Genomic DNA, 44,868 nt, shown 5'->3' on the forward strand with positions numbered 1-44,868 from the left:
TCGCCACCCGCTACGACAAGCTCGCACTGACCTACCGCGGCGGAGCTGTCCTCAGAGCCATAACTATTTGGTCGAAGGCATTAGGAGACACGCCCTAGGACTGTTGAGAGATCTCCTCGGAGTTGGTAGCAACGATCCGGGTCGTACTGCCCAGGATGAGCAGTGAGATAGTCGTGGGCGTCAGCGAGAGCATTCTTCGCAGACGCCTTCAAATCAGTCCACCCACGTTCGGCCGCAGTGTTGCCGAAGAAGATCTCATACGCGGTTCCCTTGATCGGTCGTGGAACCGGAACACTGCGCTTCCCCGCCATTTACGGACGATCGACGCGGACAGGGGCGGCCGGCAGCTCGAGGGGATCGACAGGTTTCATGCCCATCGCGTAAACCACGGCCGTTTCCTTCCACTCCTGCTGCGCACGCAGTAGCCGCTCAAACGTGCCCATCTCACTGGCAGCATAGACAAGCTGCTCAATCTCGGCAGCGTACGCGCGCAGCTCCCCCGGGCTGAACTCCCCCGTCCACGCGAAAAGATCACTCAGCGCAGCCGCCACGTCGCCCTTGTTCCGGCCAATCGCGCGAATCAGACGGCTCGACAGCGCAACACCCTTCTCGAGTACATCGAGATCATGACCACGCAGGATCACGAGATCGTCACCATCACGACGCGTGATCCGGACCTGGCCCTGGTCAATGTGGGCCAGAACCTCCTTGGGCTTTCGCAGAAGGTCGGTGAAAGTTGCGGTACTCATACCCAAACGCTACATCAGATAAACATTTGATTGCATGGCCAGGGCAATGTGCACGGTATCGACTCGATGTGCAATCGAAGATGCAGCAACCAGACGCGCAATCTGTCTCCTAAAAAACTTACGAACTTACAGAGTTACGAAGTTCGTCCTCTGTGCTCCCCGCGAGCCTGTCTGCCCTATCCAGCAACAGGTCGACGGCGATGCGAATGAGTGTGTTGTCTGTGAGGCGCTCCCCACCCTCTGCCTTGTTGCGGTTGATCTGGCGAGCCTTGGCTGCGAGGGCATCGAGTTGGTCCTCGCGTAGCCGGGTTTCTTTCCGAACGAAGGTCAGATAATGGGCACCTCCCCCGACCTCGGTCATCTCGATTGGCGCCTGCTCTTTGGCGACCACACGGACTGGCCGCGCAGCTGCAGGAGGAGCCTCGGGTACTGGTGTCGGAGCAGGTTCAGTCGGAATTGGTTCTTGGACGACTGCCTGTGCCGCTTCCGGCTTTGAATCGCCAAGCAGCTGGGTCAGTTTCGCTCTCGCCATCACTTGCCTCCCTTGGTGTTTGCCCAGTAAGAAACGAGCTCAAGGGCTACTCGTCGGTAGTCCTCGCGTGCTTTGCTTGCGATTCTGGAATCGCCGTCTGCGTATTGGGTTACGACGCGACCCTCAATAGGTGCCATCTTGTGGATCTTGTAGTCGCGAATTGCCGCTTCGAATCGGGCGAAGCCGGCCCCATCCAAGAGCCCCTGGGCATCAACCAGATCCGACGGAACTCGCGGGTCGACCCTATTTACCAGAACTCGATAGTTCACTCCGGCAGGAACGACGACCTCATTAATGGTTGCCATCAGTGGAGCGAAAGCGAGGGGGGAAGGCTCTGTGGGAAGGATTACGAAGTCGGACTCTCCGAGAACGGTGGAGAGCACATCTCGTCCTTCAAGCGAACCTGGGGTATCCACGAAGACAACGTCATAGGGCAGTTCCCGCAGCCGGGCGAGATTGCTCGGGTCAGTGTCGTCAGCGACATCGAATGGAAGGCTATCCCCCGCTCTGTCGGCCCACCAAGCTGATGATCCCTGCGGGTCCACGTCGACAACCAAGACTCGGGAGTTCTCGGAGCAAACGCTCGCGAGGTTCATCACTGTTGTTGTCTTGCCGGCGCCGCCCTTTTGGTTGGCAATTGAGACAATCCGCATTCCGCGCTCCAGTCTGTAACTCTGCAAGTTACGGACTTCGGAAGTTTTGAAGTCCGGTTGTTACTGAGTCTGTTAGTTCGAAAGTACCAGACTCCGGAACGTACAGGCTCATTCAACTTGGGAGTGTTGCATGATACTTCCGAAATAACAGACTTACGAAGTTACAAACATACAGGGTCACGAACTTACGAATTTACGAGCTTACGAACTTACAAACTCCAGAGCGTCACCCCGGGGACTCAACTCTGGAGTTGCGGCGGTCGGAGCATGCGCCGGAGTGCTAATGATGGCCAAGCCGCGCGGGACTGGTCCTGCGGGCGCCCGAGTATTGCCCCGGTTGGGGAGCGCGAGGGGATGCTCCCCTCGCCGCCGGCCCCGGAACCGGTGACGTGCACCCGAGGCCGCGTCGATGTGTCCGGGTGCTGCTCGACACTTCAGGGCTCCATTGGCTGGCCCGGCGGCGACCGGGGTACTGGGGTGCTTTCGCTACTCCCCTGAAGGATATTTCCCCTGGTTGCCGCGCCTGGTGGGGGACTCTTCTATGGGTTGGTGTCAAGCTGGGGGAGTGGTGTCGACAACTCGTTCCTGGAGGGCTTTGAAGAGTTCGCGTGCGATGTAGCGTTTCAGAATTCGTCTAATTTCGCGTGTTGTGCGACCTTCGGTGGTACGCCGTTGTACATAATCTTGAGTCCGGGCCTCGGAGACCATCCGGACTCGAGCGATGACATCGATTGCCCGGTTCAGTTGCCGGTTGAGTATTTGCGGGTTCGGGTGCCAGTGAATATTGCCTTCGGGGGCCACCGGTATTGCCTCTGGGTGCCACGCAGTCGCGCGGTCGGGGGCCAGTGACGCCCCACCGCGCGAGTGTCCGTGCCGCGACCTTGTGTGTGATCAACTCTTTGTAGGCCGTTTCGGCAGCGGAATCCGGCCAAGTTAGCGGCTGGTTTCCTGCCAAATGAGCGCTAAAAATCAGGCCAGCAGATTCCCGCTCCAAGACGTTGGATTTGGGGAATGCGCAGGGTGTGAGATCACCGGTGGCCGGAGCCCTTTCCAGTGTGGAGACATGGGCCCGCCACCCCCAGATAGGTTCCTTAAGGCGTAGCTACTGCCAAGCGGTCGCGCCGGAAGGAACCAGGAAGCAGATGACGGTACCCATGTCCGTGCAAGAAAATATCAGAACTCTCGACTCTCAAGGAATCGCGGGCCGTGAAATCGCCCGTCGGCTCGGTGTCAGCCGTGACGCGGTGGCGAAGTACACCGGGCAACAGAACTATTCACCGAGACCACCGAGCCCCGTCCCGAGGCCCGCCGGGTCGGCCTTGACCGGGTTTGAAGACATTATTGAAACATGGCTGGGCGAGGACCAGCGCCGGCCGCGGAAGCAACGCCACACTGCCAAGCGGGTTTTTGATCGCTTGGTCAACGAGGAGAACTACACCGGTAGTTACTCCCCGGTGCAACGCTTCGTGAAGAAGTGGAACAACCAGCACCGGCAGGCCGGGGAGGGCTTCACCGAACTGGTGTGGCCGGCCGGCACCGCGCAGGTCGATTTCGGCCAGGCCGAGGCTTTCATCGCCGGGGTCCGGCAGCTTCTGCACATCTTCGTCGTCACGTTCCCGTTCTCGAACATGCGCTTCGTGCAGGCCTACCGCGGTGAAACCGCCGAGTGCGTCTGCCACGGGCTGCGCACCGTGTTCGATCACATCGGCGCCGCGCCACGGCACCTGGTCTTTGACAACGCGACCGGCATCGGGCGCAGAGTCGGCACCAAGGTCGTCGAGTCCAAACTCTTTGGGGCGTTCAAACTGCACTACCGATCAGAGTCCAGGTTTTGCAATCCGTATGCCGGCAATGAGAAAGGCAACGTCGAAAACGCCGTTGGGTTCCTCCGCCGCAACCTGATGGTCCCCGAGCCGGAAGCGGCCACCCTGGAGGGCCTGAACGACATATTGCTGGGCCGGTGCCTGGCGTTGGGTGAGGCCGTCCACTACCGGAAAGGCCTGCCCGTGAGCGAGCTCTTCGCCCAGGACGTCGCCGCGTCGCTGGCACTGCCCGGCGTGGGGTTTGACCCGGTCCGTTACGAGAACCGCACGGCCGACAAGAAGGGGAACCTGCTCATCGAGGGCAACACCTACGCGGCCGGGTCCTCCTTCCATAGCCGCACCCTCACCGTCGGGTTACGCCACGATGTCGTCGAGATCCTCGATGAGCATTCCGCGCCGGTGCGGTCTTTCCCCCGCGCTTTCGGAGTGCAGGCCGAGACGATCTTCGAGCCGGCGGCGCTGCTGCCGTTGCTGGTGACTAAGCCCGGTGCCTGGAGCCATTCCCAGCTGCGGCCGTTGGTCCCCGAGCCGGTGCGGGACTGGCTCGACAAAGCTACCGCCACCAACCGGCGCCGCCTCCTCAGTGCTGTCGATGCCGCGTCGGGATCAGCTGGTTTCGATGCCGCCATCACTGCTGCTGACTTGCTCATCCAGCGCGGAGACATCCCCGAGATTGCCGCGTTGGGCATGCTCGCCCGGCGCTTGGCTGGCGGCACCAGCCCGGCCGTGGAGAACGTGGACCTGAGCGTTTATGACATCTTCACGACCGACGCTTTCACCACCGTCAACACGTTGACGGGAGAGATCGCATGACGCTCGTCACCGTGCAGGACATCATCGAGACCGGCCGGCAGGCGTCACTGACGAACACCGTGCTGGCAGAATGGGCCGAGAAAGGCACCCCGAAACAACGCGAATACCTCCACGGAGTACTCCTGGCCGAGCACGAATCTCGGCAAGCATCACGCCGCCAACGACTGTTAACGGCTGCCCGGCTGCCGGCGCTGAAATCACTCACGGGGTTCGACTACTCCAGCGTCAAGTTCCCCGACGACTACGGCCGGGAAGAGCTGACGTCGTTGGATTTCATCAACCGAGCCGAGGACCTGGTGCTCTATGGCGACGTCGGCACCGGCAAAACCCACCTCGCCAGTGCGCTGATCGCCGCCGCCTGCCAGCAAGGAATCCCGGCACGCTTCTACACAACGTCGTCGCTGGTGATGCAGCTGCGCCGCGCGAAAGACGAAGGCCGCCTCGACCGGGAGCTGGCCAACATCGCCAAAAACCGGCTGGTCGCAATTGATGAATTTGGCTACCTTCCGATCGACACCGAGGGCGCCCGCCTCCTGTTCCAAGTCATCGCCGACGGTTATGAAAAAAGAAGCCTGATCATCACGACAAACCTAGAATTTTCTCGCTGGGGAACGGTGTTCGGTGACGACAACATGGCTGCCGCCGTCATCGACCGGCTCGTCCACCACGGCCGCCTCCTCCAATTTCGGGGCGAGTCCTACCGCGTGAAGCACGCCCTCATGAAATGACACACCACCACGCCGGCCACCCGGAACGCGACCCCGACGGTCGTGCCAACCGCCTCACGCACCTCAGCAGTCAGGACCCCGACATGAACGATCCCACACGACCACAGCGCCCCCACGCACCAACCGACCCGGAGACAGGCTGGTGGGACGACCACGGACGACCAGCCCCCTGGCCTGACGACTTCGCCGATCCCGCAGCTGGATGGACCACCGGAAACAGCCACGGCCCCGACGCCGGCGGATACGGAAACGACCCCGAAAACCAGCCGTTCTGACCAACTGCTCAAATGGCCGGAAACCGCGCCACAATGGCCGGTTAATTAGCGCACAAATGGCCGGTTTCAAGTTGACAAAACACACGCGACCTGGGCGGCGGTGTGTTCTCTCACGTTGTGGCCGCCGGTCTCGACCCAGATGGTGTTGTGCACGATGCGGTCCATATTCGCGTCGGCGTGAACCCCGAAGCTGAGGCGCTGGTGCCAATCGCGTTGCGCGTCCTGGGCCCAAATCGCCGTTGTTGGTCGGTCGCAATGCCACTCGAGGAGTTCCAGCAGCATGATCCTGGGGCTTTGGTCGGGCTAGTCCAGGAGCTACTCATCGGCCACCAACAGCAAAACGCGGCGTACTCGTTCAAGGACTTCGTGGTCCCGGAGGGTTCGTCACGGGGCAGCTACCAGGCCGCTTCGAGCTCTGGCCGGAAGGAGCAAAGCAAATGGCCCCCAACAGCAAATATTCGGCGGCCCCCGAGCACGCTACTGGCGACACCGCCCGGTGGCCCCCAAAGTCAATATCGGTGGCCCCCAGAATCGCTAATACTCAGCCGGTTGCCGTGCCGGTTGAGCCGGTGCCGTGTCGTGTTTCCTGACGACGCAGGGATTGGATTGACCCCTGCGAGAGCGGCGAACGCCGCTTCGCTTCGCACCCGACCGCGGTGCGAGTACGCAGAAACGGCGACACCCGCTGTTATAGGACCAACACCATAGATCTCTTGAAGTCCCGGAGCCAGGATCTCGACAACCTCGCCAAGCTCTGTCCGGTTCTCCAGCATCTGCCCGCCAAGGTCAATCACGATGCTAGCCAGACGTATCGCTTCGCGCTGCACGATCTGAGTAGCCCGGTCCGCATGGGCCCGTTCCAAGCCAGCGAGCTGGCGAATTTTCTTATCCGTCAGAGCACGACGAGTATCGAGACCAAAATCCGTCGTTCGGACGAGCGCGTTGAGCTGGTTTCTGGCACTCGTACGGCGCAGCTCCATATCCATCCGCGCGTCCAGGAGCACCCGCAGCGCGTTACGCAGCCCATCCGCTTTCGGCATCGTCAGCGCATCCATGCCAATTCCCAGAGCCGATTTTGCAGCAGCTACAGCATCAATCTCGTCGTTCTTGCCCCGAGTTCGGCTGGCTCGCTCTGGTGGCCTCACATCACAGAACTCATGACCCCCGCGGCGAAGCGAACGAGCAAGTGACGCGCCGTAAGATCCTGGACCTTCCAACGCAAAGAGGACTTGTCCGTTTGTGTGGCTGGCTGTCCAGGCGATCGCCCTGTCAATCGCCGCGTCGGTCACCGCAAACGCTTTGGTCCCCAGCACCTCACCAGTTCGCGACGAAATAATCGCGTACGTATGCGCACGGGCGTGAGTATCAACCCCGACAACGAAAGCGTAGTCATTAGCGACAATGCTCATATGTTTTCCTTCTCGTTAGGGCCAGGACATGCGGGGGATTGCCGCGGAGGCAGCTCTCTAACGAGTCACATGATCTACATCATGGACAACCTTCTATCAAGCCATCGCAGCGTCACACCGGCACCAGCTCAACCAGATGCACAGGTCCCCTAGAAGACACCACGGTCATGAGTGTGAAGAGTCACACCCGATCAAGCCAGCACCAGCCTGACAGCCGGCACCAGGCCAGCTAAAACCATTAGAGAGTGTGAGGGGTCGCCCCTCACGGCCGGCCCTGATGGGCCGGCCGCTGCGGCGTGTTTACTCGGACCGCATGAGCTGCTGAATCTCTGCATACGGGGCGGTATCGGTCCACGTGTAGCCGGTGGTGACGCTGACCGTTTTGAGGTTGGCGCGCACCACTTCGCGCCACTGGCCGCGGATCTTCACCCGGTCGCCCTTCGTGACGGTGGCGCGGTCGTAGCCGGTGGCCTTACCGCTCTCGACCTGGGCGGCGCGCACGGCTTCCCAATAGGCGATCTGGTCGCGCTTCTCGTCGAGGTGCGGGGCGAGGCGGGTTGCGCGGGCCTGGATCTGCTCGGCGGTGGCGTCGAGGTAACCGCGGGTGTCGTCGTAGCACTGCGCGGTTATGCGGCGTTCGAGCTTGCGGAGCTCAGCGCCCAAAGTTTCGATGCGGTTAGCCACGGTAACCGGGTTGTAACGGGCGTCGGTGGTGTGGGTGGCGGCGTCGGCGCGGGCCTGGGCGGTGGTGGCGTCTGCGCTGGCTTCGACTGACTTGCGCATGGCGTTATCTGCTCTGGCGATCGCGTTGCGGTGTCGGCCTTCGGAGTGGTGGCCCACCTTGATCGGCTCGCCTCCCTCGGGCAGGCGGTCGTGCGCGGCCTGCGCGTTGGCCCAGGCGGCATCGTCGGCACGGGTCTTGCGCTCTGCCTTCACGGCCAGGGCGTCTACACGGTCGGCCTGACGCTCGATCTTTCCGGCCTCGACGTCGGCGGTCGTGCGGTGGCTGCTGTCGATTTCGGTTTCAACCTCGAACCCCGCGGCTTCAAGTGCCGACTTCGTGCCGGTGATGGTGTGCAGCTTGGGCAGGCGGTCGCGGGACTGCGGCAGAAACCACGCGCTGATGCTGCGGCCCCAGCGCCACCCGACAGTCTTCAGGACTTCGGCGGTTCCGTCGCCTCGACTGGTGCCGTTGATCATAGTTCCGGCTTCGTGGGTGTGGGTGATGGTAAGCATTAGCGGGTACCTCTCGGATTTGCGTAGTCGTTGAAGCGGGAGCCGTGCGGGGTCATGACGATGACGAACCGGCTTCGGGGGTTGGGGTAGCTCTGGCTGTTCCAATAGGTCGACATGTCGGCGCTGCTGAGCAGGTTGTCTGCTCCGAGCACGCCGAAGGTCTGGGGCGGAAGTTGAGTTGTGAGCATGAGTTTTTTCCTCGATCTAGGCGAAGCTGTCGGCGTAGCGGCTTGCGGTGCAGGTTTCGCCCGGCGCAGTGTCTGCGGCACCTGCGGACCGGCAACCACGGCAGGCGCACCCGCTGGCGTAGCGCTCCCGGGGGTACGTGTTCTCGTACGGGTAATCTGACTCAGCCATGGGTTCTCTCCTCGTGAACAACTGTTTTTTTGCCCTATCTGGCAAGAGAAATCGATAGCGACCGGGAGCGGCGCAGTGCACGGATTCTCGGGCGAAATAAGCCCGCAGGGCGCGTCCGAGAATGTGGGTAACGAAGGCACGAAAGGGAGCTACGGTGAAACGCCAGAAAGGACAAAAAGGCCCATTGGACAGTGCCGCAAAGCGGCCCCAATTCGCTTGTGACGGCATGGCCGTCTTGGTTTCAGAGTGATATCACTGTGATCTCCCGCTGTGGGGGAGCGCGAGGGGAAGCGCCCCTCGCCGGCCAGCCGTGAGGCTGACCGGCTATCCGACTAGAGTGCGGCGGCATCCTCGGCGTTGGTGACGAGCTGCGCCCCGTATTCGCGGATCAGGCGGTGGCAGCCTGCACTGGCTGGTGACGTGATCGGGCCAGGAACGGCGCCCACGGGGCGGTTGATTCCGAGGGCGTGCGCGGCGATATTCAGGGCACCTGAGCGCCAGCCGGCTTCCGTGACGACGGTCGCCCGGGCGGCGGCGGCGATCAACCGGTTACGCATCAGGAACCGGTATTTGGTGGGGCTCTGGCCGAAGCCGATTTCGGTTGCCACCGCGCCCGCTTCCGCGATCCTTGACAGGAGTTCGTGGTGGCCGCTGGGGTAGTAGCGGTCGAGTCCTCCGGCGAGGTAGGCGACCGTGCGCCCGTCGCTGGCGAGGGCTGCCCGGTGGGCCATTCCGTCGATCCCGTATGCTGCGCCACTGATGATGGTGTGGCCACGGCTGACGAGTCCGGCGGTTATTTCCATCGTGGCGTGTTCCCCGTAGCCGCTTGCAGCTCTCGCGCCCACTACGGCCGTGCTGAGGGAATCGGTCAGGATCTCGGTCGTCCCTCGTGCCCAGAGCGCGTACGGGGCAGCTGCGCCGAGGTCGTTGAATCCGGCGGGCCAGTGCGGGTGCTCGGGGGTGATGAGTTCCGCGCCCGAGGTGGTGGCATCGAATGTTGCGGCGATGCTGGCAGCTGTGGAGCGGGGCAGCGCGCGCGCTCGAAGGGGCGTGACGTCGATTCCTGCCGCGTCGCCGGTCCCGTGCAGGATTACGTCGAGCGCTTCTTCTGCTCCCAACGCTTTGATGAGTTCGCCGGTGCCGCTGTCGCCGGGTTCGCTAATGACGGTCCAGATTCCGCGCGCGGCCGCGTCGGGGCTGTACTGCTGGATGGTGGGGACCTGGTTGCTGATGCTGCCTAGCGTGCTCATGGGCTCTCTCCCTCGTGGACAACTGTTTTTTTGCCTGTCTGGCAAGAGAAATCGATAGCGACCGGGAGTGCCGAAGTGCGCTGTTCGATGGGCGAAATAAGGAAGCGTGCGACCGCGCCCGGCGAACTGGGTACGTAGGTGCGGAGGGAGCTACGGTGAAACGCCAGAAAGGCCAAAAAGTCATCAGGGCAGTGCCGCGCAGCGGCTCCGAACTGCTGTCGACGGCAGCGCCGTCATGGTTTCAGAGTGATATCACTTTGATATCTCCCCGGCCGCGCAGCGGCTCAAAATAGGGGGATGGGCACAGCGGCCGCGCCGCTGTTCGGTCACGGCCCGTCAGGGGCGTGTGCCTGGTGGCAGGCTCCGGCCTCCGTACCGGGGCCGGGTGAGGGAAGGACCCGGCGCGGCAGTGGGGGACTGCCGCGCCGGGTCTTGTGCTGAGGCTAGTCCGCGATCTTCGCGGCGGCTTGGGCTGCCTTGGTCGCAGCGTTCTCGGCAACCGTGTCGATCACGATTCGCTCAACGTCGCTGAGGCCGTAGCCCCATGCGGCCAGCTGCTCGAAGTAGCGGGCGCTGATCGCGTCCGGGTAGCGCCACGTTTCCTTGCTGGTGCTGTCCTCGATACCGGCCAGCACGATGGCGAGGCTGACGTGCTGCGCCTTGGTGGAGGTCTTTTCCACCAATGCGGAGAGCTTGTCGGCATCCCAGCAGTTCGCCCGCTTCATCCCGAGCAGAGTGTGCGCCAGCACGTTTCCGTTCTGGATGGCTTTGCCGACCATGCTGTGGTGCACGGTCAGGCCCACTGTGATGGCCTGGGTGGCATCCTTCGGGAGCGTCTTACGGCTCAGGAACTCTGCCAGCCATTCGCGGCGCACGACCTCAGCACTGCCCCACGCCTTGTTGTTGGCGATCAGGGTCTTACGTTCGGCCTTCTGCTCGTCGCTCATCGGCCCGCTGGTAGCCCCGCTGCCGCTGGACTTGCGAAATCCGGCAGCCTTGGGGTCTTTCAGGAAGTAACGCACGGTGGCGGTGTCACTGCTGCTGTACGCGTACACGTAGGCGGCGCGGCCCTCACTGTTGGCGATGTGCTCGACGGTGACAGTCTCGCCGTCGGCGGTGGTCAGGTAACTGATGCTCGTGTAGTCGTTCTCGTAGGATCCCCGGTCGCGGTCCAGCACCTCGAAGCCGCGCGAGATCAGGTCGGCGGTCGCGTCGGCCTTCATTGTCGCTACGCGCTTGTCGTCGCGTGCGCGCTGCGCTGCGTGAGCGAACTGCTCGGGGCTGGTGGTGGCAATGTCGATGAGCACGGACACGGTTTCAACGTCACCCTCGAATTCAATCAAGGCGGCAGCCTGGTCGAGAGTGAGCGAGTGACTGACGATGGCGGATGCCGCGACGGCGTTCTCTGCCACAGCGATTCCGGCCTTGACTGTGGCGGGCTTGCTGCCCAGTCGCTTAGCGATCACGGCGGGGGTCAGGCCCTCGAAAGCCAACTGCTGGAACGCGGCAACCCGGTCGGCGTCGGTGACGGCCTCACGGTGATCGTTCTCGGCCATCTGCTGCACGATCCGCTCGACGGTCGTTTCGTCGACGGCAACCACGTAGGCCGGCATCGTAGCCAAACCAGCCTCCCGAGCGGCCAAGGTGCGGCGCTGCCCGGCTCGCACGATCAGGTTGCCCTGATCGTCGCGGCGGGCGAGGATCGGCGTCAGGACGCCGTTTGCTTTGATGCTGGCCACGAACTCGCGGCCCAGCTGAGCTTCGGTGCGCACATTCGCTTCCACGACGATCAGGTGCGGGTCAATGTGCTCGATGGTGCCGACATTTACGGTGGTAGTAGTCATTGGGTTCTCTCTCCATCAACTGATTTTTTTTGCCTGTCTGGCAAGAGAAATCGATTGAGAGCGGGAGTGCCGTAGTGCACGGCTGGTCGGGGAAAATAAGGGAGCGTGCGACCGCGCCCGACCAGGTGGGCACGTAAGCACGGAAGCGAACTACGATGACCGGCCAGACAGACAAAAAAAGATGAAAAAGCCGCCGCGCAGCGGTCCCAGGACCCGCAGGGTCTCCCCACCGGGGTGCACCTAGACGACTGGTCAGACCCCGAGCCCTGGCGAGGATATGCCACGAAAGCCCGCAACGCAGGCACGAGCGCGAACTCTGATGACCGGCCGGAATGGTCAAAAAGCGCAACAAAACAGTGCTGCGAAGCGGCTCCGCTTGGGCAGATTGATGGCGACCGCGCCGCCGTTCCTGTGAGTGGGACAGGGACTCGAGGCAGCGCCGCAGCGTCCGTTGCTCTTGTTCCGGGCAGGGAAACCTCGGGTTGCCCCCAGTAGGGTGCCATGATGCCCGAGCTACCAACGTTCGGGATTTTCACCGTGGGCGTCGTACAGCTCTGCAGACCCCGGTCGGAAATAGTAGATACCGCCTCGTAAAATATAACTTCCCTGACAAATAGTGGCGTCCAGGAGGGTCACCCCCTCCAATGCGCTGTCCGCCTCTCAACGGGCTTGGGCAGTAATGAGCATTAGAACAATAGACGTTGGTGAGAAATCGACGACGGCTCGACCATTATTTCTATTAAGCATTGTTAGCTTTAGGACCTGATCTGTCGTATCGTTCGAGAAACTGCTGGTTCGGACACAGGGTGCCGTTCGGCAGCAATCGAAATTGGGGGGCATCTTATGAGGAAACGAAACAAGGCCGGGTTGGTCGGACTGCTGGTTGCCGGGGCAAGCATTCTCGGCATAGGCGCAGTTCCTGCTAACGCAGCACTGTCGGATTGCGGCAGCTCACGATTCTGTGTTTGGACCAACACTGAATACACCGGAACGCTCTGGCAATACAACACGACGACTGCTTCCGGCCAAAATATGGGAATTTCATCGCTCGCAAACAAGAAGTCGTACAGCATTCGCGTCTGGGATGCCGAAAATTTCAGTGGCAATTCTAAGGCGTTCGGGGCGTCGTACGCAACGAACAACTTAGGTATTCACAACAGGTATGGACCCCTTACTTGGAACGATGCGATTCGTAGCTTCCAACAGGGAGCTTGAGCGTGCGCGCACGGCGGGCAGATAGCCGTCCATCCCGAGTTTTGGCCATACTGCTGCCAGTGGTGATCCTCACGGTGACGGGCTGTTCGCCAAATCTGGATGTTGACAGTTACTCCTCCGTGCGCGCAGTTCTCTCAGAGCAATCGGAGGCGATCGGCCTTCCTCTCGACGACTACCTCATGACCTCGTCGGATGAATCTGCCGCGCAAGCGGCAAACTTCATTTTGATGAATGCTTGCATGGAAGAGTCTGGGCTCGAATACGAGCTGGGAAAAATTGATTGGTCCGACGTCGGCGGGCTCCCCGACCGGCGATACGGACTGTGGAGTGCAGATAACGCTGCGCGCTACGGATACAACATACCGACGGACGCTGCGGTCGCAGACGCCTACGCGACTGTCGACGAAAAATCCGAGGACGAGACGTACTACAACAGCAGTATGAATTGTGTGCAGAGTATTGATGCTGTTCCCATCATTCGCGCCGATTACGAAGGCGACGCAAATGTCACAAATCTCACCGAGGTCGCCACCAGGGGAGTGAGTGAAGCTCAGCAGTACGCCCGTGAACAATCGGAGTGGGACGCGGCCATCGACGAATGGCACCAATGCGCTACAGATGCCGGGCTGACCGTCGACGCAAGCGGCGACGAGGAAGTATGGACGCCGCGGCTGCCGGCTACCGATGAAGAGAGTCGGGTCAAGATTGCCGTCGTCGACGTAGCATGCAAGAGTCAAGTGCAATTGATCCAGCGGCTTAGCGATCTCGAGGCTCGCTATCAAGCTGCCTACATTGCTGAGAATGAGGCGAGACTCAAGACTCTCGCAGACGCCAAAGCAGCTGCCCTAGAAAGGATTCGGTCGATTGTCGCGCAGGGTGGGAGCTAGCCCAGGCCCGGAAATTCGCATAGAAGCCGTGTCCCATCCTCGGCGAATCGTCGTGTTCATTGGATCGGCGGTCGTCATCGCCGCCCTTGCCTTCGTGGTTGGGACGTGGGTCTCAACACCGGAATCCCTCGCGATTTCCGCAGCAGACACAATAGTGCCGGTCTATGTCTCCGCCGAGCAGCGGGAAGTTGGCAATTTTTCGACAACTCAGGGCGCTATCGTGCCCGGAAAAACGCTTGAGGTGCGAGCGAGCACTCCGGCGGGATCTGTTCGCCCTGTGGTAACCGCCGTCAATTATTCGGTCGGCAGCGAGGTTGTGTCAGGGAGCTCACTCGCATCAGTTTCGGATCGGCCACTAATTGTTCTAATGACGCCGATTCCGTTGCAACGCGACCTGTATTTCGGGGATATCGGCAACGACGTATCTCGTTTGCAGGATGCGCTCCGTGTCGCTGGAGTCCTTACTACAGCCTCGACCGGAGTGATGAACCGCGAGACACTAGCAGCTATCCGTTCTGTGTATGAGCCCACCGGAGCTTCTGCGCCCGGAGGGACTGGCACAAACACCTACCTCCGCCTCGAGGAAATCGTGGCAATTCCGGTGAAATCAGCCACAGTCATTTCGATAAGTACTGTCGGAGATATCCTGGCGGACAGTCCCGTTGCCACCGTGCAAACATCACCGAACACGTTGGTGGCGCACGCTAGCGTCCTGCAAATCGAATCCCTCGTCGTCGGCTCGACCGTTACCGTCGATTCATCTGCGCATAAGGGCAGCGGGACGATAGTCGGAACGGGACCGTTTAGTGCCACTGGAACGACTACCGACACGGGCGCCGGTTACGATATTTACGTCGATTTACCGGCCGAGGACCTGGCAAAGTTCAATGTGAACGATTTAGCCACCGTCACCGTCGCTCACGATGTCCGCGACAGCCTCGCTATTCCACTGATCGCAATCCGCCAAGACGACTCGGGGAGTTACGTCATGGTCGACGGGGAAACGACCTCCGCTGGCACCGACACCAACCCCGGGGACATGCGTATCCCAATCACAGTCACCCAACAATCCGGCGGGTGGGCGGCGATTGAGCCGACCGATGGCATTTCACCGAGCACCAGGATCCGTGCCAACTAGTGGATAGGCCCGTGCTCGCCCTCCGGGGGATATCCCGGCGATACGATGAATCTCGCTCGACAGCCGGCATTACGGATATTGACTTAGTCATTCACGAGGGTGAATTTGTAGCGATAACAGGGCCTTCAGGATCCGGAAAATCCACGCTACTCAACGTTCTTGGCTTACTCGACGTGCCCTCTGCTGGTTCTTATCTGATTGACGGTTTCGACACTTCCCAGCTCGAAGCGCATCAGATCGACAGTTTGCGCGCCAGTGAATTCGGTTTTATCTTCCAGAACTCGTACATCCTTCCCAACGAGAGTGTGGCGCGAAACGCTGCCTTGGCACTAAGAATCCAAGGAATGCTCCGCCGCTCCCAAGCTATTCGGGTCGGGGAGGTACTCAAGGATCTGGGAATGCTGCCGCAGGCCAACGCGCGAGCGGGGAATCTTTCCGGTGGTGAACGGCAGAGGCTCGCCATCGGCCGAGCGCTCACCTCTCAGCCACGCATCATCCTGGCAGATGAGCCGACGGGCAATCTAGATTCGGACAACAGCCAAAGCTTGGTCCGCCGCCTCAAAGAACTAAACGACACCGGAGTGACAATCGTTCTCGTCACACATGATGAAGACGTTGCCTCTGCGGCGGATCGACGTATCCGTCTCACGGACGGACGGATTGTCGGAGACACCGGATCACCTGTCCTCCGCCCGCACGGACGCGATTCGTCAATGGCGCAACCTGCGGGGAAAGGGCAACGCATAAGAAGGCTCACCGGAATCGTGCAAGATTCGTTGACTTCAATTTCGACCAGACCAACACGCAGCCTCCTTTTGGTAGCAGCGTTCGCACTTGGGGTAGCCGGCATGGTCTCCGCCGTGGGACTGGGCGAGACTGCGTCTCAACAAGTTTCCGATCGCCTCGCCCAAGCATCACTGGACCAAGTCGACGTGGCGCTGCCTTCAATCGACACGATCAATACCTACGACGTCTGGAAAGAACAGATCGGGATGTTGGACGGTGTCCTCGGTGTTGGAATACGGATCGATGTATCAGCACTGGACGCCCAAGTAGCACCGCTCTCGCGCGCGCAGGTGCCGGACCAGTCGGCCTACTCCATTGCTGTCGTCGGCGCGGATCGCGATCTACTGGACCTAACTTTTCCTGATAATGACGCATCCGCAAAATGGGGAATTCCTGGGGATCTCGCCGACGATGTTGCTCTACTCGGCGAGGAAGCAGCCAACAAATTAGGAATCAAATCAGCTGGCCCTGGAAGTCGTGTGTGGGTCCGTGGCAGCCCTCTTGAGGTCGTCGGCCTTATTGCAGATCCCGGGCGTGATGCGCTCCTGCTGAACGCCGTCATCGTTTCACCTCAGTTTGCCGCAGCCATAGGGCCAGCCAGTGCATCCCTAATCATGCGCACGGAACCTGGAATGCCAGCGCCACTTGCCGAATCCATCCCTTTAGCAATCAATCCCGCCTCACCGGGTGACGTCCAGGTTTCCACCGTGGCCGATTTACGTATACTTCGACTCGGCGTCCAGGACGACCTTTCGGTCTTAGTTGGCGGGATATCCGGCATCCTTTTGCTCGTCGCAGGCTTGAGCGCCGGAACAAGCATGTATCTATCGCTGCAAAGCCGAGTTGGTGAGATCGCTCTGCGACGGGCCGTTGGTGCCCGGCGCTCTGAGACGGCGTTACTATTTCTAGCCGAGGGAGCTCTCCTCGGACTCGCAGGCGGACTGGCCGGCGCGGCGCTCGGGCTGGTGGCCGTCATGACTACATCGATCGCTTTAGGGTGGAATCCGACCGCGTCGGCAACATCCGCAATCATAGGCATCGTTTGTGGCTTGGCTGTGGGATCAATTTCTTCGTTATTTCCCGCACTCCGTGCAGCTTCCGTCAGCCCCGCACAGGCAATCCGCGGGTAGAGAGCAAGAATTTATTCGTATTCAACAGAAGAATAGTGCTTTTGCGTCACACCGTTCGATGATCCGCCGAGTCACGCAGGAGCGCTTTAAGTTGCACTTGAGAATATGCACGTAAGCATGAAAGCGAACTACGTTGGCTGGCCAGACAGGGAAAAAAGATAAGACGGCCGCGCAGCGGCCCTCGGACCCAATGGGTGTACCCGTCTGTTAGGCGGCGTCGCCGAGGTACTGCCAACGGTTGTCGGGGTCGAGCACGCCCAGGTCCACGAGCTCCCGTGCAGAGCGGTGATCACCGCGTTGGGTACTCGAGCGCGGGTAACGGGGCCAGACCCGCTCACCCTGTGCATTCGTATCCCGAAACAGGGGCCGGCTCGACACGTACACCCGTTTGGGACGCCGCCGGGGACCGGCGTTCATGGTGGCAACCTCAGCTTGCCACCACTCCCACACCTCCCGTTCGGCCTGATACCGCCGGGCTCGATCCAACAGAAGACCAGCAACCCCGACGATGCGTGCAGCCCGGTCGCGAAGGTCCTGTTTCGCCCTAGCCCACCCGTTCACATGCTTCACGATCAAACGATGGGTGCGAAGGCGGCTCAGAATCGTGGAGGTATGGCGAGTACTCACTCCCAGCAACCGAGCGGCCGTATCAATCGTGAGTGAGTATTTGATGCTTTGAGAGCCACCCAATCGTGCGGTTCAGAACCACCGATCGTGCGGAAGAGAGCCAGTGGTGGTGGGGTTAAGACCCACTGGCCCTCTCCGTCTCGGTGTTAGGTGTGTTTCGTCACCGTCGAGCCGGCCATGTCAGCACGAAGAAACCTGCCAGACCGGCGCGGTTTCCAATCACAGGCAGGTCAGAACAGCGAGCTGACAGGGTCGGTTTCGGCCGGAGTGCCATTGCGGCCAGGAGCGTTGCCCACGCTCCATCTTGCGTCGGAATTGAGGAAGTCCTGGGCCAGGGCGCTGGATGCCTGGTGCCGTCCCAACATCCCGTTTCGCCGCCAGCGGCAAGGAGATCGAGGCCCTGGTCCGGGGTGCGTGCTCCAGGGCGCAGCGTCAGGTGGCTCCCGGCCACGCCAGCTGTGGCTCCGAACGAACACGATTAAAGGCAGAGGGGAGTGGCTCTGACCCGCACCACACGTGGCTCCTCTAGAAGCGAATATTCAGCACGACCGCACTCGGCACTCGGCACTCGGCTTACGAGCCGTATTCGTGCCCGTGAGTGAACGACCGGTAGGAGCTCTATGCCGCGGAGAGCTGCCAACGGCTCTGGGGGTTGAGTACCCCGTCGTCGACATACTCACGTGCCTGGCGATGGTCAGCCCGGCCATCCGGCGACCGCGGATAGCGCGGCCAGACACGCTCACCTGGTGTGCTCGCCTCAAACAGTGGTCGACTCGACACGTGGGGCCGGCGCGGCCGCTGCCGCGGGGTGCTAATCATCGTGGCGTATTCGGCTTGCCACCACGCCCACACCTCACGCTCCGCCCCATACGCATCACGCCTGACCTCGAGCAGTCCCTCAACACCCAAAACGCGGGCCGCCACGGTGCGCAAATCCCGCCGTGATCGAGCCCAACCCTCCGAGTGCTTGACGATGAGTCGGTATTGGCGGAGCCGACTCAAGATCATAGCCGTGTGCCGGGAGGACACCCCCAAGAGCCGTGCAGCAGAGTCGATCGTCAGCGCCGCGTGCTCACGAAAAAGTGCGTAGATCCTCCCCGCGAGGTGACCCAATCCCTTACGCGTGAAGAGATCGTGAAGCTGGTCGGTCAGTTGGTGCTCGATCGTCCGTACCAGTTCGGCCCTTAACGCGAAGAGTTCAGTGGGGGGGCGGGGGTTATTAAATGGTTGTGACCGGACTGTGCCAGGGATTGTGGAAAACTTGCGAATTAGCTCCCATTCGGCAGCATTTCCACCGTCAGCACCGCGCACCCGCTGAATAAATCCGGCCTCCGCGAGGACGTGGAGTGCGGTTGCGGCGGTCGTACGGCCTAAGCCGGACATCAGGGCCAGGTCGCGGATGGAGGCCGCGACAGCGTGCTTCCCGGTCTGCAAGGTGAGGTAGGCCAGCGCGATCAGGATCGTGCGCTGGGAAATGGCCGCTTCGGTGCGTCCCCACCGGCCAGCATTGACTCGGAGGCGTGTCAGGAGGTCGTCGACGTCGGTGACGATCGCGCTCAGCTCGGTGAGGTCTTGGGGTTCCTGTGCGGCGGGGAGCGGGCGCTGGAGCGCCGCGTACTGCTGCGCCTTCGCCCACTGGCGGGCCAAGCGATCGCGGGCTTCGCCTGCGCTGCGGGGCCGGCGCGAGCCGCGGCCCGTGTTCTTCGTGCGGAAGTGCTCCATGCCGGGGGCGGTTTTCGCGGCGTGGGCGACGTCACCGAGCGTCCACCCTGCGCTGGCGGCCGTCAACAGGCACATGAAAGCTGTCCACGACGGGTTGCTACCCCCATCGATGGTGGACATGTGGCCTTCCCCCGTCTTGCTGAGGTCCCGGTGGGTGCGGTGCGAGCCATCGACCGGGCCAGAGGGCCGCGTATCGACGTGCCGGAGAGCAGGTTTACGCTCTCCAAGCACCACGGCAAGCCGTTCCAGTTCTCCAGGCGTCGTTGTCAGCGCTGCGAGGACGTCGGCGCGACCACGGAGCACGGTTGAGGTGCTGCCATCCCGGTGCGGAGCCCCGGGCGGACGCGCGGCCCCCTCGGCCGGGTTCAGCAACATGCCATGGTCGAGAGTTTCGTAGGTCGCGTGCGCCTCCCGCGCCACAGCAGCGACAATCGCCGCAGAAGCCCCACCCGCCACACCGATCCAGACATGCCGGCCGCCACCAGCCGACGACTGACAGACCACGTGAGCGATCAAGAGCTCATCCAAAACACCAGAAAGAGCGTCACAATCATCGACGGCGTTCTCCACCGCGTCCGGGGTCTTCGCGTCGAAGTCGAAGCACAGCAACCGGAAGTTATGCGCAGCATCGGCCAAACGGATACACCACGGCGTCGTCGGTGCGTCCGGCCCGACCCGGAACAACCGAGGGTATTGGTTGATGTGTAGCTGACCGTCGGCCTCACGCACCATGACACGCACCTGATCGCGCGGACTAATACGGCGCGTCAAATCCCAGGCTGTCCACCGGTCGGAAGACACGCCCAACGAAGTTTCCTCAACGGAAGCGTCGCCAAAACGATATGCATCGGTTACAATAGTTTTATCTCCTTCGGTTCAAATCTTGGGGGCGCAAAAGAACCTCCCGTGAGGGCTGGTGATCTGAATTAGCTCGAACCTCGGTGCCGGGAAGCGATGAGGGTTCGAGCTACGAAACTTACAAGAGCCCGTCGCGAAAGCGACGGGCTCTTTCGTTTAAGCGGCCGGAATGGGCAACTCCTCTAGTTGGGGACGACCGACGTCGAGGACAGGCAGGTGCCCACCCACACCGGCAAGAGTGCGAAGCAACGTCTGCATGTAGAGAGCTTTGGCTGCTCCACTGGCAGCGGCAGCCTCGTTGACGAGCATGAATATCTCGGGGTCAACTCTCACCTGCAGCAGAACGGTAGGAGAGTTGTCCTGTCGCCGTCTACGTCCTGGTTCCATCGCCATGTCATTAAGATTGGCAGACGCGGGTGCTATTAATACATATCTCCCGCGGCGTGTCGGCCTAATTTTCGAGAAGATAATCCTCGTAGCCGGCCAAGGCCGCTCGCACAGCATCGCTGTCGACGACGTAGATAACACGTTGTCCCTGCCTTTTCTCGCCTGCATCCGAGCTGACCGCACCAGCAGCCTCAAGCTCTTGCAAATGGCGAAAGACGGTTTGATAGGTGGCGTTGAGCTCTCGGTGAATTGCACCTGAGGTCATCCCTTCAGAGTGGCGCGAGAGAAGACGAACGATGGCTCCCCGCATAGGGTTTACACCAAAAATCATCATCGCTCTCGTCGCCGTGTGCGGCAGAGGTCCCGCAGGGGACGCATATCGGGGCATCCCCTTATTCTGCCGCAATGATTTACAGCGATAACCTACACTAACACTTAATGTTAGGGTTGCGCCAGGGCGAAGAGGGGAAAAGCGTAATTCAACTGGGCATCGTTTCCCCGCTGGCGCCAGACGTGTCGGTGGCAGCGGCTAGGGTACCCCTGAACGGGTTACATGAATCCGCGTGCGTGAATACAAGAGCGGGAGAGGCCAGGGGGAACGGGGTTATCTCCGGTCGTCGTTTGGTACTGCCTGCTCCTATTGAGAGGCGATAACATGGCCCGGCGAGAACGTGTGACACTCACTGAAAGTCAACGTAGAACGCGCAAGATTGTCTGGACGAGTGCTGCTGGCGTCGTTGTATTGGCCAGCGTCGTTGGGCTCGTAGGAGCTTTCCTGTCACCGCGTGCAGACGGTAACCAGTCACAGCCGGCCCCGGACACGGGCACCACAACACCCGGCGCGAAGCCGACGGCGCAGCCCGGGTCCGTCGTGGACGCAGCGGTGGCCGAGTTTGGCTGGTCGCCTGAGCCGATCACTGCCAATGCGAAAGCCTACGGAATTGCGGCCGCGATCGCCGGGTCAACGTATGACACCAACCTGGCTACCCGTAAGCAATTCCTCGGCAGTCTCGGCAGCTGGCACACGCTCGACCCCGGCTATGACCTCGAATCGGACCAACAGGACGCGCTTGAGGGAAAACTTAACGAGCTGAACCGTCGCGTGGTCGTGCCGAAAAGTGACTGGGACGCGCAGGCTATCAACGACATGACGGTGACCGCAAAGGTCGACGGCGACGTGCTTGTCGATTACGACCATCTAAGCCCGCAACCAGGCTCTCTAGACGAGCTGATCACCGATGGATACCACCTCGTCACGACCAATGTTCTGGCGACTTACGTGGGCCGCGATAATGCCAGCTATCAGGAGCGATACGCGGTCAGTGTGCAGGTTCTGTGCGGCGGCACCACCCCTACGGCAGGGTCAAGTCAGACGCCGGCCGACTGCAAACTTATCCGGTTCTTCCCCGAAACGAGGAAGTAACTATGGCCGCGCCCTTGGTTGCCACCGCCGTCAAGGTGTTTGGGCCGCAGCGCCTCGGTCAATGGGCGCTCATGCTCATCCTCGTGCTGATTGCATCACTGGTGACGATGCTCTCCCTGCCCGTGGTGTTCGCAGTGGCCCTGGGGTCGGGGGAGACCGCCCCGTCAAATCGTGTTGCGCAGAGCCCGATCGTGAGCGGCGACTGGACGCTGCCCGTCGCCGGCTACCAGGTCACGGACGATTTCGGTCCCCGTGCGGCCCCCTGCACCTACTGCTCCAGCCTGCACTGGGGCATGGACATGGCAAGCGGCTGCAACGAACCCATCTACGCCGCCAGTTCCGGAACGATCGCACAAGTCGGCGAGGAAGGCAGCTACGGGTTCCGCATCATGATCGATCACCCCGACACCGTCCAGACCCTCTACGCGCATCTGGCCTGGGACAGCGCACTGTTTTCACCCGGCGACACTGTTGAGGCGGGCGCTGTCATTGCCAGGGAGGGCACGACAGGTCAATCCACTGGTTGCCACCTGCACTTCGAAACTCGGGTGGGTGGGCAACGGGTAAACCCCGTTCCCTTCCTGCAGGTCCGCGGGACCACCCTCTAATCGCACCAACCGAAAGGCACACCTTGCACCTCCCTCTCTGGACCGCGTTCAGCGGAGTCCCCTCTACGGTAGATGTCCCCGACATCACCCCGGACTGGAACGCCCCCTTCATCTCCGGCCTGACCAACATCGGCTCCTTCATCCTGGCGGGGGCGCTCATCTTCGTCCTGATCATGCTGATCATCGCCTTCGTCGGGGTTATCTCCAAAGGCGGCGGTTCCGAACGCTTCCAGTCCTGGTCCGGCGAATGGATCCTGAAGATCCTCGCCGTCGCGGCCGGCCTCGGCGCGGTCAACGCGATCTTCGCCTTCGCCGTCGGTTTCGACTTCGGTTTCTAAGATGCGCTGGCTCCTCGGCGTTGCCGCCATCCTCGTGCTCACCGCAACGCTGGGCGGAGTCGGTGCGACCGCCGCTCAGGCAAACACACCCCTTCCCGCAACGGCGGCTTCGGCCGGGGCAATCGAGGACGAGCCGTGGAGCGCACCCGCATTCCCCCTCGAATGCACCGGCAGCGCCGCACGCATTTCCTGCACCCCGGAAGACGTCTACGACCGCACACCCGAACGCTGTTTCAAAGGAGTGAAATACAGCGGCACCACGGTGACTGTGTGCACACGGTCCGAGGACAATGTTGGAGCCCTCACGGACACAGGCGGTAAGGAGCTAAAGCTGGAGTATGGCTGCGGCGCGATCGACGCGATATGCACCGTCACGGAATCCATGGCCCGCGGAATCGCCTCCGTGATCACCGGTGGTACCGCGTGGGTGATCGAAAACACATCGTTCAATACGGACTCATACTTGTGGACGGCGGCCATCAGTGAATGGGCGTGGTGGAGCTGGGTAGTCCTGATTGTCATCCTGATCGCCGGCGTCGTGGCCATCACCACGGCACTGTGGTCGCGCGATAGCGGCGAACTCACGGCGGCCACCATCCGGTTCTTCCTGGCCGTTCCGCTCTCCGCGGGCTCGCTGTGGCTGGTGGGTAACATCGTGAACGTGGTCGATCAGCTCGTCGACCCCCTGCTCGCGCGCGGTGGCAACGGAGAAGGTCTCTACCGGACAGTGGAGAACATTATCTTCGGCGGCGGCCTCGGGAACATTTGGTTGGCCCAGGCCGTGCTGACATTGCTCGTGATTGGCGTGGTGGTGCTGGTCTTCGTGTTCAGCTTCCGCAACCTCGCCCTCGCCGCGCTGGTCGCGCTCGGCCCGGTCGCATTCATGCTGTTTCCGATGAAAATCGGTGTGCAGTGGGTGGTGCGCTGGTTTTCCGCGGTGATCGCACTCATCCTGACCACCCCGCTCACCCTCGGATTTCTGATGCTTGTGCTCCGCGGTTTCGCCGAGGTCGACAGCATGTGGAGTATCCAAGCCATCCCGCTGGCTCTCGGAATGATCATGATCGCTTTCGCGCCGATCGCCGTGTTTGGCCTGTTCTCCTTCATCGGTGCGGGAGCGACCTCCGCGATCGACAACATCGCCTCTCGGGGTGGAGCCACGGCCAAGCAGAGTGGTGGTCGCGCGGCCAAGAGCCTGAGCTCCGCCGTCGCCAGCCGCACTGCCGCGGTACGCAGGCGTGCTCCCTCGGCACCGGGCGGGAGCGGTCCAACTCCGCGCACGTCGCCAGGACAGAGCCCATCCGCGACCAAACCGACGCCCTCAGCCAGTAAGCCCACCGGGCAACCGGCCGCGTCGTCCGGACCGTCTCCGACGCCGGCACCCTCCAAGTCCGCTGCACCGTCTTCCGCCCGATAGGCACGAAAGGATCTCGCATGAGCACCCCTTCCTCGACGACTGATCGCCCCATCCGCTTGGCCCGAAAAAACACCCAGGGCATCATCGCCGGCCTGGACATGTGGAACCTCGTCACCCTCGCGGCGGCGGCGGGAATCGCAATCGTCTCGATCAACCGGTGGGGATTCCCTGCTTTCTTCGTCTCGATGCCGATCTGGTTGACCCTGGCCATCGCGGGCCTGGCCCAGTATCACGGGGTCGCGTTCCCACGCATTGCCGCGCAGTGGGTCTCCCTGCATGTGCGCCGGGTGCTCGGCGGCACGACGACCCGGTTCCGTCCCGAACGCCCGCAGATCGCCGGCACCCTGAACCTGCCCGGTCGGCTCGCGAGCATCCAGGTGTGGGATGCGGACGGGCAGGCCGTTGCGTACAACCCGTTCTCCAAGACGATCTCGATCACCGCGGAGCTTGAGGTGCAGGGGTTCCTGATGCTCGAAATGCCCGAACGCAACGAGCTCGCCCGGAACTGGGGCCAGGTGCTGGCCGGGTTCACCCAGCGCGACGGCATCACCCGCGTCTCACTGCAGGAACGCACGGTTCCCACCACGATCCTGCCGGCCCGCCAGTTCTACGCCGAGACCGTCACCCGTCGCGGTCTAGACCCCGAGTCGGCGGTCGCCCGTAACTACGACGATGTCCTCGACCAGTCCGAATCCTTCGCGGTCTCGCACAAGAACTACGTCACCCTGACCTTCGATCTGGTCAAGCTGCAAGGCCAGATCAAGAACCTCGGCGGCGGCAAGTCGGGCATCCTCGCGCTGGCCCGCATCGAGACCGCCAACGTGACGGACGCCCTCCGCTCGGCCCGGTTCGACGTGCGTAAGTGGCTTAGCGTGCGCGAGTGGGCGGCGCTGGGACGCACCGCGTTTGACCCCGAATACCTTTCCGCCACGCAAAGCCGGCTGCAGGACGATGCCGGCGTCGACCTGGCGGCGATCGGGCCGATGGCCCTCGACGAACCCGCCGGGAAGAACGGCATCGTTCGCTCCGATTCCGGATGGCACTCCACCATGTGGATCCATGAATGGCCGCGTACCGAAACCCACGTCGGGTTCATCGAACCGTTGGTCTTCGCCCGGCATCCGAACTCCGGCGAGGCCGTCACCCACATCTTTTCCCTGGTCCTCACCCCGGTGAAGACCCGTTCCGCGCTCAAGCGCATCGACGATGAAAAACGCACCTGGCGCACTAACCAACGGGTGAAGGCCAAACGCAACCAGCAAGACAGTGCGGCTGACAATGCCGACTGGGATGCCCTGATCGATCAGGAACAGAGCATCGTCGCGGGTGAGGGCGAGTACCGGTATGGTGCCTACCTGACCGTGTCGGCAACCAGCGAGGAGAGGCTGAACTCGTCTCTCGCTGGCATGCGCAACGCGCTCACCCGCGCGGGCATGGAACCGCAGATTCTGTATTGCCAGCAGGCCGAAGCGCTCATGGTCAGTGCTCTCCCGCTCGGACAGGGGATGAAGTAATGGCCCGTCAAGTCTTTAACGTCACCCCGCCCGGGAACCTGACCCGTCGCCAGCGCAAGGAGCTGCGTCAGCGGGTCGCCCGGCTCCGGCAAGCCCAAGACGGGCAGGACACCGCTGACCGGGATGCCCGCTTCCCCGCGGCCGCCGCCGGGCCGCTCGGCCCGGGCATCTCCACCGGCGAATACTGGAACTGGATGCAACTGGCCCAGCCGCCACACCAAGCCACAAGCCATAACCTCGCCGGCATCTATCCGTTCGTCGCCGACGACGGCCTCGGGCATGAAGGTCCCTTGCTCGGCGTCGATCTGAACGCCGACGTACTGTGGCATTTCTCACCCTGGGATCTGTACATGAACACCACCGCGAAAGCGGCCCTGTCGACGAACATTCTCGTCATTGGCGCGTACCGTTCCGGCAAATCCGGCACGATCAAGCAGCTGTGCACCCGCTCTCTCGCGTTCGGCCACCAGGTGGTGGTCCCCTCAGATTCCAAAGGGGAGTGGGTGATCGTGGCCGAAGCCGTCGGCGGCCAGGTCATCGCGATCGGCGGAGAGAACACCACCGCACGGTTGAACCCGCTCGATCGAGGTCCTCGCCAGACGGGGGTGTCCGACGACGTCGACGAGATCATGGTCCGCGACCGCCGCCGGGCGACCCTCACCAGCGTCATTGAGGCCACCATCCAGGGGCAAGCGAAACTGTCCCCGATGGAACACACCTCCATCAACTGGGCCCTCGAGCACGCGATCACCGTCACCCACGACCGGCCCACCATCACCCACGTGTGGCAGGCGCTGGTATCCCCAGACCAGAGCGCCTCCGGCTACCGGCCGGAGATGGCCAGCAACGGCGAACGAGCCCGACATGTTCTGGAACGGTTCGTCGCCGGCGACTTGCAGGGTTTGTTCGAAGGGGAGAGCACGGTCGCGTTCGACCCGGATGCGCCGATGGTCGTCGTGGACACCTCGGCGTTGTTTGACCGCAGCGAGTTGGCAGCACAACTCACCCAGATCTGCACGTCCTCCTGGATTCAGGCCGTCATCTCGGACCGCTCCGCCAAACGCACCCGCTACCTCGTCCGCGAGGAAGGATGGCGCGACATGGCCACGGAACAGGCTCTGCGCACCTACCAGCAGTGGCTGAAACTGTCCCGGCACTACGGGGTGTCCAACATCGTCATCCTGCACAAGATGAGCGACTTCGACGCCGTCGGAGAAGAGGGTTCCAAGGAACGCACCCTCGCGTATTCGATCGCCGGGGACATGGAAAACAAGTTCATCTTCCGTCAGAACACCCAGGAAGAGCACAACCTCACCGCAAGGCTCAAGCTCTCGACCGCACACGCCCGTCTCGCGCTCACGCTGCAGTCGGGCGTGTTCCTCGCCTACGTCGGCCGGTTCTCCTACATCGTCGACGCCTTCGCCACCTCGACCCAGTGGGAGCGCGACCTCTTCAGCACCGACGAAGCCGTCGAGGCCGGCTCCGCGATGGACCAGCCGGCCCCCACCCTCGTCCCGGATAGCGACGGGCCCCTTTTCGATGAATCGGCGCTGAACAGGCTCTGGCCCACCGGCGACCACCAGTTGGTACAACAGATAGGACACCGCGAATGAGCATCACCACCACCGTTCCTCTTCCCGAGGTGCGCGCCGTCGTCACCGACACGACCGTGGAGCTGAACGTTCTCGGCAACGCCGAGACACTCACCGCGTCGACCTCCGCCGAGCTGCGCACCAAGATCATGAGCCGCGTCGTGAAACTCGCCAGCGGCCTCGGCACCGACGTGCGCCTTGAGGTGCACGACCACACCGGCCAGTGGCGTCTCGTGGCGAGCCCCGACGGCCATCTCCGCGAAGACGAAGCGCTTCCGCCGGCGGAAGAGGAACCTGCACCGGTCGCCCAAAAGATCCAGCCGCCCTCCCTCCCGGCGGCGCAGCTGTCCGCCCACATCTCCGAGCCGACAGCAGCTGCGGCTGCGGCCGTTTCGCCTCTCCATGACGCTTCTACCGCGGACCCGAGTGAGACCGCGGAAGTCTCGGGGGACGAGTTGCCGACCCGCAAGGCGGCACGCGCATCCTTCATCATCGATGAGAGTCGCGAGCCGGCGGCGACGAACGGCTGGCGTGGGTTGCTTGCCCGCACGACCGGGCTGCAGGTCCCGGCATCCGTTCTGGAACGCGAACGCCGTAGGCACGTGCAGTCCGTCAGCCAGCATTGGCCCGGGCCGCGCAAGATCTCCGTGGTCAACGGTAAGGGCGGTGTCGGGAAGACGCTCACGACGGCCATGCTCACGGCGGTCTTCGCCCGGATCGGCGGTGCCGGTGTGCTGGCGTGGGACAACAACGACACCCGTGGAACCCTCGGGTGGCGCACCGAGAAGGGCCCCCACGACGCCACCGTGCAGGATCTCCTCCCGGACACCGTGAGGTTGCTGTCGCCCTCCGCGCAGATTTCCGATCTGGCACGGTTCGTGCACCACCAGACCAGCGACAAGTACGACGTGCTGCGCTCGAACCCTGAGCTGCTGGCGACAAAGCAGCGCATCACCCAGAACGACTTCGATGCTCTGCACGAGGTGGCCGCGAAGTATTTTCGTCTGGTGTTCTTCGACTCCGGCAACGATGAGTCCGCGCCTCGGTGGCTACGGATGATCGACCACACCGACCAGCTCGTCGTGGCGACCACCGCCCTGGGGGAGTCCGCCGAATCCGGTGCGCTCCTGCTGGAGGCGCTGTCGGAGCGCGATGAGCATTCGGCCGCCTTGGCCCGCAATGCCGTCGTGGTCGTGCTGCAATCGGAACGCAACAGCACACTTGCCGATGCGAAACGGGTCGCCGACGGATTCACCGGGCTGGCCCGAATGGCGGTGACGATCCCGTTCGACCGGGCGTTACACGGGGGAGCGCTCCGGTACGACGCGGTGCGGCCATCGACGCGCGCCGCATGGCTTCGCGCCGGCGCGGCCGTCGCCGACGGGCTCTAAAGATGGCCCGCTCCGTCCAGCAGAACCAGCCGCCGTGGCCGTTGCTCGGCATCATCCTGGCGATGGTCCTCATCGTGCACCTCGCTTTTCTCAGCGCGGGAACCGGGATCGGAGCCCTGCGCCTCGACCAGACCCTGCAGGCCTTGGTCATGACCACGACCGGAAACGACGATGGCTTCCGTCAGCGCGGGCTGACCGCGCCCGACCTGAAGCTGCTCGGCATCTGGGTGGGCGCCTGGACGGTAATCATCGGCGTAGTTCTCGGCGGCTCCTTCATCCTGTGGGACCGCCGGAAGACCGTTCAGAAGGCCGAGCTCTCGACCGGCGCCGAGCTGCGCAAGCGCGTCACCGGTCACGGCGTTCCCGAGGTCGCCCCGTTCGCGCACCTCGACGAGAGGCCCGTGACGATCCGCGAGGAAGACACGTCCTGCACGATCGCCCCTCCGCGCGCCGGCAAGAGCGCGTACCTCGCGACCGGGCGCATCGTCGACGCGGCCGGTGCGGTCGTGGCTACCTCGACGAAGGCGGATGTCTTCCGGGTCACCGTGAAGAAGCGCAGCGAGCTTGGGCGTGTGTTCGTGTTTGACTTCGACGGAATCACCCGCTGGCCCGACAAGGCTCGCTGGGATATGGTCGCGGGCTGCGATCGCCCCGATGCCGCTCAGTCCCGGGCAGCCGCGATCGTCAACGCCCGGCCCGCCGGATCCGCTGGGATGAAGGACTCCGCTCACTTCGTCGAAGGGGTGAAGATCATCCTCCGGTCACTCCTGCACGCCGCCGCACTGATCCCTGGCGGAGACATGCGCGACGTCGTGCGGTGGGCACAGGATTTCAACGATCACGAACCCTCCGCGATTCTCCGCGACCTCTCGCCCAACGGGGCAATCTGGGCCCGCGAACTAGATCAGTGGTGCCGAGAAGATGCCCCCGAAACCATCGGCAACACCAAAACCACCCTCTCGCGCATCACCGCATCGTTGACGGATGCCCGCGTCCTCGATCTGCTCTGCCCGGCCCGTCCCACGGACGACGGCGACGACACGGAGCCCGCGGCCTCGTTCCGGGCGCAGGACTTCGTGCTCTCCACCGACACCGTCTACTGCCTGGTCGATGATTCCCGCGAATCCTCGACCGCGCCGATCATCACCGCGCTGGTCTCCGCGATCATCGAGGAGGCCAAGACCGTGTCCCAGCACACAACAAGCGGCCGTCTGCCCACGACCATGACCCTCGTGCTCGATGAGGTCGCCAACGTGTCGCCGTTGCCGCAGCTACCGAACCTGATGAGCGACGGCGGCGGCCGCGGCCTGCACACCTGGATCTTCGCCCAGTCGATGTCCCAGCTCGTCGGCAAGTGGGGCCCCGAAGCGGCCACCACGATCTTCGAGTCATCGGCCGCGAAAATCATCTTCGGAGGCCTCGCCGACGAGTCATTCCTGGAGAAAATCTCCCGGCTGATCGGCACCCACCACACCACCCAAACCAGCACATCCGTGCAGCGCGGCACCGGGCGGGATACGTCTTCCACATCTACCAGCGAACGTGAGGAACGACGGATGAAGGTGGAAGACATCCGCAAAATACCCGAGGGAAAAGCACTCCTTCTATATAGGGAGAAGGAAGCCGTCGTGCAGCTCACCCCCTGGTGGACCCGCCCGGATGCCGACGAGCTGCGCGAGTCGCAGAACTGGTCGCTGCGCCTTGAGGGGATTACCGCATGAGCGAGGATGAGCTCGACCCGATGAGCATCGAGGGTCTCGACGCCCGGTTGGTGAACGTCGAGACGATCCTGCCCGACCTCTTCGACATGTACGAGCTCCGCGCCGCCGGTGGTCCCTACTATTGGGCGACGCTACCTCACGACCAAGCCGTGAAGCTCTGGGAGGAGCTCGGGAAGTTCGTGACCTGGCTCGATGGCCGGTATCTCACCAATCTGGCCGACCCCAGCTACAGGCTCCCGGCCTGCTGGTTTCGGCATCCAATCGCCGTCGAGGAGCTCACCGCCCTCATGGTCGCGCACCGCGCGGTCTACGACACCCGGTCGGCCAAGGCATCCTCAGCCCTGGTCGACTGGCACCAGCGCGCCCTCTGGCCCACCCTCGATTCCCTCAAGCTCCGCGCCGGCCTCGCCGGATGCCGCGACCGCAGCGAACACCGCGAACCCCATGCCGGGCCAGTGGCGTTCAGTGTGTCCGACGAGTACCGCCTCCAACTGTCACGCGGTAGTCGTGGGCTACTTTAAAGCACTTTGTTCACGGCGCTGACCAGTCGTCCCCAGGCGATCTGTTCTTCCGTCGGAAGGGATTTAAAGCCGTGGGACCCCAGCCATGCCGTAAATGCCTTCGCGAGTTTCCATTTGGAGACTCCCTTGCCATGCTCTTGAACAAGAATCTCCACAATGGGACGCTGAGGTTGTGCAGTGATCGTGGCCACGCTGTCCCACCCCAAGCCCTTGGCCAGACTGCCGATGGTCTCTCGGAACAGGTCCTCTATCTCTGCACCGCTGTAACCAACGGCCAGAAAATCCTTGATCCGCAGTACGGCCTTCTTCGGAAGGAGCGCAACGAGGGCGTCCTGCTGCGCTGCCTGATCTCCGGCGTTGTCCGAGTCGAGGAGAGCCGCGACCTGCAAGTTCTGCCCCGCGTAAATGGTGCAGAAATAGGCAACCTTACTGGCCGTGCCGGCAGGGATCACGGCGAGGGAATTTCTGAACGAGGCTCCTCCGTCACTTTTGGCGGATTCATTTGTGGCGTTCAAATAGAACATGTCAGTGACGCCTTCGCATACGAGGTTCCTTTTTTGAGAGAACATGCTCTGCGCCAGTTCGTACCCAAGAGCTGCTTGTAGTGGAAAAATCGAACGCGGATCATCGACTTGCAAGCGAGTGTGCACCTTTGTGCCTTGGAGCCGACTCTTCATCTCGACGATGCGCACGAGATCCAGCTCGTCTGAGCCAACCATAAAAGGCGAGTGCGTCGAGTAGATGATCTGGTTGTCTTCACCAAGCAGGGAGATCGTCTTTCGGAACTCCTGCTGTTTAAGGGCGTGAAGACTGAGGCCTGGCTCGTCCACCAGGAGAACTGCCCCTTCGAGCGCTCCCTCTGCTTGGGACCGAAATACAACGAAGAATGACACTAGCCAGCGGAATCCTTCGCTGCGTTGGTCAAGTTCCACCTCCACGCCGAGGTCATCGACGACCATCACCTTGAGATATTGGCCGTCTGCAAAGATGCGCAGGGTCAGGGCGTCGTCGCCCCAAACTCGCCGGAGGTCTTGCGTAAGTGTGACACTGGCAGCATTGAGCTGGTATTGGCGATTGTCCAAGTTGCGCTGGTGAGCGATGACGGCCTTGTCGTGCTCAGCACGGACGGATGCGTCACTTTCATAGGAAGTCGGCCTGATTGGAGCGCCGGTGGCGAGGGTAGAGAGTTCTTTGGAGGTGAAACCAAGCAACTTCAGAAGGCAGAGGTTTCCAAAATCATACTCGTTGTCGATATCTCCCCGTTCTTGCCTTGCTGCAAGCGATTCGAGGTCTATCCGAGGGCGAACAGTGAAGTACGTCGAGTAATAGACCAGCAGCGGCAGTCGTTCGAGAAGCGTTCCCTTGGCCTTTACGTTATGGGCATCGATTTTGGATATGGCGTCGAGCTTCGCCAATCGGCTCATCTCTTTGTCGTTGTCCTCATCCACGAGGGGAACGGCTGCAGTGAGGATCTTCTGCAGCATTGCGGCACCCTTACCGCCCACAGGATCTCGATCGTTTTGATTGTGCAGTTCGTCGATTTCGCTCAGAAAGGATTCAAGGGCGCCTTGCGCTCTGGCCGTGCTCGGGGTTTCGGCAGCACTAGGGACTAATACTGCGCCCTGAATGACGAGATGTGCTCTCAGTCTCAGGAGATCCTGCTTGATGGTCGCGAGAGCTGGCACAGAGGGAAACCCCCTCAAGCTGTACTTCAAAGTGTTGTCGAGGTAGCGATGCCAGGTGATTGTGGCGTCCTCAGGTAGCGTCACCTCGTTGGCGACGGCGGCACGGTCTGCGGCGTCGAGGCTGAACGTAGCTTCAGCGATCTGGATTTCAGCAGGGGACCGATGGCCACGCTGGATATCGTTCAACTTCGAACGCGGATAGTCCGCCAAGAAGTCGAGTAAGGGGGCATCTTTGGGTGGATTGATTGACTGAAGAGCCTTGAGGATCGCCGTCTTGCCCGCCTCGTTCACTCCCACGAGGATGGTTTTACCCTCCTCCACCTCGAATGCCTCAGAGTCGATAACCGAACGATAGTTTGTGACGTGCGCGCCGATGATTCGCATACTTATTTCCCACCTAGAGTCACGTTGAAGCCTAGGCGCAACATCAGACACTGAAGCGCCCGGCAGGGGCCGCGGTCGATGCTGCCGACCGCAAAAATCGGGGCAAGGCCGGATTCCCGAGTGATGGCCCCGCACCCAGGCGTCGTTTTCAAATCCGACGACGGGAAATCTCTTCTCAATCGAGTCGAATGCGACGGCCTGAATCCACTCAACAAGCGTTTCGCTCAACGCGTCGATCGCGTCACATGATTCAGCTGATCAGTTTCAATTCAGCGTCCGAGGGGCGCTGACGCGCCGTGGTGGTAGAAAGTTAGGCTCCAGCCTTAACCCTGACCGCAATTTGGCTACTTTCGTATTAGTGGACAGACCCGGAAGCCAGAGTGCTTTCGCCAAAACTATACCGAACATGGTATAGTTTTGACATTTCGGGGAAGGGTGTGAGATGAGCGTCCAGGACCGGCTGTGGGACATCGCCATCGAGCAATACGGCTACGTCACCACGCGCGATGCAAAAACCATCGGGGCTGGCGCAATCGACTTGACAAAGTTGGCCCATCGCGGGCAACTCTCCCGTGCAGCGCACGGCGTCTACCGATTTGATCAACTCCCGGTCACCGCTCGTGATGAATTCATGCTCGCGATTCTCTGGACCGGGTCCCCGCAGGCCGCGTTGAGTCACGACACAGCTCTCGCCGTCTATGATCTGTGCGACATCAATCCGAACACGATTCACCTGGTTGTCCCCAAAGAAAACCGGATACGGCGCTCAGGCGGGGAATACTACGTTCTGCATCACGACGACCTCGCTGCGGAGCAAATCGGCTGGTGGGAGGGGATCCGCACGGTCACCGTTCCCACGGCTATCGACCAGGGGATTCACAGCGGCGTTCCCAGCGGGCTCCTGGACCAAGCCATCAGCAACGCCCGGACTCTCGGCCGCGTCACCGACGAACAGCACTCCCGGCTGGTCCGGGCATTAAGGGAGCGAGCATGACCGTGATTCCATTGAATGATCTCCCGGACAAGGACAGACGACCCTCAAGCGCGGCGATGCTCAATCGGTGGGTTCAGGACGCCCAGAAACTTGCCGGTGGAACCGGCGCAAGGACTGGATGGATTCTCGCATCGACGATCGTGGTCGCCGCACTCCAACGAGCGCTGGGCCCTGATGGTGATCCGCTGTTCCTGCTCAAGGGAGGCGTGTATCTGGAACACAAGCTTGGGCTGGCCAGCCGTGCAACGAAGGACGTGGACACCCTCTTCCGTGGGGAACTCGACCAATTTCTCCACGCGCTCGATAGCGCCTTGGCCGAGCCGTGGGGCGACATCACACTCACCCGCTCCGACGTGTCAGTCATCGAGATCACCTCGCGCCGTGTCAAGCCCCGGAGATTCTACATTGTTCTCAGCCTCAAGGGCGTGACGTGGCGCCGCATCCAAGTCGAAGTGGCCTTCCCCGAGGGCGCCATCGCGGGTGCCGCTGAGCGCTTCCCTGCTCCGCGGCTGGGGTATTTTGGTGTCCATCCCGCGGCGGAGCTGGCCGGCATCACTCTCGCCTACCAAGTTGCACAGAAGTTGCATGCCTGCTCTGACCCGCATCAGCCCCCTACATTTAGCAATAGTCGAGTGCGCGACATCGTGGATCTACTCCTGATCCGCGACACGTTTTATTCTCAGCCGACAGACCTTAGCCCGCTGCGAGTTGCAGCAGAGGACGTCTTTGCGGCCAGAGCTGCCGAAGCCACGGGCCTCGGACTTCTTCCACGGATGTGGCCGCCTCTCGTGGTGAGCAATCCGCTCTGGGAGGACGAGTACGAACGCCCCGCCACGGAGGTCAGAATCCGCTACTCACTGGACGACGCCATCCGTCAGGTGAATCAGTGGGTAGAACAAATCAGGACGAGCTGACCTCTCGCCAGCAGCGGAAGAAGAAGAGTCATCTCGGGGCTCGATCCGGTCAGGCCCCGTGGAGTTGTGACGATTCCGGACGCCACGCGTGCACCAGCATTTACACCGTCGGGCGATGAACGGGGCCCCGCTGAGTAGGCTCATCTTCCCAGCGCCGCTGTTCCGAATCGAGTTCACGCTCGCGTAGCCGACGCATGCGTCCAGCGACATCGACAGCGCCAGCCGCGCCGGTGTTGCCGTCCAGGCGCTGCCGGAGTCCGGCGACGCGACGTCGCGCCTCTGCTGCCGTGGCGTCTTCGACGACACGGAGACGCTCCAGCGAGGCGGCGGCCGTTGCATAGGCGGGGTCGTCCGGACGGACGGCACCAAGCGGTGACTCGGCATCCGCGATCTGGTTCAGGTCGCGGAAGGCGAGCACGTTGCCGAGGTCACGCCGCCACGCTCTCTGCAAGGAGGAGGCATCATCGGGCTGAGGTCGAAGGGGCACACTCCACGGTTCCGGCGCCGCTGCTGCTGCATCTACCAGCGCCGTCGTTCGATCCCGGACGAGGCGGGCCTGGGCGTGCAACCATTCGCGGACCGCGCGGTTGTCCCCGTCAGTGCCAGCCGGCGGAGGGGCGACCCAGGTCGGCAGCGCGCTGTCGACTGTCGTGTCCACGGGCACTCCGATGCGGTGATGGTAGATCTTCGCAAACGATTCGACGGTCGAGTCGGGCCAGGTGTCCTCAGCCCGCACGGCCGCAGCCAGCTGTGTGCGCACGTCGGCACCGCGGGCCTCGTGTGCCGCGAGCCGACTCGCGAGATGCGTCCACGCTTCGTCGTTGACGACCCGGTCGGCGATGCGCGCATCGAGCACATCGCGGACGGCCGCTTCCATACGCCCGATCTGGGTTGGGTCGTAGACCCGTGCGAGGGCATCCTCGTAGGCCGGCAATAACGTCGAGAGGCTCGCCGCGGCATCCTGCTCGCGTTGGATTTCCTCGGTCGCAGACCGCTCAGCGCCCTCGCGGGCGAGCACCGCGGTGAGCGCATCAATGGTCGAGGTGCGCAGGTGATCGGGAACGTGCGCGTCCACCTCGAGGGTCTCTTCGACAACCGCATACATGCGGTTGGACTCACGGCCGCGGGTGGCCGCCACATACAGCTGCTCGCGAGAGGTCGACTGCGGGTCAACAAGAATGTGGGAGGTGTCCACGGTCATGCCCTGCACCCGATTGATCGTCGCCGCGTAACCGAGCTCTACGTGCGCGGCCACGTATTCGGCCGGCAGGGTCAGCACTCCCCCGTGCCGGAGGCTCTTTACCTTCAGGTCGCCGCCCTCGTCGCTCATGATCGTCCAGAGATCACCGTTCGCGACGAAATCCTTGCCCTGGTTGGAACGCAGCTTCCGGTCGTTCTGCCGCGTCACGATCACATCGTTCACGCCGGCCTTGTTCCCGTCGTGCAGCAACGCCCCGCTCTTGCCGACAGCGCCCTGGCCGATCAGGTCCAGGCGGGCACGCGCGTTCAGCGCGGCAACCTCTTCGTTGGTTCCGGCGACCATGATCGAGTGCCGGTCGTCGGCACGATCCGCGGCCCACGCCACGTAAATCTCCTCCAGCATGCTCTGACGGATGCCGCCCCGCGTGCGATCCGCCGTGACATAGAAGTCCAGTGAACTGCTGGCTCCATCACGCAACAGCAGGGACGCCGCCGCTTCCTCAACGTCAACGAAGCGGTGCACCTGGTCGAGGTAGCTGGCGCCCACGCGCTGCTCGATCAGGCGCAGGGCTCCCCCGGACTCGACCGCGGCCAGCTGCGCAGGATCCCCGAGGAGCCGAATCGCGGCCCCGTGCATCTGAGCGAGCTCCAACACGTCCGCCAGCAACGGAGTCGAGGCCATACCGGCCTCATCGATGAGAAGCACCGTGCTGCTGTCGATCCGGTACTGATCCGACTCCTGCTGCTCCGGCGACCCATTGCGGTGCACGTCGACGAGCTTGTGCGCCGTCTCCGCCTCCACCTTGATCTCCTCGGCCAGTACCGTCGACGCAGCCGCCGTCGGTGCCAACGCCAAAACTCGGCCCCCGCCCGCTTCCACGGCACGCGCGAACGCACGCATCGCGGTGGTCTTCCCGGTTCCAGCCGGCCCGATCCCGACCTCGAGGAGACGGCCACCGGATGCGAAACGGCGGGCAAGCTCCACCTGCGAAGCATCCAACGGGTACGAGCTCGCGGCGTTCAGCGCCTGAACCGTGGTGCTGAAGATGGCCGGCTCGACGGCGAAGCCAGCGACGGTGCGTGCCGCGTCGATAAGGCTGTCCTCAATCGCGAGGATCCGCTCCGAGGTGAACCGTTCCGTCCCGTGCACACGGTAAACGGACTCGCCGTCTTGGCGCTGCAAAGCCTCGGGGACCGGGTTGAGTGTCGGCGCGGTGACGGCAATCACGCGCGCCATAACGGCCTGCGCGACACCCTCGGCGATCTGCTGCGCGTCGACGCCAGGGCTCACGTTCGCGAAGGTCCGGGCGATGCGTTGCGCCTCCGCTGCAACATGCGACCGCCGCCAGGTTGCCCGGCTGTCTTCGACCGTGTGCAGCACCCGATCGGCGAGCTCGTCGATACTCAACGCTGCAAGGGTCTGGTCCTGCGCCGACAGCTGCTGTCGTTGCCGGACCGTAGTTCCGATCGTGTCTACGGCGACCTCGCCGATGATCCTGACCGCGGCCAGCCGCCACTCCGCGCGCTGCCGCGTCAGGCTCTTCGGAGCGCTCTTGCCCTCGCGGGTTTCCAAGGTTGCACGCTGCGCGAGGCTCAACTGCACCGACTTCGGCGGGGTGCGGCCATGCTTGGCCACGTACTCCTGCACCAGGGCTTCGTAGGCATCTTCAATGGCCGCGCGACGGGAGGAGAACGAGTCACGCAGCTCCCGGCTGATGCCGGCGATCTCGCGCACGCTGCGCTTGTTCCGGCCGCGCGTCTCGTCCACGAAAGTCACTCCGAGGCGGTTCCGGACCTCCTGCTCGACGAGGGTGTTGTAGCGTTCGGATGCCGCAACGCCGAGCGCGTGCAGCACCCGTCCGTCCAACGAACGCCACTTCCCGTCGAGGCCCTGCACCTTCGTCGACACGGCAACGTGGGTGTGCAGGTTGGGGTCACCAGTGCGGGAATCGCGGTGTTCGAACGCGGTGGCAACGAACCCGTGGGTGTCGACCTGCGCGACCCCGCCGGCACCAACGCGCGTAACACCGGCCTCGGTTTCGAGCCAGGAAACGGTGGCCTGCCAGGCGGCGTTGTGGGCCTCGCGCACCTGCTCCGAGGTGTCCAGATCGCCGAGCGCCCAGAGCACAGACACGCTTTTCACCGGCGTGAACACCAGGTCGTATCCGGCGACGGGCTGCCTGGGCGCCTTGCCCATTTGTGAGAGATGGGTGGCCACTTCGGCATCCGTTGCCGCCCGCTTCAACGTGGCTGCTACCCGGTCGGCAGCGATGTTCCAGCGGATCAGATCCCGCTCGACGCCGGGTTCGGGACTGCGCCCGTTCGTGGCCGTGAACTCGGTGTACGCGTCGGCGACGGCGTCATCCCAGCCGTCCGCTATCGCTTGGATGCGCGGGAACCGGCGGCCCAGCCGGGATGCCTGCACGGCGTCTTCCGGGGTCGCTCCCCCGGCGACGGCGGCCCGAATGGCGACCTCCGCATCGGGGTGTAACCCGTCACCGAACAGGGCCTGCATCTGCGCTTCAGAGACCGGACCGGAGACGCCGAGGTTGGCGAGGCCCGAACCGAGCCATTGCCCGACCGGGTTGCCCTCGGCGGTGTAGTACTCGGTGAGATCCTCGCCACGGCGAACAGCATGATCCCCCGCTGCGACTTGGCGGGTCAGGTAGGTATAGCCATCGCCGGCGTGAAGAACGTGCACGGTCATCATGACGAAACCACCCCCTCTCAACACAGGTTAACGGGTGAATCCTCTCCAGACACTATTAGTGCAAGAGGTGTGTCTACTTGCTTTGGTTGTGGCGTGTCGTTTTGGAGCTGGTGAGATCTGTGAAAAGTTTGATCTACGTGACGTTCGATGGGAGTGTTTGGCATGGCAACTGGACAGACTGGTAAGAAAATTGATTCTCGTGAGCGGGCACGCCTCGCACGTACCCGGGTTGACCAGGTGCGCGCGGAGCGCGACAACAAGATCGAAGCCACGCTCGCGGAGTTCTTCACCGCCGGCGATGAGCGCGACACTCTGATCGCACAACTGGCCGCTCTGGAAAACACCATGGGCGCCCGCGTGACGAGCCTTTTCGAGCTCGGTGAGACTGCGACGCGCATCGCGGATCTGGTTGATCTCACCCCCAAGGAGCTCAAACGATTGCGGGGGCTTGTCGTTCCCGTGCCGGCGGTAAATTCCGTTCCTGACGTTGGCTGAATTCAAGGGCTCACGGGCCGCCAGGAAAGGCGCGGCCATCGGCAGCGAGGAACTGCACGCCGGTGCGAGCATCCGCTAAAAAGCCGTTACTCACGAATCAGTGACGCCGACCCAGTGCTGGTACGTGGGGTCCCATTGCCCTTCCATAAGGTCCCCGCTGAGGGCGGGCTGCAGCATCGCATTGACCACAGAAATTGCGTCGTCCGGGTTCAGCAGGTCGCTAAGCAGTGGGACTGTTCGGGCGACTTTGCTGTACCCATCGGTCATCGATCGCGGCACCACGATCGAGATGAATGTTGGCAGGTGCCGGTACAGCGCTTCGGTATGAACGCTGATGCGGAGTTGCTTAGCGCTGATGGGCATAGTTCGGGTGAGGATTGCCAGATCGACGAGATCTTTCGATCGGGTCGAGGGCTGACCGCCGAACATCGAGACGGTCGCGCAGACCTTGTCAGCGATCTGGTCCTCCACAGCGATTGCTTGATAGTCGACTACGTGGCCTAGGCGAGACAGGGCGAGCCGGAACGCCGGGGTGATTTTTTCCAGCGGGGCCGCGGGCGTGCGTTTGTGAATCGCCAGGTCAACGTTGATGGAGTTTTGGGTTCCGGCGCCACGCACTGTGACGCTGAAGCTGACTGCGGCCGCCTGCAATTCGGGCTGATTGCGCCCGCCGGTGTCACGATGGCGAAGATATCGAAACTCCAGATGATCCCCCAGGTCGACACTGACCGCCGCACGAAGTTGGGTGATGGCCTCGTCAATGGTCATCTCTGGCGTCTCCAGATCAACGTCCGTTGTCCGCCGAGCTCCCGGAAGCCGTGCAAGCATGTTTGTGCCACCTTTTAAGGCAAACGGGCAGTCTGGGGCGGAGAATACCCGGCAGAGAAAGCGGTCGAAAATTGCCAGTTCGATGAGGCTCTGAACGGATGTTCCCAGCCCGCTGCGATGCGCAGCGACCGCCTTCTCTTTAATGGCGGAGAGTACGGCTCGTCCGTTCGGGTACGGCTGGTCGTTACTCATCGGTCTCCCCTGCTTCGCTGGATCGTTCGTGGTCGCTCATCGGTTCAACCCCGTCAGAATCTGCGCGCCCATCAGGCCGCGATGGTTTAGGCGCGGGCACGGCAGGTGACGCGGACGACAGTTTCCAGGTATCCGCGGGGAAATTTATGACTGGCATTGTGGGCCTCGGAACCGTGATGGTTGGTAGCTGCGATGCGATGGTCTTCGCTATCTGATTCATCTGCTCTCGATACTGTCGAAGGACGGGCTCCAGCACCGCGTCCGCCATCTCGGAAATGAGACGACTCTGCTCCTGCATGGGCGCGAGCATCAGCCTCATCTGTTCGCCAAGCTGCGCATACCCGCCCAGCTGGAATTGAGCTTGCTCGGCGATGACCCGAAGCTGTCCAGCAACTTCTTGGCTTATGACGTTGGCAAAGGCAGCGCCCACCGCGGGACGCTGCACCAGTGCCCGAGCAACAGCAACATCGTCGATGCCCGCACTCCGGCGGAGCTGCTCGACAAGTGCCGACCCATCCCCTCGAGCATGCCCGTACCGGGCTGCGTATGGTGCCAGCAGCCGGGCCAGACTCTGCAGGTCAACGACGCGATCCCCCCGGGTCGCGTCGGCGAGCACGTCACCAACTAGGGAGAGATCCCCGACGTCATCGACGAGATCAGCGACGGTGCGCTCGATGCTCGTCACCGGAAGTCCCTCCACAACGACAACATCGTCCGGATCCAGCAGACGCTGCCAGTACCCAATATCCGGCCGTTGAGTTTGCCTGCGGTCGCGAGAAATCAGTCGGTACGGTGCCGGTTCAATATCGCCGCACCCATGCACGAGTGCCGCCGCTGCGCCGCCAACGACGATCTCCGGAGCGTCGACCCGTTCCCAGGCCAGCTTCTCTGGCACCGTCGACATCCATGCCGCTCGAAGCTCGTCCAGGGGTGCCGCCGGCACCCCGCCCAGCCGGTACACGCCGTGTGCGAGACGCACGAGACGCCCATCTCGTTCCCGATGGGACAGATTCGCACGGCTCACAAGCCGCACTCGCGCCTGAGCAGCCGTGAACAGGCCCCACTGCCCGGAAGCTAGATCCTCAAGGATCGGCTCAACAACCACACTCATACTTGAAAAGTATAGTCTGGATATCCTTTTCAAGCAATCTTTGTACCTGTGCCGTTAGGAAACGACCAACCCACACTGTCGGTACGGTGGAGTCTCAAACACGCAGGCCCTCAGCGTGCAACGGGAACAACCCACGGAGAGACAGGTCGCTACACCCGTGGCTGGTGCGATATTGGCCTGACGCTCGGCGCCGGATCCACATCGCCGTGATGCTCGTCGGCTCTTGCACGGGTGCGCGCGGCGAGCTCCTTGACCCGATCGCGCGCAGCCACGGCGGCACCGTCAGCACCCGGCGCATCCGTCGTCTCAGCAGCCGGCTTCTGCTCGCTGGCCATGGCCGCGAGACCGGCCACCACCCTCGCCTGCCGCTCCTGCGCTTCGCGTAGCTCATCACCATGCTTGAACGGGTCACCAACACGCGCGTCCACCTCGGTGATCGTCGTCTCGGTGTCGACGCGTTTCTGCTGGGTCTCAGTGATCAGCTTGGGCAACGACGAGGCCCGGTTCTCGAGCTGCCGCACTAGACCCACCCCCGCCTCGGCGAACTGGTTCCGCGGCACGGTCACGCTCGCCCCGGGCACCCCGCGCAGCTCCGCCACAATGTGCACCTGGCCGAGCGACGTGCGTGAAGCCACGTCGATCGGGAACCCACCAACCTGGCCCAGCTCCCCCAACTTCCGATCGGCATTCGTGGGCAGATACCGCACGCCGTTGCGCGCCGCCCATTCCCCCATGGCGACGCCGGCATCCGCTCGCTTGTCGTACTGCCGGCCGGCCACCATCATCCGGAACCGGTCATCGCTCGTGTCCACGACGCGCGTAAGCGCAGCCGTCAACAGATCAATATCGCGGTCCAGCACTCCAACCTGACTGCTCGCGTTCACGCGCATGCTCGCCAGGTTGGTCTGGTTGCGCTGCCAGGCCCGCTCGAGCCGTTGCAGCCTCGACACGTCATTGTTCACGACGGACTGTTCCATCAGAAGCGGGTTTCCCGACGACAGGGCCTTCGTCTCCGCGGCGCCGAGGGCGACATCGCCGATGTCCTCGATCTCGCGCATGTCGAGCCGGCCGCGCATGATCTGGGAGATGAACTTCGCCTTCCGCTCCACGGTCTGCCACATGTAGCTGTCGAAACTGCGCTCGACGACGTACCGGTACAGCCCGACCTCGGCATTCTGGTTGCCCTGCCGCACGATGCGCCCGTCGCGCTGCTCAATGTCGGCCGGCCGCCACGGGCAGTCCATATGGTGCAGCGCAATCGCGCGCGCCTGCACGTTCGTCCCAACGCCCATCTTCGCCGTCGACCCAACCAGCACGGCCACGTGGCCGGCGCGCGCCGCGGCGAACAGTCGTGCCTTGTCGGGGTCCGTTTTCGCTTCGTGAATATAGCGGATGGCTTCGGCCGGCATCCCGCTATCGACCAGCTTCAGGCGCAGCTCGTCATACGCATTCCAGCGATCAGGTTTCGGTGTGCCCAGGTCGCTGAACACGAGCTGGAGCGCGCCCGGTGTCGGCGACGGCTCCTTCGTCACGTCGTCAAGGTAGGTGAGGTCTTTCGTCTCGTTCCAGATGCGCAGCACTTGGTGCGCGACGGCGTCAATCTTCGTTGGCCCGTTCGGGCGGTCGCCGCCGACCATCCGCACGTCCAGGGCGGCCTTCCGGCCATCCGTGGAGATCTTGAGCATGTTGTCTTCTTCGGGACGTACCGACTTGTTGGCCACCCGTTCGGCACGCTCGCCGATGTCGGCGATGTAGGCCTCGAGCTCCGGCCCCGGCTGCAGAACGAGGTTCTCGGGCACCCGCTGCCCGTCGGAGCGTTCCCGCAGCAACGGCGTGGGTAGTTTGAGGTCCTCGGCGGTTTTCACATCGGCGAAGACGTGCCACATCCGCAGCATCTCCGGCACGTTCTGGAACTTCGCAAACCGCGTCTTCAACCGGAAGTTACCACCGCCGGTCGGTGCCATCTCCATCTCGGTGACCGTCTGCCCGAACGTTGCCGCCCAAGCGTCGAAGTGGCCGATACCGGCATTCTCGAGCAGATCCGGACGTAGGTAGCGCTGCATCACGTAGGCCTCGGTGATGCTGTTGGCCAGGGGCGTGGCGGTGGCCACGGTGACCACTCGGTCGCCGTGCTGGGACCGCAGGTATTCGAGCTTCATGTGCAGGTCCGTGGCCCGGCCAGCCCCGGCGATGCGGGCATCCTGAATGCTGGACTCGGTGGCGAGGTTCTTATAGTCGTGCATCTCGTCGACGACGACGTAGTCAATGCCGGTCGACTCGAAGGTGATGCCGGCATCGCGGGGCTTGTCCGTGAGCTCCTTGTAGGTCTGCTCCAGGGACAGGAGCTTTTTTTCAATGCGCTTGACGCTCATCGCGTCTTCACCCGTTGCCTCTTCGAACACCGCTCGCAGGGTATCGAGTTCCCGGCTGATGTAGCCGGCTTCGGCGACCGGCGACAGCGGGATGCGTTGAAACGCGGTGCGCGTCATGATGATGGCGTCCCAGTCGTTCGCGGCCGCGCGGGCGACGAACAGGCGGCGCTTGTCACCGGCGAGGTCGTCACTCGACGAGGCCAGGATGCGTGCCTGCGGGTAGATCTGCAGCCACTCGCGGGCGAACTGCTCGAGCATATGGTTAGGCACCACGACCACCGGCTTGGTGACCAGGCCCATCCGGCCCAGCTCCATGGTGCCCATCACCATTTCCGCGGTCTTGCCCGCTCCGACCTGGTGGAACAACCCCACGGCAGGCTCGGAGAGCATCCGCGCCACCGCGGCACGCTGGTGCGGTCGCGGCACGAAGTTCAACGCCACCCCGGGCAACGTCAGGTAGTCGCCTTCATGGCTGTAGTCGCGGAGCGCGATGGAGTTGAAACGGCGGTTGTACTCATCCGTGAGGCGTTCCGCCCGTTCCGGGTTCTCCCAGACCCACTCGCCGAAGCGTTCCTGCAGCTGGTCGGCTTTCTCCTGCGCCGCCGTGGTCTCCAGGGCGTTCACGACCCGTTTCTTCGTTCCCATCGCTTCGTACTCGTCGAAGACGGTGATCGGCTTCTGCTCCATCAGCGCCTGAGTGAGCATGGTCGCCGGGCGTCGCACGGTGCCCCACTCGCTGGTGGCGCGCAATGTCTGCCGGTTGCCGCGCACCTCCCACATGCCCGGCATCGGGTTTTCTACTCGGATGCTGCGATCACGCAGGAGCTCCTGGAGGAACTGCTGGTGGGTCTCGGCATCAACCCACACCGCGCCAAGCCTTGCCTGGATCTGCTCCATGGTGAGCTTCTCCGGCATGGCCGCCTGCAGTGCAGCCACATTAAGGGGTCAGCTCACGATACGGAATAAATAACACGCTAAGGGTTTCCGGCCCTGCTAAATGGTCTCTGTTTCACGAAACGGGATAAATATCACGGTAAGA

36 protein-coding genes are annotated in these 44,868 nt (G+C 62.6%); 19 read left to right on the forward strand and 17 right to left on the reverse strand.

Annotated elements, in window-relative coordinates:
- Positions 1 to 311: 311 nt before the first annotated feature.
- The 3 genes from D6T64_RS04295 to D6T64_RS04305 all read right to left on the reverse strand — a co-directional run bounded on the left by D6T64_RS04295 (position 312) and on the right by D6T64_RS04305 (position 1,934).
- On the reverse strand, positions 312 to 749 hold the full coding sequence (locus D6T64_RS04295; protein WP_119972155.1) for a hypothetical protein: 438 nt from the start codon (positions 747 to 749) through the stop codon (positions 312 to 314).
- 118 nt (positions 750 to 867) lie between these two features.
- The gene (locus D6T64_RS04300; protein ID WP_199719052.1) at positions 868 to 1,140 is read right to left on the reverse strand and encodes a hypothetical protein; all 273 of its coding nucleotides are present in this window, start codon (positions 1,138 to 1,140) and stop codon (positions 868 to 870) included.
- Positions 1,141 to 1,280: 140 nt separating this feature from the next.
- Complete coding sequence (locus tag D6T64_RS04305) at positions 1,281 to 1,934, reverse strand: ParA family protein (RefSeq protein ID WP_119972158.1); 654 nt, start codon at positions 1,932 to 1,934, stop codon at positions 1,281 to 1,283.
- Positions 1,935 to 3,088: 1,154 nt separating this feature from the next.
- Here D6T64_RS04305 and istA point away from each other — a divergent pair.
- The 3 genes from istA to D6T64_RS04320 are packed head-to-tail and all read left to right on the forward strand — an operon-like array spanning position 3,089 to position 5,573.
- Positions 3,089 to 4,570 (forward strand): IS21 family transposase, encoded by a 1,482-nt coding sequence (gene istA, locus D6T64_RS04310; RefSeq protein WP_119972162.1) that lies wholly within the window; start codon positions 3,089 to 3,091, stop codon positions 4,568 to 4,570.
- Positions 4,567 to 5,298, forward strand: a complete 732-nt coding sequence (gene istB, locus D6T64_RS04315) for an IS21-like element helper ATPase IstB (protein ID WP_199719053.1) — start codon at positions 4,567 to 4,569, stop codon at positions 5,296 to 5,298. The genes istA and istB overlap by 4 nt, the downstream gene beginning before the upstream one ends.
- Positions 5,295 to 5,573, forward strand: coding sequence for a hypothetical protein (locus D6T64_RS04320; protein WP_119972165.1), 279 nt, complete (start codon positions 5,295 to 5,297; stop codon positions 5,571 to 5,573). The genes istB and D6T64_RS04320 overlap by 4 nt, the downstream gene beginning before the upstream one ends.
- 66 nt (positions 5,574 to 5,639) lie before the next feature.
- Here D6T64_RS04320 and D6T64_RS04325 read toward each other — a convergent pair whose 3' ends face one another.
- From D6T64_RS04325 to D6T64_RS04350, 6 genes are all read right to left on the reverse strand, one after another.
- Entirely contained in the window at positions 5,640 to 5,855 is a 216-nt protein-coding gene (locus D6T64_RS04325; protein WP_233550827.1) for an ATP-binding protein, read from the reverse strand.
- A 227-nt stretch (positions 5,856 to 6,082) separates the two neighbouring features.
- The gene (locus D6T64_RS04330) at positions 6,083 to 6,982 is read right to left on the reverse strand and encodes an IS110 family transposase (RefSeq protein WP_119972168.1); all 900 of its coding nucleotides are present in this window, start codon (positions 6,980 to 6,982) and stop codon (positions 6,083 to 6,085) included.
- Positions 6,983 to 7,282: 300 nt separating this feature from the next.
- Positions 7,283 to 8,218, reverse strand: a complete 936-nt coding sequence (locus D6T64_RS04335) for a DUF3560 domain-containing protein (RefSeq protein ID WP_119972172.1) — start codon at positions 8,216 to 8,218, stop codon at positions 7,283 to 7,285.
- Complete coding sequence (locus tag D6T64_RS04340) at positions 8,218 to 8,406, reverse strand: hypothetical protein (protein WP_119972175.1); 189 nt, start codon at positions 8,404 to 8,406, stop codon at positions 8,218 to 8,220. Before D6T64_RS04340 ends, D6T64_RS04335 begins: the two co-directional genes overlap by 1 nt.
- A 501-nt stretch (positions 8,407 to 8,907) precedes the next feature.
- Positions 8,908 to 9,825, reverse strand: a complete 918-nt coding sequence (gene dprA, locus D6T64_RS04345; RefSeq protein ID WP_119972179.1) for a DNA-processing protein DprA — start codon at positions 9,823 to 9,825, stop codon at positions 8,908 to 8,910.
- Positions 9,826 to 10,268: 443 nt separating this feature from the next.
- Complete coding sequence (locus D6T64_RS04350) at positions 10,269 to 11,669, reverse strand: ParB/RepB/Spo0J family partition protein (protein WP_119972182.1); 1,401 nt, start codon at positions 11,667 to 11,669, stop codon at positions 10,269 to 10,271.
- 843 nt (positions 11,670 to 12,512) lie between these two features.
- Here D6T64_RS04350 and D6T64_RS23625 point away from each other — a divergent pair.
- From D6T64_RS23625 to D6T64_RS04370, 4 genes are read left to right on the forward strand one after another with little or no spacing between them, the layout of a single operon-like run.
- Complete coding sequence (locus tag D6T64_RS23625; RefSeq protein WP_119972185.1) at positions 12,513 to 12,884, forward strand: peptidase inhibitor family I36 protein; 372 nt, start codon at positions 12,513 to 12,515, stop codon at positions 12,882 to 12,884.
- A 59-nt stretch (positions 12,885 to 12,943) separates the two neighbouring features.
- The gene (locus tag D6T64_RS04360; RefSeq protein ID WP_147364458.1) at positions 12,944 to 13,771 is read left to right on the forward strand and encodes a hypothetical protein; all 828 of its coding nucleotides are present in this window, start codon (positions 12,944 to 12,946) and stop codon (positions 13,769 to 13,771) included.
- Positions 13,772 to 13,823: 52 nt separating this feature from the next.
- The gene (locus D6T64_RS22175; protein WP_147364459.1) at positions 13,824 to 14,909 is read left to right on the forward strand and encodes an efflux RND transporter periplasmic adaptor subunit; all 1,086 of its coding nucleotides are present in this window, start codon (positions 13,824 to 13,826) and stop codon (positions 14,907 to 14,909) included.
- A gap of 11 nt (positions 14,910 to 14,920) precedes the next feature.
- Positions 14,921 to 16,825 (forward strand): ABC transporter ATP-binding protein/permease, encoded by a 1,905-nt coding sequence (locus D6T64_RS04370; RefSeq protein WP_158594802.1) that lies wholly within the window; start codon positions 14,921 to 14,923, stop codon positions 16,823 to 16,825.
- Between the two features lie 207 nt (positions 16,826 to 17,032).
- Here the strand turns inward: D6T64_RS04370 and D6T64_RS22840 are convergent, their stop codons facing one another.
- The 3 genes from D6T64_RS22840 to D6T64_RS04385 form a co-directional block, all read right to left on the reverse strand.
- On the reverse strand, positions 17,033 to 17,242 hold the full coding sequence (locus D6T64_RS22840) for a hypothetical protein (RefSeq protein ID WP_199719054.1): 210 nt from the start codon (positions 17,240 to 17,242) through the stop codon (positions 17,033 to 17,035).
- 828 nt (positions 17,243 to 18,070) lie between these two features.
- Complete coding sequence (locus D6T64_RS04380) at positions 18,071 to 19,906, reverse strand: hypothetical protein (protein ID WP_233550828.1); 1,836 nt, start codon at positions 19,904 to 19,906, stop codon at positions 18,071 to 18,073.
- A gap of 577 nt (positions 19,907 to 20,483) precedes the next feature.
- Positions 20,484 to 20,753: an ArsR/SmtB family transcription factor gene (locus tag D6T64_RS04385; RefSeq protein WP_158594803.1), complete on the reverse strand. Its 270-nt coding sequence runs from the start codon at positions 20,751 to 20,753 to the stop codon at positions 20,484 to 20,486.
- Between the two features lie 549 nt (positions 20,754 to 21,302).
- Between D6T64_RS04385 and D6T64_RS04390 the strand changes: the two genes are divergently transcribed.
- The 9 genes from D6T64_RS04390 to D6T64_RS04430 are packed head-to-tail and all read left to right on the forward strand — an operon-like array spanning position 21,303 to position 30,944.
- The gene (locus tag D6T64_RS04390) at positions 21,303 to 21,842 is read left to right on the forward strand and encodes a hypothetical protein (protein WP_147364460.1); all 540 of its coding nucleotides are present in this window, start codon (positions 21,303 to 21,305) and stop codon (positions 21,840 to 21,842) included.
- Positions 21,843 to 21,844: 2 nt separating this feature from the next.
- The gene (locus D6T64_RS04395; protein WP_119972209.1) at positions 21,845 to 22,450 is read left to right on the forward strand and encodes a M23 family metallopeptidase; all 606 of its coding nucleotides are present in this window, start codon (positions 21,845 to 21,847) and stop codon (positions 22,448 to 22,450) included.
- A 23-nt stretch (positions 22,451 to 22,473) separates the two neighbouring features.
- A complete protein-coding gene (locus D6T64_RS04400; protein ID WP_119972212.1) occupies positions 22,474 to 22,788 on the forward strand; it encodes a hypothetical protein in 315 nt (104 codons plus the stop codon).
- Position 22,789: 1 nt separating this feature from the next.
- On the forward strand, positions 22,790 to 24,205 hold the full coding sequence (locus tag D6T64_RS04405) for a hypothetical protein (protein ID WP_119972214.1): 1,416 nt from the start codon (positions 22,790 to 22,792) through the stop codon (positions 24,203 to 24,205).
- 17 nt (positions 24,206 to 24,222) lie between these two features.
- On the forward strand, positions 24,223 to 25,719 hold the full coding sequence (locus D6T64_RS04410; protein WP_119972217.1) for an SCO6880 family protein: 1,497 nt from the start codon (positions 24,223 to 24,225) through the stop codon (positions 25,717 to 25,719).
- On the forward strand, positions 25,719 to 27,332 hold the full coding sequence (locus tag D6T64_RS04415; RefSeq protein ID WP_119972220.1) for a P-loop NTPase family protein: 1,614 nt from the start codon (positions 25,719 to 25,721) through the stop codon (positions 27,330 to 27,332). The genes D6T64_RS04410 and D6T64_RS04415 overlap by 1 nt, the downstream gene beginning before the upstream one ends.
- Complete coding sequence (locus tag D6T64_RS04420; RefSeq protein ID WP_119972224.1) at positions 27,329 to 28,702, forward strand: MinD/ParA family ATP-binding protein; 1,374 nt, start codon at positions 27,329 to 27,331, stop codon at positions 28,700 to 28,702. The genes D6T64_RS04415 and D6T64_RS04420 overlap by 4 nt, the downstream gene beginning before the upstream one ends.
- A 2-nt stretch (positions 28,703 to 28,704) precedes the next feature.
- Positions 28,705 to 30,423, forward strand: a complete 1,719-nt coding sequence (locus tag D6T64_RS04425) for a type IV secretory system conjugative DNA transfer family protein (protein WP_158594804.1) — start codon at positions 28,705 to 28,707, stop codon at positions 30,421 to 30,423.
- On the forward strand, positions 30,420 to 30,944 hold the full coding sequence (locus D6T64_RS04430; protein WP_119972230.1) for a hypothetical protein: 525 nt from the start codon (positions 30,420 to 30,422) through the stop codon (positions 30,942 to 30,944). Before D6T64_RS04425 ends, D6T64_RS04430 begins: the two co-directional genes overlap by 4 nt.
- Here the strand turns inward: D6T64_RS04430 and D6T64_RS04435 are convergent.
- Positions 30,941 to 33,013 carry an AAA family ATPase gene (locus D6T64_RS04435; RefSeq protein ID WP_119972233.1) on the reverse strand — a complete coding sequence of 691 codons (2,073 nt, stop codon included), beginning with the start codon at positions 33,011 to 33,013 and terminating at the stop codon, positions 30,941 to 30,943. The genes D6T64_RS04430 and D6T64_RS04435 overlap by 4 nt on opposite strands.
- A gap of 442 nt (positions 33,014 to 33,455) precedes the next feature.
- On the opposite strand from D6T64_RS04435, the gene D6T64_RS04440 reads away from it, so the two are divergent.
- Together D6T64_RS04440 and D6T64_RS04445 are read left to right on the forward strand one after the other, a co-directional pair.
- The gene (locus tag D6T64_RS04440) at positions 33,456 to 34,007 is read left to right on the forward strand and encodes a type IV toxin-antitoxin system AbiEi family antitoxin domain-containing protein (protein ID WP_119972236.1); all 552 of its coding nucleotides are present in this window, start codon (positions 33,456 to 33,458) and stop codon (positions 34,005 to 34,007) included.
- On the forward strand, positions 34,004 to 34,921 hold the full coding sequence (locus D6T64_RS04445; RefSeq protein WP_119972240.1) for a nucleotidyl transferase AbiEii/AbiGii toxin family protein: 918 nt from the start codon (positions 34,004 to 34,006) through the stop codon (positions 34,919 to 34,921). Before D6T64_RS04440 ends, D6T64_RS04445 begins: the two co-directional genes overlap by 4 nt.
- Positions 34,922 to 35,021: 100 nt before the next feature.
- Here the strand turns inward: D6T64_RS04445 and mobF are convergent, their stop codons facing one another.
- Positions 35,022 to 38,831, reverse strand: a complete 3,810-nt coding sequence (mobF, locus tag D6T64_RS04450; RefSeq protein WP_119972243.1) for a MobF family relaxase — start codon at positions 38,829 to 38,831, stop codon at positions 35,022 to 35,024.
- 162 nt (positions 38,832 to 38,993) lie between these two features.
- Here mobF and D6T64_RS04455 point away from each other — a divergent pair, with 162 nt between their 5' ends.
- Entirely contained in the window at positions 38,994 to 39,326 is a 333-nt protein-coding gene (locus tag D6T64_RS04455) for a hypothetical protein (RefSeq protein ID WP_147364461.1), read from the forward strand.
- 90 nt (positions 39,327 to 39,416) lie between these two features.
- Here the strand turns inward: D6T64_RS04455 and D6T64_RS04460 are convergent, their stop codons facing one another.
- The 3 genes from D6T64_RS04460 to D6T64_RS04470 form a co-directional block, all read right to left on the reverse strand.
- Positions 39,417 to 40,346: a nucleotidyl transferase AbiEii/AbiGii toxin family protein gene (locus D6T64_RS04460; protein ID WP_119972250.1), complete on the reverse strand. Its 930-nt coding sequence runs from the start codon at positions 40,344 to 40,346 to the stop codon at positions 39,417 to 39,419.
- A complete protein-coding gene (locus D6T64_RS04465) occupies positions 40,339 to 41,457 on the reverse strand; it encodes a type IV toxin-antitoxin system AbiEi family antitoxin domain-containing protein (protein WP_119972252.1) in 1,119 nt (372 codons plus the stop codon). Before D6T64_RS04465 ends, D6T64_RS04460 begins: the two co-directional genes overlap by 8 nt.
- A 149-nt stretch (positions 41,458 to 41,606) precedes the next feature.
- On the reverse strand, positions 41,607 to 44,765 hold the full coding sequence (locus tag D6T64_RS04470; protein WP_119972255.1) for a hypothetical protein: 3,159 nt from the start codon (positions 44,763 to 44,765) through the stop codon (positions 41,607 to 41,609).
- Positions 44,766 to 44,868 lie beyond the last annotated feature (103 nt).

Origin of the sequence: Cryobacterium melibiosiphilum (assembly GCF_003602235.1) — a bacterium.
GTDB lineage: Bacteria > Actinomycetota > Actinomycetes > Actinomycetales > Microbacteriaceae > Cryobacterium > Cryobacterium melibiosiphilum.

What these genes read in the sequence shown, in the direction of transcription:
- D6T64_RS04295 (WP_119972155.1), bottom strand. Translation starts at nt 749, where the DNA reads ATGAGTACCGCAACTTTCACCGACCTTCTGCGAAAGCCCAAGGAGGTT.
- D6T64_RS04305 (WP_119972158.1), bottom strand. Translation starts at nt 1,934, where the DNA reads ATGCGGATTGTCTCAATTGCCAACCAAAAGGGCGGCGCCGGCAAGACA.
- istA (WP_119972162.1), top strand. Translation starts at nt 3,089, where the DNA reads ATGTCCGTGCAAGAAAATATCAGAACTCTCGACTCTCAAGGAATCGCG.
- istB (WP_199719053.1), top strand. Translation starts at nt 4,567, where the DNA reads ATGACGCTCGTCACCGTGCAGGACATCATCGAGACCGGCCGGCAGGCG.
- D6T64_RS04320 (WP_119972165.1), top strand. Translation starts at nt 5,295, where the DNA reads ATGACACACCACCACGCCGGCCACCCGGAACGCGACCCCGACGGTCGT.
- D6T64_RS04325 (WP_233550827.1), bottom strand. Translation starts at nt 5,855, where the DNA reads ATGCTGCTGGAACTCCTCGAGTGGCATTGCGACCGACCAACAACGGCG.
- D6T64_RS04330 (WP_119972168.1), bottom strand. Translation starts at nt 6,982, where the DNA reads ATGAGCATTGTCGCTAATGACTACGCTTTCGTTGTCGGGGTTGATACT.
- D6T64_RS04335 (WP_119972172.1), bottom strand. Translation starts at nt 8,218, where the DNA reads ATGCTTACCATCACCCACACCCACGAAGCCGGAACTATGATCAACGGC.
- D6T64_RS04340 (WP_119972175.1), bottom strand. Translation starts at nt 8,406, where the DNA reads ATGCTCACAACTCAACTTCCGCCCCAGACCTTCGGCGTGCTCGGAGCA.
- dprA (WP_119972179.1), bottom strand. Translation starts at nt 9,825, where the DNA reads ATGAGCACGCTAGGCAGCATCAGCAACCAGGTCCCCACCATCCAGCAG.
- D6T64_RS04350 (WP_119972182.1), bottom strand. Translation starts at nt 11,669, where the DNA reads ATGACTACTACCACCGTAAATGTCGGCACCATCGAGCACATTGACCCG.
- D6T64_RS23625 (WP_119972185.1), top strand. Translation starts at nt 12,513, where the DNA reads ATGAGGAAACGAAACAAGGCCGGGTTGGTCGGACTGCTGGTTGCCGGG.
- D6T64_RS22840 (WP_199719054.1), bottom strand. Translation starts at nt 17,242, where the DNA reads ATGAACGCCGGTCCCCGGCGGCGTCCCAAACGGGTGTACGTGTCGAGC.
- D6T64_RS04380 (WP_233550828.1), bottom strand. Translation starts at nt 19,906, where the DNA reads ATGGTGCGTGAGGCCGACGGTCAGCTACACATCAACCAATACCCTCGG.
- D6T64_RS04385 (WP_158594803.1), bottom strand. Translation starts at nt 20,753, where the DNA reads ATGATGATTTTTGGTGTAAACCCTATGCGGGGAGCCATCGTTCGTCTT.
- D6T64_RS04395 (WP_119972209.1), top strand. Translation starts at nt 21,845, where the DNA reads ATGGCCGCGCCCTTGGTTGCCACCGCCGTCAAGGTGTTTGGGCCGCAG.
- D6T64_RS04405 (WP_119972214.1), top strand. Translation starts at nt 22,790, where the DNA reads ATGCGCTGGCTCCTCGGCGTTGCCGCCATCCTCGTGCTCACCGCAACG.
- D6T64_RS04410 (WP_119972217.1), top strand. Translation starts at nt 24,223, where the DNA reads ATGAGCACCCCTTCCTCGACGACTGATCGCCCCATCCGCTTGGCCCGA.
- D6T64_RS04415 (WP_119972220.1), top strand. Translation starts at nt 25,719, where the DNA reads ATGGCCCGTCAAGTCTTTAACGTCACCCCGCCCGGGAACCTGACCCGT.
- D6T64_RS04420 (WP_119972224.1), top strand. Translation starts at nt 27,329, where the DNA reads ATGAGCATCACCACCACCGTTCCTCTTCCCGAGGTGCGCGCCGTCGTC.
- D6T64_RS04425 (WP_158594804.1), top strand. Translation starts at nt 28,705, where the DNA reads ATGGCCCGCTCCGTCCAGCAGAACCAGCCGCCGTGGCCGTTGCTCGGC.
- D6T64_RS04430 (WP_119972230.1), top strand. Translation starts at nt 30,420, where the DNA reads ATGAGCGAGGATGAGCTCGACCCGATGAGCATCGAGGGTCTCGACGCC.
- D6T64_RS04435 (WP_119972233.1), bottom strand. Translation starts at nt 33,013, where the DNA reads ATGCGAATCATCGGCGCGCACGTCACAAACTATCGTTCGGTTATCGAC.
- D6T64_RS04440 (WP_119972236.1), top strand. Translation starts at nt 33,456, where the DNA reads ATGAGCGTCCAGGACCGGCTGTGGGACATCGCCATCGAGCAATACGGC.
- D6T64_RS04445 (WP_119972240.1), top strand. Translation starts at nt 34,004, where the DNA reads ATGACCGTGATTCCATTGAATGATCTCCCGGACAAGGACAGACGACCC.
- mobF (WP_119972243.1), bottom strand. Translation starts at nt 38,831, where the DNA reads ATGATGACCGTGCACGTTCTTCACGCCGGCGATGGCTATACCTACCTG.
- D6T64_RS04455 (WP_147364461.1), top strand. Translation starts at nt 38,994, where the DNA reads ATGGCAACTGGACAGACTGGTAAGAAAATTGATTCTCGTGAGCGGGCA.
- D6T64_RS04460 (WP_119972250.1), bottom strand. Translation starts at nt 40,346, where the DNA reads ATGAGTAACGACCAGCCGTACCCGAACGGACGAGCCGTACTCTCCGCC.
- D6T64_RS04465 (WP_119972252.1), bottom strand. Translation starts at nt 41,457, where the DNA reads ATGAGTGTGGTTGTTGAGCCGATCCTTGAGGATCTAGCTTCCGGGCAG.